This window comes from Acidovorax sp. GW821-FHT10A04 (assembly GCF_059415825.1).
In genome coordinates, this window is sequence record NZ_JBWKNZ010000008.1 from 276,538 (window position 1) to 325,034 (window position 48,497).

49 protein-coding genes (1 of these 49 running past the window's edge) are annotated in these 48,497 nt (G+C 65.7%); 34 read left to right on the plus strand and 15 right to left on the minus strand.

Going from position 1 to position 48,497, the window contains the following annotated elements; translation table 11 throughout:
* The 3 genes from flgA to AC07PF_RS18780 all read left to right on the plus strand — a co-directional run.
* Positions 1 to 148: the final stretch of a flagellar basal body P-ring formation chaperone FlgA gene (gene flgA, locus AC07PF_RS18770; RefSeq protein WP_494612842.1), read on the plus strand. The gene continues 596 nt to the left of window position 1, outside the view; 148 of the gene's 744 nt are visible here — the last part of the coding sequence; the start codon falls outside the window, past its left edge; the stop codon is at positions 146 to 148.
* Between the two features lie 92 nt (positions 149 to 240).
* Complete coding sequence (flgM, locus tag AC07PF_RS18775) at positions 241 to 570, plus strand: flagellar biosynthesis anti-sigma factor FlgM (RefSeq protein ID WP_007852220.1); 330 nt, start codon at positions 241 to 243, stop codon at positions 568 to 570.
* Positions 571 to 621: 51 nt separating this feature from the next.
* Positions 622 to 1,008 (plus strand): hypothetical protein, encoded by a 387-nt coding sequence (locus AC07PF_RS18780; RefSeq protein WP_145697185.1) that lies wholly within the window; start codon positions 622 to 624, stop codon positions 1,006 to 1,008.
* A gap of 237 nt (positions 1,009 to 1,245) precedes the next feature.
* On the opposite strand, the gene AC07PF_RS18785 is transcribed toward AC07PF_RS18780, so the two are convergent.
* The 9 genes from AC07PF_RS18785 to motA form a co-directional block, all read right to left on the minus strand.
* Positions 1,246 to 1,962, minus strand: a complete 717-nt coding sequence (locus tag AC07PF_RS18785) for an RNA polymerase sigma factor FliA (protein ID WP_007852225.1) — start codon at positions 1,960 to 1,962, stop codon at positions 1,246 to 1,248.
* A gap of 4 nt (positions 1,963 to 1,966) precedes the next feature.
* Complete coding sequence (locus AC07PF_RS18790; protein ID WP_007852227.1) at positions 1,967 to 2,773, minus strand: hypothetical protein; 807 nt, start codon at positions 2,771 to 2,773, stop codon at positions 1,967 to 1,969.
* Complete coding sequence (flhF, locus tag AC07PF_RS18795) at positions 2,766 to 4,307, minus strand: flagellar biosynthesis GTPase FlhF (protein ID WP_494612843.1); 1,542 nt, start codon at positions 4,305 to 4,307, stop codon at positions 2,766 to 2,768. The genes AC07PF_RS18790 and flhF overlap by 8 nt, the downstream gene beginning before the upstream one ends.
* Complete coding sequence (gene flhA, locus AC07PF_RS18800) at positions 4,304 to 6,379, minus strand: flagellar biosynthesis protein FlhA (RefSeq protein ID WP_494612844.1); 2,076 nt, start codon at positions 6,377 to 6,379, stop codon at positions 4,304 to 4,306. The genes flhF and flhA overlap by 4 nt, the downstream gene beginning before the upstream one ends.
* Positions 6,376 to 7,539 (minus strand): EscU/YscU/HrcU family type III secretion system export apparatus switch protein, encoded by a 1,164-nt coding sequence (locus AC07PF_RS18805; protein WP_007852230.1) that lies wholly within the window; start codon positions 7,537 to 7,539, stop codon positions 6,376 to 6,378. The genes flhA and AC07PF_RS18805 overlap by 4 nt, the downstream gene beginning before the upstream one ends.
* A 172-nt stretch (positions 7,540 to 7,711) precedes the next feature.
* On the minus strand, positions 7,712 to 8,341 hold the full coding sequence (locus AC07PF_RS18810) for a protein phosphatase CheZ (RefSeq protein ID WP_494610104.1): 630 nt from the start codon (positions 8,339 to 8,341) through the stop codon (positions 7,712 to 7,714).
* 4 nt (positions 8,342 to 8,345) lie between these two features.
* Positions 8,346 to 8,732 carry a chemotaxis response regulator CheY gene (gene cheY, locus AC07PF_RS18815; RefSeq protein ID WP_007852233.1) on the minus strand — a complete coding sequence of 129 codons (387 nt, stop codon included), beginning with the start codon at positions 8,730 to 8,732 and terminating at the stop codon, positions 8,346 to 8,348.
* A 72-nt stretch (positions 8,733 to 8,804) separates the two neighbouring features.
* Entirely contained in the window at positions 8,805 to 9,737 is a 933-nt protein-coding gene (motB, locus tag AC07PF_RS18820; RefSeq protein WP_007852236.1) for a flagellar motor protein MotB, read from the minus strand.
* A gap of 12 nt (positions 9,738 to 9,749) precedes the next feature.
* Positions 9,750 to 10,610: a flagellar motor stator protein MotA gene (motA, locus tag AC07PF_RS18825; RefSeq protein WP_007852238.1), complete on the minus strand. Its 861-nt coding sequence runs from the start codon at positions 10,608 to 10,610 to the stop codon at positions 9,750 to 9,752.
* 326 nt (positions 10,611 to 10,936) lie between these two features.
* On the opposite strand from motA, the gene rfbF reads away from it, so the two are divergent.
* Genes rfbF through AC07PF_RS18860 form a run of 7 tightly spaced genes read left to right on the plus strand, consistent with a single transcriptional unit; the run spans position 10,937 to position 17,273 of the window.
* A complete protein-coding gene (rfbF, locus tag AC07PF_RS18830; RefSeq protein ID WP_145697189.1) occupies positions 10,937 to 11,719 on the plus strand; it encodes a glucose-1-phosphate cytidylyltransferase in 783 nt (260 codons plus the stop codon).
* A 2-nt stretch (positions 11,720 to 11,721) separates the two neighbouring features.
* Positions 11,722 to 12,819 carry a CDP-glucose 4,6-dehydratase gene (gene rfbG, locus AC07PF_RS18835; RefSeq protein ID WP_494612845.1) on the plus strand — a complete coding sequence of 366 codons (1,098 nt, stop codon included), beginning with the start codon at positions 11,722 to 11,724 and terminating at the stop codon, positions 12,817 to 12,819.
* Positions 12,816 to 13,379 (plus strand): dTDP-4-dehydrorhamnose 3,5-epimerase family protein, encoded by a 564-nt coding sequence (locus AC07PF_RS18840; protein WP_494612846.1) that lies wholly within the window; start codon positions 12,816 to 12,818, stop codon positions 13,377 to 13,379. The genes rfbG and AC07PF_RS18840 overlap by 4 nt, the downstream gene beginning before the upstream one ends.
* A 13-nt stretch (positions 13,380 to 13,392) precedes the next feature.
* Positions 13,393 to 14,619: a methyltransferase domain-containing protein gene (locus AC07PF_RS18845; RefSeq protein ID WP_494612847.1), complete on the plus strand. Its 1,227-nt coding sequence runs from the start codon at positions 13,393 to 13,395 to the stop codon at positions 14,617 to 14,619.
* Positions 14,616 to 15,734 carry a DegT/DnrJ/EryC1/StrS family aminotransferase gene (locus AC07PF_RS18850; protein WP_494612848.1) on the plus strand — a complete coding sequence of 373 codons (1,119 nt, stop codon included), beginning with the start codon at positions 14,616 to 14,618 and terminating at the stop codon, positions 15,732 to 15,734. Before AC07PF_RS18845 ends, AC07PF_RS18850 begins: the two co-directional genes overlap by 4 nt.
* Positions 15,724 to 16,416, plus strand: coding sequence for a NeuD/PglB/VioB family sugar acetyltransferase (locus tag AC07PF_RS18855; RefSeq protein ID WP_494612849.1), 693 nt, complete (start codon positions 15,724 to 15,726; stop codon positions 16,414 to 16,416). The genes AC07PF_RS18850 and AC07PF_RS18855 overlap by 11 nt, the downstream gene beginning before the upstream one ends.
* Positions 16,417 to 16,469: 53 nt before the next feature.
* Positions 16,470 to 17,273: a cephalosporin hydroxylase family protein gene (locus AC07PF_RS18860; RefSeq protein ID WP_494612850.1), complete on the plus strand. Its 804-nt coding sequence runs from the start codon at positions 16,470 to 16,472 to the stop codon at positions 17,271 to 17,273.
* A 42-nt stretch (positions 17,274 to 17,315) separates the two neighbouring features.
* Here the strand turns inward: AC07PF_RS18860 and AC07PF_RS18865 are convergent, their stop codons facing one another.
* Together AC07PF_RS18865 and AC07PF_RS18870 are read right to left on the minus strand one after the other, a co-directional pair.
* On the minus strand, positions 17,316 to 19,415 hold the full coding sequence (locus AC07PF_RS18865; protein WP_494612851.1) for an O-linked N-acetylglucosamine transferase, SPINDLY family protein: 2,100 nt from the start codon (positions 19,413 to 19,415) through the stop codon (positions 17,316 to 17,318).
* A gap of 199 nt (positions 19,416 to 19,614) precedes the next feature.
* On the minus strand, positions 19,615 to 21,126 hold the full coding sequence (locus tag AC07PF_RS18870; RefSeq protein WP_494612852.1) for a flagellin N-terminal helical domain-containing protein: 1,512 nt from the start codon (positions 21,124 to 21,126) through the stop codon (positions 19,615 to 19,617).
* A gap of 325 nt (positions 21,127 to 21,451) precedes the next feature.
* Between AC07PF_RS18870 and AC07PF_RS18875 the strand changes: the two genes are divergently transcribed.
* The 4 genes from AC07PF_RS18875 (at position 21,452) to AC07PF_RS18890 (ending at position 25,458) form a co-directional block, all read left to right on the plus strand.
* Positions 21,452 to 22,963 (plus strand): flagellin N-terminal helical domain-containing protein, encoded by a 1,512-nt coding sequence (locus AC07PF_RS18875; protein WP_494612853.1) that lies wholly within the window; start codon positions 21,452 to 21,454, stop codon positions 22,961 to 22,963.
* Between the two features lie 237 nt (positions 22,964 to 23,200).
* Positions 23,201 to 24,631, plus strand: a complete 1,431-nt coding sequence (gene fliD, locus AC07PF_RS18880; RefSeq protein WP_494612854.1) for a flagellar filament capping protein FliD — start codon at positions 23,201 to 23,203, stop codon at positions 24,629 to 24,631.
* Between the two features lie 65 nt (positions 24,632 to 24,696).
* Positions 24,697 to 25,155, plus strand: coding sequence for a flagellar export chaperone FliS (gene fliS, locus AC07PF_RS18885; RefSeq protein WP_145697201.1), 459 nt, complete (start codon positions 24,697 to 24,699; stop codon positions 25,153 to 25,155).
* Positions 25,156 to 25,158: 3 nt separating this feature from the next.
* Entirely contained in the window at positions 25,159 to 25,458 is a 300-nt protein-coding gene (locus AC07PF_RS18890; RefSeq protein ID WP_007860919.1) for a flagellar protein FliT, read from the plus strand.
* Between the two features lie 448 nt (positions 25,459 to 25,906).
* Here the strand turns inward: AC07PF_RS18890 and fliE are convergent, their stop codons facing one another.
* Entirely contained in the window at positions 25,907 to 26,218 is a 312-nt protein-coding gene (fliE, locus tag AC07PF_RS18895; RefSeq protein WP_007853768.1) for a flagellar hook-basal body complex protein FliE, read from the minus strand.
* Positions 26,219 to 26,393: 175 nt separating this feature from the next.
* On the opposite strand from fliE, the gene fliF reads away from it, so the two are divergent.
* The 13 genes from fliF (at position 26,394) to fliR (ending at position 37,565) form a co-directional block, all read left to right on the plus strand.
* Positions 26,394 to 28,100 carry a flagellar basal-body MS-ring/collar protein FliF gene (fliF, locus tag AC07PF_RS18900; RefSeq protein ID WP_145697202.1) on the plus strand — a complete coding sequence of 569 codons (1,707 nt, stop codon included), beginning with the start codon at positions 26,394 to 26,396 and terminating at the stop codon, positions 28,098 to 28,100.
* Between the two features lie 32 nt (positions 28,101 to 28,132).
* Positions 28,133 to 29,128 (plus strand): flagellar motor switch protein FliG, encoded by a 996-nt coding sequence (fliG, locus tag AC07PF_RS18905; protein WP_007853762.1) that lies wholly within the window; start codon positions 28,133 to 28,135, stop codon positions 29,126 to 29,128.
* Positions 29,115 to 29,846 (plus strand): FliH/SctL family protein, encoded by a 732-nt coding sequence (locus AC07PF_RS18910; RefSeq protein WP_007853759.1) that lies wholly within the window; start codon positions 29,115 to 29,117, stop codon positions 29,844 to 29,846. Before fliG ends, AC07PF_RS18910 begins: the two co-directional genes overlap by 14 nt.
* 31 nt (positions 29,847 to 29,877) lie before the next feature.
* On the plus strand, positions 29,878 to 31,236 hold the full coding sequence (gene fliI / locus AC07PF_RS18915) for a flagellar protein export ATPase FliI (protein ID WP_494612864.1): 1,359 nt from the start codon (positions 29,878 to 29,880) through the stop codon (positions 31,234 to 31,236).
* An 18-nt stretch (positions 31,237 to 31,254) separates the two neighbouring features.
* Positions 31,255 to 31,704, plus strand: a complete 450-nt coding sequence (gene fliJ / locus AC07PF_RS18920) for a flagellar export protein FliJ (RefSeq protein WP_145697204.1) — start codon at positions 31,255 to 31,257, stop codon at positions 31,702 to 31,704.
* A gap of 16 nt (positions 31,705 to 31,720) precedes the next feature.
* Positions 31,721 to 33,085: a flagellar hook-length control protein FliK gene (locus AC07PF_RS18925; RefSeq protein WP_494612855.1), complete on the plus strand. Its 1,365-nt coding sequence runs from the start codon at positions 31,721 to 31,723 to the stop codon at positions 33,083 to 33,085.
* Between the two features lie 199 nt (positions 33,086 to 33,284).
* On the plus strand, positions 33,285 to 33,860 hold the full coding sequence (locus AC07PF_RS18930) for a flagellar basal body-associated FliL family protein (RefSeq protein ID WP_494612856.1): 576 nt from the start codon (positions 33,285 to 33,287) through the stop codon (positions 33,858 to 33,860).
* An 18-nt stretch (positions 33,861 to 33,878) separates the two neighbouring features.
* Positions 33,879 to 34,883, plus strand: a complete 1,005-nt coding sequence (fliM, locus tag AC07PF_RS18935; protein WP_007853747.1) for a flagellar motor switch protein FliM — start codon at positions 33,879 to 33,881, stop codon at positions 34,881 to 34,883.
* The gene (gene fliN, locus AC07PF_RS18940) at positions 34,873 to 35,313 is read left to right on the plus strand and encodes a flagellar motor switch protein FliN (protein WP_007853744.1); all 441 of its coding nucleotides are present in this window, start codon (positions 34,873 to 34,875) and stop codon (positions 35,311 to 35,313) included. The genes fliM and fliN overlap by 11 nt, the downstream gene beginning before the upstream one ends.
* A 19-nt stretch (positions 35,314 to 35,332) precedes the next feature.
* Positions 35,333 to 35,698, plus strand: a complete 366-nt coding sequence (locus AC07PF_RS18945) for a FliO/MopB family protein (RefSeq protein WP_035203196.1) — start codon at positions 35,333 to 35,335, stop codon at positions 35,696 to 35,698.
* A complete protein-coding gene (fliP, locus tag AC07PF_RS18950) occupies positions 35,691 to 36,494 on the plus strand; it encodes a flagellar type III secretion system pore protein FliP (protein ID WP_494612857.1) in 804 nt (267 codons plus the stop codon). Before AC07PF_RS18945 ends, fliP begins: the two co-directional genes overlap by 8 nt.
* A gap of 16 nt (positions 36,495 to 36,510) precedes the next feature.
* Positions 36,511 to 36,780 (plus strand): flagellar biosynthesis protein FliQ, encoded by a 270-nt coding sequence (gene fliQ, locus AC07PF_RS18955; RefSeq protein ID WP_007853732.1) that lies wholly within the window; start codon positions 36,511 to 36,513, stop codon positions 36,778 to 36,780.
* A 14-nt stretch (positions 36,781 to 36,794) separates the two neighbouring features.
* On the plus strand, positions 36,795 to 37,565 hold the full coding sequence (gene fliR, locus AC07PF_RS18960) for a flagellar biosynthetic protein FliR (protein WP_007853729.1): 771 nt from the start codon (positions 36,795 to 36,797) through the stop codon (positions 37,563 to 37,565).
* Positions 37,566 to 37,672: 107 nt separating this feature from the next.
* Here fliR and AC07PF_RS18965 read toward each other — a convergent pair whose 3' ends face one another.
* Complete coding sequence (locus tag AC07PF_RS18965) at positions 37,673 to 38,302, minus strand: response regulator (protein WP_007853727.1); 630 nt, start codon at positions 38,300 to 38,302, stop codon at positions 37,673 to 37,675.
* The gene (locus AC07PF_RS18970) at positions 38,299 to 39,417 is read right to left on the minus strand and encodes a hybrid sensor histidine kinase/response regulator (protein WP_035203190.1); all 1,119 of its coding nucleotides are present in this window, start codon (positions 39,415 to 39,417) and stop codon (positions 38,299 to 38,301) included. The genes AC07PF_RS18965 and AC07PF_RS18970 overlap by 4 nt, the downstream gene beginning before the upstream one ends.
* Before the next feature lie 185 nt (positions 39,418 to 39,602).
* On the opposite strand from AC07PF_RS18970, the gene AC07PF_RS18975 reads away from it, so the two are divergent.
* The 7 genes from AC07PF_RS18975 (at position 39,603) to AC07PF_RS19005 (ending at position 46,128) form a co-directional block, all read left to right on the plus strand.
* Positions 39,603 to 40,049 carry a hypothetical protein gene (locus AC07PF_RS18975; RefSeq protein ID WP_035203188.1) on the plus strand — a complete coding sequence of 149 codons (447 nt, stop codon included), beginning with the start codon at positions 39,603 to 39,605 and terminating at the stop codon, positions 40,047 to 40,049.
* Positions 40,050 to 40,098: 49 nt separating this feature from the next.
* The gene (locus AC07PF_RS18980) at positions 40,099 to 40,461 is read left to right on the plus strand and encodes a response regulator (protein ID WP_007853722.1); all 363 of its coding nucleotides are present in this window, start codon (positions 40,099 to 40,101) and stop codon (positions 40,459 to 40,461) included.
* A 40-nt stretch (positions 40,462 to 40,501) separates the two neighbouring features.
* Entirely contained in the window at positions 40,502 to 42,637 is a 2,136-nt protein-coding gene (locus tag AC07PF_RS18985; RefSeq protein WP_494612858.1) for a chemotaxis protein CheW, read from the plus strand.
* Between the two features lie 56 nt (positions 42,638 to 42,693).
* Positions 42,694 to 43,182 (plus strand): chemotaxis protein CheW, encoded by a 489-nt coding sequence (locus AC07PF_RS18990; RefSeq protein WP_007853720.1) that lies wholly within the window; start codon positions 42,694 to 42,696, stop codon positions 43,180 to 43,182.
* 107 nt (positions 43,183 to 43,289) lie between these two features.
* Complete coding sequence (locus AC07PF_RS18995) at positions 43,290 to 44,192, plus strand: CheR family methyltransferase (protein ID WP_494610089.1); 903 nt, start codon at positions 43,290 to 43,292, stop codon at positions 44,190 to 44,192.
* A 45-nt stretch (positions 44,193 to 44,237) separates the two neighbouring features.
* Positions 44,238 to 44,993, plus strand: a complete 756-nt coding sequence (cheD, locus tag AC07PF_RS19000) for a chemoreceptor glutamine deamidase CheD (RefSeq protein ID WP_007853718.1) — start codon at positions 44,238 to 44,240, stop codon at positions 44,991 to 44,993.
* A gap of 31 nt (positions 44,994 to 45,024) precedes the next feature.
* A complete protein-coding gene (locus AC07PF_RS19005) occupies positions 45,025 to 46,128 on the plus strand; it encodes a protein-glutamate methylesterase/protein-glutamine glutaminase (RefSeq protein ID WP_494612859.1) in 1,104 nt (367 codons plus the stop codon).
* A gap of 60 nt (positions 46,129 to 46,188) precedes the next feature.
* Here the strand turns inward: AC07PF_RS19005 and AC07PF_RS19010 are convergent, their stop codons facing one another.
* Entirely contained in the window at positions 46,189 to 48,087 is a 1,899-nt protein-coding gene (locus tag AC07PF_RS19010) for an ATP-binding cassette domain-containing protein (RefSeq protein ID WP_494612860.1), read from the minus strand.
* Between the last annotated feature and the right edge of the window lie 410 nt (positions 48,088 to 48,497).

Below are 48,497 nucleotides of genomic sequence, written 5' to 3' on the forward strand. Positions count from 1 at the left end.
GGCACAGGGACCCGGTTATGCGGTAACCTCGGCAGGGCAGGCACTCACCGCGGGCGCCGTAGGCCAGACTGTGCGAGTCCGCATGGACAATGGCCGCACGATCTCTGGTATTGTGGGTGAAAATGGGACGGTTGACGTTACCCTTTGATTCATCCCACCTGCATAAATAGCTAAAGTCCAGCGCCGAAGGGTCGAAAACATTGCTACGAGCTCCGTGTCATCGGAGCGCTGGAGAAGGCGATGAAGATAGGTCAACAACCGGAACTTCCGGGCGCACTGGCGCAAACGGGGCAGGCCAAGCAGGCCAAGGCCCCCGCTGCAGCCCCTGCGACACCCGAGGGAGTGGCCAAGGGCACTACGGCAGCCCAGGCCGCTGGCGTGCCTGTGACGGTTTCCACGGCAGCCCGTGCCCTGGACCCTGCTGGCCGCGCGGCCAGCGATTTCGACACGAAAAAGGTGGCAGCCGTGCGTGCAGCCATCGAAAAAGGTACTTTCACGGTCAGTGCCGGCGCGATTGCCGACAAGCTGCTGGCCAATGCCCAAGAGATTTTTTCCCGCTCGCGCGGCTAGCGTGACCCCTTTCTTCCAGGCGTCACCGGCCCGCATTCACCAGGACCCGCCGTGACCACGCCTTTGGAAGACGCCCTGCAGGCCGTTGAGCAGCACATCGAGATGGTGTCTGCCGCCCTGCTCAAGGCAGATGCCCCCACCCTCGAACAAGCAAGCACCGGGCTGCGCGACGCGGCAGCGCGGTTTTCGTATGCGCTGGACCTGTCGCGCCAGCAGGTGAGCAGCATCACCCCCGCCCTCAAGGCCCGCATGGACGCCATCGCCGCCACCCTGGTGGTGCACCGCGAAAGCCTGGCCCGCCTGGCCGCCATCACCGACCGCCAGACCGCCGTGCTCGTCCCCTCCCAGGACAGCTCCGCCAACGCCACCTACGGCAACGGCCTGGGCGGCAAGCAAAAAGCCGCCGGCATCGCCAAGATCTACCGCTCGGCCGGCTGATCGGCACGCCTACAGTCGCGGCAAGGCCGCACTGTATGGCCACAATTCTTCGTTTGTATTAGTACATAAACGCTGCGGCGCACAAGCTCCGGGAGCAGGCCGTGGATAGCGCGCTGCCCAAGCGAGGGCGGCCGTGCAAGGGCCGCCCCGCCGCACCGGCTGCGTCCCCCTTCCCGAATGGCGCAGCCATTCGAGAGAAGGGGTGAAGGCGCGTAAGCGCCTCAGGGGGTTGTACGCTTAATGACTGCGCATCTTCGCCCGCAGGCGTGCGATCGACTGGCTGTGCAGTTGGCAGACGCGGGATTCGGTGACGCCCAGCACGGCCGCGATCTCCTTGAGATTCATGTCGTGCTCGTAGTACATGCCCATGATGTGCTGTTCGCGCTCGGGCAATGACTCGATGGCCGTGACCAGCGCCGAGCGCAGGCGGTGGTCGCGCAGCATCTCGAGCGGGTTCGCCGCCTCGTCGCCCACGTGGCGGTCGAGAAAACCGTCATCGTCGTCATTGCTGTGCGTCATGTCCTCGAGGTACACGAGCTGCGTGCCGCGCACCCGGCCCAGCAGGTTCTGGTACTCGGGCAGCGGCATGCCCATCTCGGTGGCGATCTCCGATTCGAGCGGGCTGCGGCCCAGGCGCTGCTCCAGCCGGTTGACGGCCTGTTCGATGTCCTTCTGGCTCTTGCGCGAGCTGCGCGACATCCAGTCGCCTTCGCGCAGCTCATCGAGCATGGCCCCGCGGATGCGCTGGGTGGCGAAGGTCTCGAACTGCACCCCCTGGGCGGCTTCGTAGCGCGAGAGGGCTTCCGCCAGGCCCATCATGCCGACCTGGATCAGGTCGTCCAGCTCCACATTGGGAGGCAGCTTGGCGATCATGTGGTGCGCGATCCGCCGTACCAGGGGCACGTGCTGGCGAATCATCGCATCACGGTCAAGCTGGCCTTTGGCGGTGTACATCAGATCAGTGGCTCCGAACGAGGTGTGCAGTTGCCGGCGTACCGGCGAAATTGCTGGATGCAATTGCAGTGGCAGCTGCCATCGTTCCATTGATGGTGCCCGCGTTTTCCAGCAGTTGCAAGGCCAGGCGCTGCAGCTCCTGGGGATTCTGGGTGGAGACGGCCGTAGTGTGCACCTGGCCGCCCAGGTGGCGCTCGGCGCAGTCCTGCAATGTCTGCAATGCTGCAAGGGTCTTGCGGCGCTCGGCCGCGCCCGAACCGCGCACCAGTGCCGCCACGGTGCAGGCCAGGCCGGTGTGCTGGGCCATCTGCTTGAGGCTCTTGTAGGTGGTGAGCACGCCTGCGGCGGCACCCTCCATCACCATCAGCGGTGTGGTCCGGGTGTGGGTGAGCAACTGACCCAGCAAGGGGGGTGGTGCGTGCAGCACCAGGATGCTGTAGGCGCGCACGTAGGGCTGGATGTCCTGCAGCGGCGAGACATGTGCCGGCCGGTCGGCCCGGCTGATCTGCCACAGGCCGCGGGCCGCAGGGATCACCGCCAGGGAGGAGGCCGCAGCGCCCTGGTCCAGGCCGTCGTGCCAGGGGGCCCGGCGCAGCAGGTGGTACAGGCCCGGGGACTCGTCGGTCTCGTAGCCGGTGGCGTCGAGCACCACCACCGGGTAGCCCATGCGCTGCAGGCTGGCGCAGACCTGCCACAGGGTCTCGAGGCCGCTGCCGGCCTGTTCCTGGCTGGCCACGGCCAGCACGCGCAGTTCGGTTTGCGGGGTGAAGCTCTGCAGCCCCGCCGCCTGGTGAAAGCCGGTATCAAGCATCGACCAACCCCCTGTCCGTTACCAATTCGGGTGAATGCGAAAAGAAGAAATTCAGGTCGCTGGCCTTCGGGTCGAACGGCGACTTGACTGGTGCACGCATCGAGGTGCCGATAAGCTGGTGGGCGTCGGCGGCTTCCCAGTCCTCGGGCACGCGCTGGCCGTTGGTCACGCCGCGCAGCACCATCTGGTGGCGGATCAGCGCATCGATGGAGGGGCCGAGCTTCACGGCCTCGTCCACCTTGGACAGGATGGCCTGCTGCGAGCCGTTGGTCTTGAACGAGGTCAGCACATCATCCAGGGTGTCGCCATGGCAGCCGGCGTTGAGCACCAGCAGGCGGTTCACGTGGGGCAGGTCCAGCACGTCGAGCATGTCGCGCTTGCGTGGATCGCGCGGGGCCACGCCGGTGGTGTCGATGAGCACCATCTTCTTGCCGCTGAGCAGGCCCAGCAGGTCCTGCAGTGCCGCACGGTCGTGGGCCAGGTGGGCCACGATGCCCAGCATGCGGCCATAGGTGCGCAGCTGCTCGTGGGCGCCCACGCGGTAGGTGTCCAGGGTGATCAGGCCGACGCTGCCGGGGCCGTGGATGCGCGCGCACAGGGCCGCCAGCTTGGCGGTGGTGGTGGTCTTGCCGACGCCGGTGGAACCCACCATGGCAAAGATGCCGCCCTGCTCGTACAGGGGGGCGGCGCCCGCATCGGTCTTGAGGTTGCGTTCCAGCACTTCCATGAGCCAGCGCACGGCTTCCCCGGCCGACAGGTCCTCGGGCAGGCGCTCGAGCACGGCGCGGGCCAGGGCGGGCGAGTAGCCGGCCCGGATCATCTTCAGCATCAGGTTCGACTGGATCGGGTTCTGGCGCGCCTGGCCCAGCCAGGCCAATGTGTTGAACCGGTCCTCGATGAGTTCCTTCATCGAGTGCAGCTCGTTCATCAGGTTCTGCTGATTGTTGACCTGCGCGTTGGACAGGGCCGGTGCTTCCTGGTGGTGGTGGCGCTGCTGCGGCTTGCGGGGGGCCGGCTCGGGCAGGTCCATGGGGATGGAGCGCAGCGGGTTGTGGCGCGCCACCTGGGCGGCGGGGCGCTCGCGGGCGAGCTCCTCGGCGCGGTCGCGGCTGCGCTGCATCATGGGCACGGGGTCCGAGGGGCCGGCAATCGCCTCATGGCGGCGGCGCAGCATGCGCTCGCGCACATAGTCCTGGAAGGACAGGGTGCTCATGGCCAGCTGCTCGGTGTCTTCCTCGACCGGGTTGCGGTTCAGGGCGGACGACTGGGCGGCACGGGGCTGCGGCAACTGCTGCTGTTGCTGCTGGCGCTGGCTGGCCTGCACCAGGGACGAAGGGGCGCTGTGTGCCGGCTGCCTGGCGGCGGCTGCGCTGTTGTTGTCCAGCGACGAGAGCGTGTCTTCCGCCGTGGCCATCACCTCCACGCCGTTGGCCGTGGGGCGGTTGGACAGGATCAATGTGCCCTCGCCAAAGGCCATGCGTGCTTTGGCCAGTGCTTCACGGGACGTGGCAGCGTGAAAGCGTTTGATGTTCATGATGCACCTTTGAGGATGGGCCCAATGCGGATGGTGTGGGTCTCGGGAATTTCACTGTGGGCAAGGACCTGCAGACGGGGCGCCACGCGGCGCACCAGGCGGGAGATCGCATTGCGGATCTGGTCGGGCACGAGCAGGCAGGCGGGCAGGCCCATTTCCTCCTGGCGCAGGGCCACTTCGGCGGCCTTCTGGGTCAGGATGTCGGCCACTCCAGGGTCCAGGGCCGGGCTGGCGGTGTTGCCCAGGGCCTGCACCAGCAGGCGCTCCAGGCCGGGTTCGATGGCGATGACGTTGAGTTCGCGGGTCGGGCCGTAGATCTGCTGCACGATGGCCGGCGACAGGGCGATGCGCACGCGGCGCGCCAGTTCCACGGGGTCGGAGATGCCGCCGGCATGCTCGGCCAGGGTCTCGATGATGGTGCGGATATCGCGGATGTGCACAGACTCTTCCAGCAGCAGCTGGAGGACTTTCTGGAACGTGGCGATGGAGACCATTTTCGGGACGACTTCTTCGATGAGCTTGGGGGCCAGCTTGGCGACGTGTTCCACCAGTTGCTGGGTTTCCGTGCGGCTCAGCAACTTGGCTGCCTGCACTTGCATCAAGTGTGACAAATGCGTCGCCATCACGGTTTCCGAATCAACGACCGTAAAGCCGGCCATTTGCGCCGCTTCCTTCTGCCGGTCGTCGATCCAGTGCGCGGGCAGGCCGAAGGCCGGGTCGGTCGTGGGGGTGCCGATGAGCGGCGTGGTGATGCCGCCGGGGTTGATGGCCAGGAACATGCCGGGGAAGGCCTCGCCTTCGCCCACCACCACGCCGCGCAGCGTGATGCGGTAGCCGCTGGGCTTGAGTTCCAGGTTGTCGCGCACGTGCACGGCCGGGGGCAGGAAGCCCACTTCCTGCGCAAACTTGCGGCGCACGCCCTTGATGCGGGTCAGCAGGTCGCCCTGGCGGCTCTTGTCCACCAGCGTGATCAGGCGGTAGCCCAGCTCCAGGCCCAGCAGGTCCACGGGCTGCAGGTCGTCCCAGGTGGCTTCGCCGTCGGTGGCCACGGGGGGCGGTGGGGGTGCTTCCTCGGGGACCTGCTGGCGCTGGTACAGGGTCCAGGCCCAGTAGCCCAGGGCGCCGCCGGTCACCAGGAACACCAGGTGGGGCATGCCGGGGATCAGGCCGAGCAGAATCAGGATGCCGGCCGTGACGCCGAGCACGCGGGGCGACATGAACAGCTGCTGCACGATCTGGCGGCCCATGTCCTGTTCCTTGCCCACGCGCGAGATCACCATGGCAGCGGCCACCGAGATCAAGAGGCCTGGAATCTGGGCCACCAGGGCGTCACCGATGGCCAGCAGGATGTAGCTGTCGGCGGCCTGCTTGGCCGAGAGGTCGTGCTGCAGCACGCCGATGGCGAAGCCGCCGATGATGTTGATGAGCAGGATCAGGATGCCGGCGACGGCATCGCCGCGCACGAACTTGGAGGCACCGTCCATGGAGCCGAAGAAGTTGGCTTCCTCGGACACTTCGGCGCGGCGGCGCTTAGCTTCCTTCTCGTCGATCAGGCCGGCATTGAGGTCGGCGTCCACCGCCATCTGCTTGCCGGGCATGGCGTCCAGCGTGAAGCGGGCCGAGACTTCGGCGATGCGCTCGGCGCCCTTGGTCACCACCACGAAGTTGATCACCACCAGGATCGCAAACACGATCAGACCCACGGCGAAGTTGCCACCGATCAGGAAGTGGCCGAAGGCCTCGATCACGGCTCCTGCGGCACCGGGGCCGGTGTGGCCTTCCAGCAACACCACGCGGGTGGAGGCCACGTTCAGCGACAGGCGCATCAGCGTGGTGAGCAGCAGCACCGAGGGGAAGGCGGCAAAGTCCAGAGGCCGGATCATGTAGGCCGAGACCATCATCACCATCAGCGCCACGGCGATGTTCAGGGTGAAGAAGGTGTCCAGCATCCAGGGCGGGATGGGCAGCACCATCAGCGCCAGGATGGCCACCACCAGCAGCGGCGCCGACATGCCCTGCAGGGCGGAGCTGTTGGTGCCTGCCCATTGCCGAAGGGAGTTCAAGTTGTTCATGGCGCGGTGCCTTGCACGGTGGACGGGGAGGGCTTGTTCAGCGGATCGAGCTCAGGCGGGACATGGGGGTCGACCAGCGCATCGGGCATCTGCCCCTCGCCGCGCAGCGCGGCCTTGAGGCGGTACACATAGGCCAGCACCTGGGCCACCGCGGCGTACAGGGTGGCGGGAATGGCCTGGTCGATCTCGGCGTGGGCGTACAGGGCGCGGGCCAGCATGGGCGACTGCAGCACCGGCACGTCGTGGGCCTTGGCCAGGTCGCGGATGCGCATGGCGACCAGGTCGGTGCCGCGCGAAATCACCTGCGGGGCGGCCATGGTCTTGTCGTCGTACTTCAGCGCCACGGCGTAGTGGGTGGGGTTCATCACCACGAAGTCCGCCTTGGGAACGGCGGCCACACTGGCGCCATCGGCCATTTCGCGCTGCTTCTGGCGGATGCGGCCCTTGGTGTGCGGGTCGCCATCGGATTCCTTGTGCTCCTGCTTGACCTCCTCGTGCGACATCTTCAGGCGCGACTTGAAGAAGAAGGCCTGCAACGGCACGTCGATCAGCGCCGCCATGAAGACCACCAGCAGCATCAGGCTGACGCCGGAGACCAGCCATTCGGACATCTGGCGGATGGCCATGGGCGAAGGCTGCAGCACCAGCATGGCCACGCGCTCGATGCTGCCTGCCATGTAGTGCCAGGCCACGGCGGAGATGATGGCCGTCATCAGGACCATCTTGGCCACGTTGGCCATCTGCTGCTTGGAGAACAGGTTCGCCACCCCCGACAGGGGGTTCAGGCGGTTGAACTGGGGGCTGATGGGCTTCATGCTGAAGATCCAGCCGCCGGCGCCGATGGCGCTGAGCAGTGCGGCGCCACTGGTGAGCAGCGCAAAGACGGTGCTGGCGACCAGGCCCACGATGACCATGGTGCGCAGGCGGTCCAGCATGGTGGTGGGCGCCATCACCGTGTTGGAGTTGAACACCAGCTGGTGGCTCATCGCCTGCTGCAGGTGTTCCATGAGTGTCGGGGCCAGGACCAGCATGGCGCCACCGCCCGCGCCCAGGATGGCCAGGTGCGACAGGTCGCGCGAGCGCGCACCCTGTCCGTCCTCGCGCGCTTTCTGCAGCTTGCGTTCGGACGCCGGTAGGCTTTTTTCTTGGCTGGATTCCATGATGGCGTGACAACTTGTGTCCTGCCATTGTCGTGAGCGACCCGGAAATCAAAAGACGGATAAAGGGCGGCTGCAGGCCCCTTTTCCCTCGTACCTGTTCAGTGGCGCCGCGCGGCGCGGAGTGCGCGGGCATCGGCTGGCGCTGCTGCGCCGGGCCGGTAGAAAGCCGGGGTCAGAAGCCCAGGCTGGCCAGCAGGTCGTCCACCTGGGACTGGTCGGTCACGACGTCGGGGGTGTTGTCCGGGTCCACCACGGGGCCGGCGAGGTGTTCGCGCGGGGGCTCCACCAGCGCGGCGGGCACGTTGGCGGTGGGCGGAGCGGTCTGGATCAGCAGCTGGACCAGTTGCTCCTCGATGGTGGCAGCCAGGTTGACCACCCGGGCGATCACCTGGCCCGTGAGGTCGTGGAAATCCTGCGCCATCATGATTTCGGTCAGGTGCGTATCGGCTTCCCTGGTGACGCGTTCCACGTCGGTCAGGAAGTTCATGATCTCGCCCTTGGCCACGGCAGCAACGGGGTCTTTCACCAGGGAGGCCACCACGCGGCGCGTCTCGGCCGCGATGAAGTCATGCTGGGCCTTGGCCTGTTCGACCCGTGTGAGCACCTTTTCGGCCGCTTCGCCCGTCAGGCGGGCGATGTAGGACAGGCGGCTCTGGGCGTCCGGAAGCTCACCCATGGATCCGCGCAGCTTGTCGGCATAGCCCAGTTCGTTGAGCGAATCGTGCAGCTGGCGGGTCAGCAGACCGATCTTGTGGTGAACGTCGGCCGTGGGCTCACCCTGGGGGGCGTCAGGTGTTTCCATGGCGTCACATTCCCATTTTCTTGAGGATCAGCAGGACCTTTTCCTCCAGCGTGGCCTTGGTGAAGGGCTTGACGATGTAGCCGGCAGCTCCGCCCTGGGCGGCCGCGACGATGTCTTCCTTGCGGGCTTCGGCGGTCACCATCAGTACCGGAAGGTGCTTGAGCTTGTCGTCTTTCTTGATTTCCGCGAGAAGCTGGAAACCATTCATGTTGGGCATGTTGATGTCCGTCACCACGAAGTCAAACTTGCTGTTGCGCAGTTTGTTCAGGGCGGCGACGCCGTCCTCGGCCTCGTCGGCGTCGGCAAATCCGCTCTCCTTGAGCAGATTGCGGACGATGCGCCGCATGGTGGAGAAGTCGTCAACGATCAAGAAGCGAAGGGCTGTGGTCACGTGGGACCCTTTCGGTCGAAATAGGCTGGTTGTATTGTCAAGTGTGGCAGGTTTGGTGACAAGTCGTAACGATCACCTGCCAGTCGTTGGATTTTCGCGCTTTTCCGTCGGCACTTCTGGAGTGGTGGCCGCGGGAGTCCCCTTGCCCAGGAGGCGTTCTTCGGCCTCGCGGGTCAGCACCGTGATGGTAATACGGCGATTGGCGGGTGCGCGTGGATTCGTGGGTTCGAGCAGATCGCTGGCGGCCAGGCCCACCACGCGGCCCAGCTTGGCGTCGGGCATGCCGGCAGACACCAGCTCGCGGCGCGAGGCGTTGGCCCGGTCGGCCGACAGCTCCCAGTTGCTATAGCCGCGCTCGCTGTTGCCGTAGGGGACGGCATCGGTATGGCCGGCCAGGCTGATGCGGTTTTCCACCCCGCCCAGCGCGGCGCCGATCTCGCGCAGGATATCGCGCATATAGGGTTTCACCAGCGCGCTGCCGCTGTCGAACATGGGGCGGTTCTGGTCGTCCACGATCTGGATCTGCAGCCCGTCGGGTGTGACATCGATGCGGATCTGCGACTTGTACTCGTTCAGGCGCGGGTTTTCGGTGATCAGGGCGTCGATCTTGGCCTGTAGCGCCTTGATGCGCTCCTGGTCCTGCTTGGCGCGCTCGGCGCGTGCGTTGTCGATGCTGGCGCGGCGGTCCTTGTCGGGGTCGGAGTCGGAACGGCGCACCTGGCCGTGCACCTTGGACAGGTCGTTGCCGCCGCCCGGGATGACGCTGGAGCTGTTGCCGGCGCCGTCGCCGCCGGTCATGGCCACCTTGAGCGGCGAGGCGAAGTAGGCCGAAATACCCTGCAGCTCCCCCTTGGCGGTGGAGCCCAGCAGCCACATCAGCAGGAAGAAGGCCATCATGGCCGTCACGAAGTCGGCATAGGCGATCTTCCAGGCGCCGCCATGGACGGCATGGCCGCCCTTCTTGACGCGTTTGATGATGATCGGCTGGAGCTTCTTTTCTGCCATGGTGGTGGGTGCTTACTTCTTGCCCTTCACGTGTCCCTCAAGTTCCGCGAAGGTCGGCCTGTCAGTGGAGAACAACACCTTGCGGCCAAATTCGATGGCGGTGGCGGGGTTGTAGCCCTGCATGCTGGCCAGCAGCGTGGACTTGATGCACAGGAATTCCTTGGCGGCATCTTCGGTCTTTTGTTCCATCAGTCCGCCCAGGGGTTCCACGAAGCCGTAGGCCAGCAAGATGCCCAGGAAGGTGCCGACCAGGGCCGAGGCGATCATGCCGCCCAGCACCGACGGGGGCTGCCCCACCGAGCCCATGGTGTTCACAACCCCCAGCACGGCGGCCACGATGCCGAAGGCGGGCAGGGCGCCGGCCAGCCGGGCGATGGCCGCCACCGGGGCATGGGCCTCCTGGTGGTGGGTGTCGATCTCGTTGTCCATCAGGGCCTCGATCTCGTGGGAGTTGAGGTTGCCCGAGACCATCATGCGCAGGTAGTCGGTGGTGAATTCGATCACATGGTGGTCGCTGCCCACCGTGGGGTACTTCTTGAAGATCTCCGACTCATGGGGGGTTTCCACATCCTTTTCGATTGCCATCAGGCCTTCCTTGCGGGCCTTCTGCAGGATGTCGTAGAGCATGGCCAGCAGCTCCATGTAGCGCGCCTTGGTGTACTTGGAGCCCTTGAGGGCGGCCGGGACGGCCTTGAGCGTGGCCTTGAGCACCTTGGGCTGGTTGTTCACCACGAAGGCGCCCATGGCGCTGCCGCCAATGGTGATGAGCTCGAACGGCAGGGCCTTCAGGATCACCTGGATGTTCCCGCCGTGCACGATGTACACACCGAAGATGCAGACCATGCTGACGACGTAGCCAATGATGACGAACATGCTGATTCAGTTTGTTTTTGGCGGGCGCCAGGCGGGGCTGGGGCGGTTGCGGTGGAAACACGGCACCAAGCCGTATCGCTGGTTTCACTGTATCTGATTGTGCGCGAACCAGTCCCGCGAGCAAGCGGTAAAGCGCCCATCACTTCACCCGGTTGGGCGGGCTGCGTGGTTTTTCCGTCGGTTTTCCCGATTTCGGAAACTCCCGCAGTGTTTATGCTGCGCAATAGTAGGGCTTTCACACGGCAGTTTCGGCAAGACCCCATGGACACAGGTGATCTACATATGAAGACAGGCCAGGATACCCACGTGGCATTGGAGTGCCGACCATGAAGGCCGTGTTGCTGGCCGGGGGCCTGGGCACCCGCATCTCCGAAGAGTCGCATCTGCGCCCCAAGCCCATGATCGAGATCGGCGGGCGCCCCATCCTGTGGCACATCATGAAGACCTATGCCGCCCATGGGGTCAATGACTTCATCATCTGCCTGGGCTACAAGGGCTACATCATCAAGGAGTACTTCGCCAATTACTTCCTGCACATGTCGGACGTGACCTTCGACATGGCCGAGAACCGCATGGAAGTGCACCACCGCCATGCCGAGCCCTGGCGCGTGACGCTGGTGGACACCGGCGAGTCCACGCTGACGGGGGGGCGCCTCAAGCGCGTGCGCGAGTACCTGCCGCCGGGCGAGCCCTTCTGCTTCACCTATGGCGACGGGGTGGCCGACCTGGACATGGCCGCCCAGTTCGCCTTCCATGCCGCGCATGGCAAGCTGGCCACGGTGACGGCGGTGCTGCCCCCCGGCCGCTATGGCGCCCTGGTGCGCGATGGCGATGGCAAGGGCGAGGGCGTGAGCGGCTTCGTCGAGAAACCGCGCGGCGATGGTGGCTGGATCAATGGAGGGTTCTTCGTGCTGTCGCCCGAGGTGCTGGACCGCATCGAGGGCGATGCCACGCCCTGGGAGGCGGCGCCCATGGAGAGCCTGGCGCGCGATGGCGAGCTGATGGCGTTCGAACACCACGGCTTCTGGCAGCCCATGGACACGCTGCGCGAGAAGAACCTGCTCGAAGAGCTCTGGCAGAGCGGCCGCGCGCCCTGGAAGTGCTGGTGAGCATGGCATTGCCCGACCCCCACTTCTGGCGCGGCAAGCGCGTGCTGCTCACGGGGCACACGGGCTTCAAGGGCAGCTGGCTGGCCCTGTGGCTGCAGCGCCTGGGCGCGCAGGTCACCGGCATGGCCCTGCCGCCGGCCACCGAGCCCAGCCTGTTCGCACTGGCCGGCGTGGCGCAGGGCATGGACAGCCATCTCGGCGACGTGCGTGATGCGGCGGCCACGGCGGCCCTCATCTGGGCGGCCCGCCCGGACATCGTGCTGCACCTGGCGGCACAGGCGCTGGTGCGGCCCAGCTATGCCGCACCGCTCGATACCTATGCCACCAACGTCATGGGCACGGCCCATGTGCTCGATGCACTGCGCGGCCTGGCCGGCGTGCGCGTGGCGCTGGTGGTGACCACCGACAAGGTCTACCGCAACCGCGAATGGGTCTATCCCTACCGCGAAGACGATGCGCTGGGAGGGCACGACCCCTACAGCGCCAGCAAGGCCGCGGCGGAGATCGTGACCGCCAGCTACCGCGATGCCTTCCTGTCCGCGCAGGGGGTGGCCGTGGCCACCGCCCGTGCCGGCAACGTGATCGGCGGCGGCGACTGGGCACCGGAGCGCCTTCTGCCCGATGCCGCTGCCGCTTGGTCGGCCGGCCAGACCCTGGTGCTGCGCAATCCCCATGCCACGCGACCCTGGCAGCATGTGCTGGAACCGCTGGCCGCCTACCTGCGCCTGGCCCAGGTGCTGTGGGAACAGCCCGGGCATGCCGGCGCCTACAACTTCGGCCCGGCGCCCCAGGATGCGGCCACGGTGGGCCGCGTCATCGAGATGGCGCGGGCCGCCTACCCTGCGGCCCCCGTGCGCTACCAGAGCGATGCGAGGAACCCCCATGAGGCGGGCCTGCTGGCCCTGGACACTGCGCTGGCGCGCAATCGGCTGGAGATTGCCCCCTGCTGGGCCCTGCCCGAGGCCGTGGGCCGCACCATGGCCTGGTACCGGGACCACCACGCGGGCGCCGATGCCCGTGCCCTGTGCGTGGCCGACATCCAGGCGTATGAACAGGCCTGCCGTGGTGCCAGCAGAATCTCCCCGGAGGTTGTAGCGTGAGCCGTTTCACCGTGGAACCCACGCCGCTGGCAGGCCTGGTGGGCGTGCAGCGCCAGCCGCTCGCGGACAGCCGGGGTTTCCTGGCGCGCATGTTCTGCGCGCAGGAGCTGGCCCCTGCTGGCTGGACCTGGCCGATTGCCCAGATCAACCACACCCACACGGCGCGGCGTGGCACCGTGCGGGGGCTGCATTTCCAGCACCCCCCGGCGGCCGAGGCCAAGCTGGTCAGCTGCCTGCGGGGCGCGGTGTGGGACGTGGCGGTGGACCTCAGGGCCGGCTCGCCGACCTTTCTGCAATGGTTCGGCCGCGAGCTGTCGGCCACCAACCACCAGGCGCTGCTCATCCCGCCGGGCTTCGCCCACGGCTTCCAGGCGCTGGCCGACGATTGCGAGATGCTCTACCTGCACTCCGCCCCCCATGCGCCCGCCGCGGAAGGCGGGCTCGATGCGCTCGACCCGCGCCTGGCCATCGCCTGGCCGCTGCCCGTGGCCGAACGCTCGCCGCGCGATGCCGAACACCCCCTGCTGACGTCCGGTTTCACCGGGCTGCGGCTGCCCTGACCGAGTTGCTTCCATGAAATGCCGCCACTGCGCCGCTCCCGTGACCCTGCCCATGGCAGACCTGGGCACAGCCCCGCCCTCCAACGCCTACCTGCGCGAGCCCGCGCTGCATGCCCCTGAACGCTGGTACCCGCTCAGGGTGCTGGTGTGCGAGAACTGCTGGCTGGTGCAGACCGAGGACTTTGCCGCCGCCGACGCGTTGTTCGATGCCGAGTACGCCTATTTCAGCTCGTTCTCCAGCAGCTGGCTGGCCCATGCCCAGGCCTATGTGCAGGAGATGGCCCAGCGCCTGTCGCTGGGGGCCCACAGCCACGTGGTGGAGGTGGCCGCCAACGATGGCTACCTGCTGCAGTACGTGGCCGGGCGCGGCATTCCCTGCCTGGGCGTGGAGCCCACGGCCAGCACGGCAGCGGCGGCACGGGCGCGCGGCATCGAGGTCGTGGAGCAGTTCTTCGGCGTGGCGCTGGCCAGCGAGCTGGTGGCCCAGGGGCGCGCTGCCGATCTCACGGTGGCCAACAACGTGCTGGCCCATGTGCCCGACATCAACGACTTCGTCGCGGGCTTTGCCGTGCTGCTCAAACCCCAGGGCGTGGCCACCTTCGAGTTTCCCCACCTGCTGCAGCTGGTGCAGCAGTGCCAGTTCGACACCCTGTACCACGAGCACTTCTCGTACCTTTCGCTCACGGCGGTGCAGCGCATCTTTGCCGCCAACGGTCTTGCCGTGACCGATGTGCAGGAGCTGTCCACCCACGGCGGCAGCCTGCGCGTGTTCGCCCAGCGCAGCGACGCCGCGCCCACGGTCCACGGCCGGGTGGGCGAGCTGCTGGCCCGCGAAGCGGCGGCCGGTGTGCCGACGGCAGCGTTCTATGCGGGCCTGCAAGGCGAGGCGCTGCGCATCAAGCGCGAACTGCTGGCCTTCCTGCTCGATTGCCACGCGCGCGGCCTCAAGGTGGGCGCCTATGGCGCGGCGGCCAAGGGCAACACCCTGCTGAACTTTGCCGGCGTGCGGGCGGACCTGCTGCCCTACGTGGTGGACCGCAACCCCGCCAAGCAGGGCCAGTTCCTGCCCGGCAGCCGCATCCCGGTGGTCGATGAGGCGCACCTGCGCGCGCACCGCCCCGACCGCATACTGGTCCTGCCCTGGAACCTGCGTGAGGAGGTGGCGGCACAGCTGGACTATGTCCGCGCCTGGGGCGGGCAGCTGGTGGTGGCTGTTCCTCGAATGGAGACCTTGAAATGACCGCAGCTTCGCGAATACTTCTATCGCGCCCATCGATCACCGCACTCGAGGTGTCGTATGCGGAGGATGCCGCACGCAATGGCTGGGGCGAGCATTGCTACGACTACATTCGCCGGTTCGAGGCGTCCTTTGCCGCGCATGTCGGGGTGCGGCATGCCATCGCGACGTCCAGTTGCACGGGGGCACTGCACATGGGCCTTGCCGCCATGGGCATCGGACCCGGTGATGAGGTGATCCTGGCCGATACCAATTGGGTCGCCACGGTCGCACCGGTCATGCACCTGGGCGCCCGGCCGGTGCTGGTGGATATTCTGGAAGACACTTGGTGCCTCGACCCCGCTGCCGTGCGGGCGGCCATCACGCCCCGCACGCGGGCCATCATTGCCGTGCACCTGTATGGCAACGTCTGCGACATGGATGCGCTGCTCGCCATTTCGGCCGAGCATGGCATTCCACTCATCGAGGATGCGGCTGAAGCCATCGGCTCGCGCCACCAGGGGCGCAGGGCCGGCTCCATGGGCCTGTTTGGCGGTTTTTCGTTCCATGGCTCGAAGACGATGACCACGGGCGAGGGGGGAATGTTCGTCACCGATGACCCGGTGCTGTACGAGAAGGTCCTGACCTTGTCCAACCACGGCCGCGCGCGGGGACAGACCCGGCAGTTCTGGCCCGACGAGCTCGGATTCAAGTACAAGATGTCCAATGTCCAGGCCGCGCTGGGGTGTGCACAGCTGGAGCGCATCGAAGACCTCATCGCACGCAAGCGCGAGATCTTTCATGCCTACCAGCAGGCCCTGGAGGGGGTGCATGCGGTGCACATGAACCCCGAGCTGCCCGGTACCGTGATCGGCGCCTGGATGCCAACGGTCGTGCTGCCTGAGGGCGGGGCCTTGACGGCCGACATGCTGCTGCAGCGCTTTGTGGCCAGCAACATCGACGCCAGGCCCTTCTTCGCACCGCTTTCGACTTTGCCGTGGATGCCCGATGCCCGCAGTGGCCGCCATGCCCTGCGCATTGCCGAGCGCGCTGTCAACCTGCCCAGCTACCACGACATGGGCAGTGCGGACATCGCACGGGTCGCTGCCGTGATCCTCGAGGCGCTGCATGCCCGCTGAAGGCCTCCAGCCACGGGTTTTGAGCGGACGCTGGTTCGTGGTGTGGGGGTGCTCGGGCCATGCCCGGGTGTTGCTGGACCTGCTGGCCGAGCAGGGCGGCGCCGTGGCCGCATTTGTGGATGCGCGGCCCGTGCCGTCTCCGGTGGCGGGTGTCCCCGTGCTTCTGGGGGAGTCGGGCTTTGCCGACTGGATGCGCGCCGGGGGGCCGCCGTTAACCGGCACCTTGTCCGGTGTGATCGCCATCGGCCGGCAGGGCCCGGACCGACTTCATGTGCTGGGCCAGTTTCAGCGCCATGGCCTGGCGTTGCCGGCGCTGGTGCATGCCGGCGCCAGCGTCAGCCCTTCAGCCGTCCTGGGCCAGGGCTCCCAGGTGCTGGCGCAAGCCGTGGTTGCCGCCGGGGCGGTACTGGGGGATGCCTGCATCGTCAACCACCGTGCATCGGTGGACCATGAATGCCAGTTGGCCGACAGCGTGACCGTGGCACCGGGGGCGACCCTGTGCGGCAGCGTCCATGTCGGCCATGGTGTGTTCATCGGTGCCGGCGCCACGATCTTGCCGCGTGTCACCATTGGTGCCGGTGCCATGGTGGGGGCGGGCGCCGTCGTCACGCGCGATGTGCCGGCGGGCGCCGTCGTGGTGGGCAATCCGGCCCGTTCGATCCATGCGCCGTCACCGCCGTGACGCACGCCTATTCGCAGTCAGTGTCTCAACAGTCCAGCAGGAGCATTTCATTCATGCCGCACAACCAGATCCGAGGCCCCGTCGAGGTATTCCAGCAGGAGCGGGCAGACCGGCTTCAGCGCTACGCTGGGGACGCAGACTTCCAGTCCCTGTCTGCCGACTGGCTGCAGGCGTCGATGCAGCGCCAGTACGTATACAACTTCGAATGGCTCGGGCGGCCGATCATCCAGTACCCGCAGGACATGGTCGCCATGCAGGAACTGGTGTGGCGTGTGCGGCCGGATCTGATCATCGAAACGGGCATTGCCCACGGGGGCTCGCTGGTGCTCAGCGCCTCGATGCTGGCCATGCTGGACATGTGCGATGCCATCCAGGCGGGGGAAATACTGGACCCCAGGCAGTCGCGGCGCAAGGTACTCGGCGTGGATATCGACATCCGCGCGCACAACCGTGAAGCCATCGAGGCCCATCCCATGGCCAGTCGCATCGCCATGGTCCAGGGGTCATCCATCGCGCAGGAGGTCATTGACCAGGTCCGGGAATTCGCCAAGGGCTACCAGCGCGTCCTGGTGTGCCTGGACTCCATGCACACCCATGACCACGTGCTTGCAGAACTGCAGGCCTATGCCCCCCTGGTGTCAGAAGGCAGCTACTGCGTGGTGTTCGACACCTTTGTGGAGGACATGCCGCCGAAATTCTTCGCGGACCGCCCTTGGGACGTCGGGAACAATCCCAAGACGGCGGTGCGGGAATGGCTGGGGACCCATCCGGAGTTTGAAGTGGACCCGGAGTGGCCCGACAAACTGATGGTCACGGTGGCTCCCGAGGGCTTTCTGCGCAGAAAGTCGGCCACCTGACGGGGCACAGCGGCTGGATCGGCGGCGGATGCCGCCGCCGTGCTAGCTGTTGGCGGCCATGGCCTGCGTTGCATAGCGCAGGTAGGTCATCGCGAAATCGGTGTGTCCGTGGGCCAGCTCCACCTCTGCCAGGCAGGTGAGCGCGACGGGATCGTGGGGAACGGCGCAAAGCACGGTTTCTGCCAGTTCGGTCACGTTGTACCAGCGCCGGTTTTCCAGCTGGCCACTTTCCGTCACTGCATCCGTGGGGACCTCCCGGGCCCTGGCCAGGGAAGATTCGAGGCGCTCATGGGCTTCGTGAATGGTCACGCGATGCCCTGGCTTCAGACCTACTCCCGGCACGGGTGCCGCAGCCCACTCCGGCGGCATGGTTGCCAGGTAGCCTTGCATGACCTCGATCTGCGCTGCATGGTGCTCTTCGGTGTCTCCGGGGATTTCCTGCTGCGCCAACCACTGCAGCCACATGGTGCGCAAGGCTTCGGCAAACACATTGCAGAACACGTCTTCGCGCATGAGCACGGATTCCTCCAGTTCATTGCGCAGGTTCAATCGTGTTGCATTGAGCGCCGGGATGTCCTGGGCCAGGTGGACGGCAATGTCGACATAGGACGGCGGTGTCTGTGCCAGCCACTCCGGCCTTCCCAGGTGCAGCAGAATTCCCGCCGTGAGCCGGCTCTTGAAGCTGGTTCCGGCCAGGGCCACCAGAGGCACGCCCATCCAGAGGACGTCCATCGAGGTGGTGCCTCCGTTCAAAGGGAAGGGGTCCAGCGCGATGTCGATGCGGTGGTAGGTCAGGTACTGGTTGTTGGGGTTCAGGGCCACCAGCTCCAGCCTGTCCGTTTCCAGGCCCAGCCGGTTGCAGCGCTCCAGGTATTCGCGCGCGAAATCCGGGTTGTCGAAATTTTTGCCTTCGATGAGAAGCCTGGACCCTGGAACGCGGCGCAGTATCTCGGCCCAGGTGGACAGTACCGTGTCGGTGATCTTTCCCAGGTTGTTGCACGATCCGAAGGTGACGAAACCGTTGTCCACCGCGGGGCTGGGGCGAACCAGGTAGATGGGCTGGTAACGCCACAGGGGGTTGCGGCCCATCGGCCGGTAGACGCACAGCCGGGTGGGCAGGCGGTACAGGCGCTCGCTGTAATGTCCGTCCACCCCTGGCGGGTCCGTGATGTCGTCCGTGATCAGGTAGTCGATCGCGGAGAGCCCGGTGGTCCCCGGAAAACCGATCCACGTGGCCTGTATGGGCGCCGGCTTGCGCGCCATGGCCATCAGTCCGTTGTGGCCGGTGTGCCCGGCCAGGTCGATCAGGATGTCGATTTCGTGGCCCTGGATGATTTCCGCCTGTTTCTGGGCGTCCACCCCTGCAAGCCGGATGAAATGGTCCGCATGCCGTTCCACCCGCGCGGTGAGGTAATCGTCCTTGGGGAAAAGATAGAAGGCGTAGACCTCGCACTGGCGGCGGTCGAGCTGTGCCAGCACGCCCTCCATGAAGTACATCACCGAGTGCACCCGAAAGTCGGGGGAGAGAAAACCGATGCGCAGCTTTCTCCAGGGGTCGCGGTTGCGTTCTGCAAACGTGGGCCATGCCGGTTTCAGCGGGGGCTCAAAGACAGCGGCGTACTCCAGTGCTGCTTCGGTCAGGCTGGTGGCGTCGGAATCCGGGTCCGCCAGCATGAACAGAAGGCGGTTGGTGTGGTTGGACAGCTCGGTCGGTGTCAGCGCAATGGCCGCCACGGAGTCCTGCACGGACTGCTTCACCTGGCCCAGCTCACGCCGGTGGATCGCCTTCTGCGTGAGCGCTGCCGATTTTTCGTAGATGTCCGTGGCGAGCTCGGCGGCCTTCTCGGCTGCCCGAAAGCCCTTCTCATGCATGGTGATCAGGTAGCAGCACTGCGACAGCTTCAACCAGCAGACGGCTTTCTCGGGGCGAAGTTCGCAGACTTTCTCCAGAATGGGCAAGGCCTCTGCATTGCGCACCTGGTTGAGCAGCCCGTTGGCATAGTTGATCAGCAACTCGGCGTCGTCGGGCCACACCTGGGCGCCGCGGCGGTACACCTCGATGGATTCCTCGGGCTTGCCCTGGCATTCGAGCGAATAGCCCAGCAGGCGGGTGGCTGGCAGATCGCGAGAGTCCTTGCGCAAGCTTTGTTTGCACAGGCGCGTCAACAATGCCCAATCCTGGTTTTCGAGCGCCGTTTTCAAGCGGCCATCGATGGGGGATCTGTTCCTGCCGTAGTTTCTGCCTTGCACCATGAGTCCTTCTTGACCTTGCGGCTCGCGCAGTCTAACTGCCATTGCTAGGGGAGGCGGCGAAGAGCGTCGCCGGGGCCTCGCCCGTCGATTACTGCAACAGCTTGAGCACGCCCTGGGGAATCTGGTTGGCCTGGGCCACCATGGCCGTGCCGGCCTGCTGCAGGATCTGCGAGCGCGACAGGTTCGCGGTTTCCGCCGCAAAGTCGGCATCCAGAATGCGCGAACGCGATGCCGACAGGTTTTCGGACGTGATGTTCAGGGATGAGATCGCCGTTTCGAAGCGGGCCTGCAATGCGCCGAGCTTGGCGCGTTCACCGTTGATGAAAGCCAGAGCCGAATCCACGGTCTTGAGGGCTTCGGTCGCCTTCTTGAAGGTGGTCACGTCGAGATTGGCCACTTCCTGCAGGTCCGAAGCGCTATTGGCAGGAGTTGCGGTGCTGAAGGCGTTGGTCGTCGTGGCATTGGTGGAGAAAGATTTCTCGGAGTCCAGCACGACGTAGCCGCTCACCGTCGAGGCGTCCGCACCGGAGGCTGCCGCCAGGGTATCCGCACCGCCGGCGGAGGTTCCATCCGCCTGGAGCTTCTGGATGGTGACGGCGCCTGCATTGGCACCGGAGGTGGCACCCTTGTAAATACCGATGTCCTGGCCGGTCGCATTCGTCAGCACGATCCCGGTGCTGGTGGAGTTGAGCGACGCGGTGACCCCCGTCTTGGCGGACTGCTCATTGATCGCGGAAATGGCATTGGACAGGCCATCCGAGGTATTGATCGCGGAGATGTTGAACGAGACGGACTGGCCGAGCGCAGGCGCCGTGGGTGTGTTCTCCGAGCGCAACTCGAAGGTGTAGGATCCGACGGAGGCGAACGACAGGTCTACCTCGGTGCGGGCAGAAGCGGTCACACCCGTGTTCGCGGTCTGCAGGTTGATGTTGTCGGCCATCGCCTTGGACGTGTCGTTGGCGTTGATCGTGATGTTGCGAGAGCCCAGGGCACCGTTCACGGCCAGCGTACCGCCGGTCACGCCATTGGAGCCCCAGCTGGTGGCGCTGGCGCCGCTGCCGGCGCCGTTGGCCGAGGTGTTCTGGTTGTTGCCGTAAACACTGGTGCGCAGGTTGGCCGTGGCGGCGACAATGGTCTGGTTGGCGTTGGCACCGACCTGGAACTGCTGCGTACCAAACGTGCCGTTGAGCAGCTTGGCGCCGTTGAACTCGGTGGTCTGGGAAATCCGGTCCAGTTCGGCGACCAGCTGGCCCACTTCCTGGTTCAGGGCCTGGCGGTCACTGGGGCTGTTGGAGGCGTTGGCCGATTGCACAGCCAGCTCACGCACACGCTGCAGAATGTCGCCTGCGGCCTTCATCGCGCCTTCCGTGACCTGCGCCAGGGAGATACCGTCGTTGGCGTTGCGTGCCGCCTGGTTCAGGCCGCGGATCTGGCTGGTGAAACGCTCGGAGATGGCCAGGCCGGCAGCGTCGTCCTTGGCGCTGTTGATGCGCAGGCCCGACGACAGGCGCTGGATGGAGGTGTTGAGCGAGGTTTGACTCATGCCCAGGTTGCGCTGGGCCGTCAACGAAGCGACGTTGGTGTTGATCGTGGCTGCCATGGAATGCTCCTTGAGGCTTGAGTGGACATTTGTGCCTGAGGGGGACTACCACCGTCCGGCAGGCGATACGGGAACGATGAGGAATTGTGGCCAAGGACCCTCCCTGGCGTTGGCCCGATAAAGAGCCGAAAAGCCTGCCAACTTGCACTTTTGGGCCTAAAGTTTCCTGAGGCGGCGTCGAAAAGACTCACAACGGAAGGCAAATGCGCTCTCCGCCGTTCACCAGAAGGCCATGTCGGCACTGTGGACCGTATAGCCGGGTGCCTTGCCTGGCACCAGGTTGGCGGCAACGCCATTTCAGTCAGTTCTTTTCAGGAGATTTGCCATGGCATCCACCATCAACACCAACGTCGCCTCCCTGACGGCCCAGCGCAATCTGGGCATGAGCCAAACTTCGCTCAACACCTCCATCCAGCGCCTGTCGTCGGGCCTGCGCATCAACAGCGCCAAGGACGACGCCGCCGGCCTGGCCATTTCCGAGCGTTTCACCAGCCAGATCCGTGGTCTCAACCAGGCGGTTCGCAATGCGAACGACGGTATCTCCCTGGCGCAAACGGCTGAAGGCGCCCTGAAGGCTTCTGGCGACATCCTGCAGCGTGTGCGTGAACTGGCAGTGCAATCGGCCAACGCCTCCAACAGCGCCGGCGACCGCCAGGCCCTGCAACAGGAAGTGGGCCAACTGGTCAGCGAACTGGACCGCATCTCGCAAACCACCGAGTTCAACGGTGCCAAGCTGCTCAACGGCTCGTTCGGTACGCAGCAGTTCCAGGTCGGTGCCAACGCCAACCAGACCATCGTCGCTGCCACGGCCAACCTGCGCACCAGTGTTTACGGCAACAACCAGAACACCTCGGCCAACGGTGCCGGCAGCGGTGCCAGTGCCACCAGCTGGGGCTCCAATGGTGTCACCGCCGGTACGTTGGCCGTGAACGGCGCCCTGGGTTCCAAGAACATCACCATCGCCGCCAACGACACCGCCAAGGCGATGGCCGACAACATCAACCTGCAGACCGCGAACACGGGTGTCACGGCCTCGGCACGGACCGAAGTGCAACTGTCTTTCTCGTCCGTTGGTGCCTACACGTTCGAGCTGCGTGGTGACAATGCCCCCACTTCGCCAGCCCTGGGCCAGTCCGTCTCTTTCAACGTGACGGCGCTCAACACGGCCGATGGCCTGTCGAACGCGGTGTCCGCCATCAATGAGCAGTCTTCCAAGACGGGTATCACGGCTTCGCTGAATGCCACCAACGATGGCGTGATCCTGACCAGCGCCACCGGCCAGGACATCGGCATTGCCAAGGGTGCCACTTCCGGCGCGAACGCGGGTGCGGTGAACATCCAGAAGCTGCAGGCGGATGGCACGGCGATTGGCGCTGTCGACACCCTGGCGGCAGCCTCCGGTGCGGACGCCTCGACGGTCAGCGGCTACGTGGTGCTGGATTCCGACAAGTCCTTCTCGACGGTCGCCACCACGACCAACGCCTTCAGCACGGCAACGCCTGCCAACTCGGCTTCCGACCTGCAGGAAGTGGCGAACCTGGACGTGACCACGTTCAAGAAGGCCACCGAAGCCCTGAAGACGGTGGACTCCGGCCTGGCCTACATCAACGGCGAACGCGCCAAGCTCGGTGCCTTGCAATCGCGCTTTGAAACCTCGATCGCCAACCTGCAAGTGACGTCGGAGAACTTGTCTTCTTCCCGCTCGCGCATTCTGGACGCTGACTTCGCGGCAGAAACCGCCAACCTGTCGCGCTCGCAGATCCTGCAGCAGGCTGGTACGGCCATGGTGGCCCAGGCCAACCAGTTGCCACAAGGTGTGCTGGCCCTGCTGCGTTAAGCGCACAATGGCTGGCAGGGTCTGAGAAGACCCTGGTGCATCGGCGGCGACAGTTTTCCTGTCGCCGCCTTTTCACCTTGAGGCCCTCCTGTACCGACCGCAAGCACAGGTGCAGGGGACTTCTGGAAACAGCGCGTACCAGGAGCGCTGGAATTGGCGGGTTTCCTGGTGTGAATAAGGACGTTACTGGCGCGGGATTGGCTCCATAATTTCCTTTGGACAGTTCAGGAGGTTTGTATGGCAACCATTTCATCCCCAGGGGTCGGTACCAATGGACTTGATGTCAAGAGCATCATCTCCCAGTTGGTCACGCTGGAAAAAAAGCCCCTCGATACGCTGAAGTTGCAGGCGGCCACGGTCAACACCAAGATCTCCGCCTACGGCCAGATCAAGTCGCTGGTCTCCACGCTGGCCGATGCGGCCGGCAAGCTCACCAGCGTGACCGGCTGGAACGGGGTCACCACGACCTCCTCGGATTCCAAATTCGTGTCGGCCACCGCGATCGGCGGCACCTTGCCCACCACCTTCAGCGTGGAAGTGCAGGGCCTTGCCAAGGCGCAGGCCACCGCGTCGGCCGCACTCCTGCCGGTGGGCGGTGCCCTGGGTGCCGGCACCCTGCGCCTGGAGCTCGGCAAGTGGAGTGTGGCTCCTGCCTCCTTCACGCCCGGCAGCGGCCAGCCTGTCGATATCTCCATCAGCGCCAGCGACAAGCTGACGGATGTGGCGAGCAAGATCAATGGAAGCACGGCCGGGGTGACGGCCTCGATACTGTCCGATGCTTCGGGTGAGCGCCTGCTGCTGCGCAGCAAGAGCACGGGCGAGGAGTTCGGCTTCCGCCTGAGCGTCATGGAAGGGGGCGATACCGACATCGCCAGCGCCGGCAATACCGATGCCACGGGTCTGTCCCGTCTGGTCGCGGGCAGCACGACGACGCAGGCGGCGCTCAACGCCAAGGCCACGGTCAATGGCATCGCGGTGTCGTCCGCCACGAATACCTTCGCCACCACGATATCGGGGGTGACCTTCAAGGCCGAGCAGATCACGACCGCTCCCATCGACATCACGGTCGGCAAGGACACCGCGGCCGTCAAGACCAACGTCGACGAATTCGTCAAGGCCTACAACGCCATCAACCAGTTGATGCAGGATGCCACCAAGTACGACGCGAAAACCAATGCGGCCGGCTTGTTGCAAGGCGACTCGACGGCCATTGCCTTGCAAAATACCCTGCGCAATGCCATCCAGTCGGTCACCTCGGGAGGCGGCGCTTTCAAGCGCCTGGCCGACATCGGCCTGACCCAGCAGCTCGGTGGTGACCTTGCTCTGGACTCCACCAAGTTCAACAAGGCCTTGACGGAAAATCCGGACGACCTGAAGAACCTGTTCCGCAACACCGGCAGCGGCTCTGCAGAGGGCATTGCCGTGAAGATCAAGGCCGTCACCACCAACCTGCTGTCCGCCGATGGGTTCTTCAAGTCCAAGGACGATACGCTGCAGCTGTCGCTCAAGCGCAATGCCAAGGACCAGGCCACGGTGAATGACAAGGTGGATGCGTTCGAGAAGCGCATCACCGCCCGCTACAACGCGCTGGACAAGCAGATGGCTTCGCTCAATGGCTTGAATGCCTACATCGCGCAGCAGGTGACCGCCTGGAACAAGTCGACCTGACGGAAAGCCTTCAGTTTTTTCGGCGCCAGCCGATAAATAAAGCATCACACCGTAAGGACCACCCCATGTTCAGCGCCCACAACCCCCGTGCAGCCAACGCCTACCAGCGCATCAATGTGGAAACCAGCATGCACACGATTGACCAGCACCAGCTGGTCAGCCTGCTGTATGAGGGTGCTCTGGGGGCCATCGCCACGGCGCGCGGCGCCATGGCGCGTGGTGACATCGTCGGCAAGTGCAATGCCGTCTCCAAGGCGGTGCGCATCATCGAAGAAGGCCTGAGCACGGCGCTGGACACGGTCGATGGTGGTGAACTGGCGCAGAACCTGGGTGCCCTGTACGACTACTGCGTGCGCCGGCTGATCCTGGCCAATGCCCGCAACGACGACGCCATGATGCAGGAAGTGATGCGCCTGATCGAGCCGGTTGCGCTCGGTTGGAACGAGATCAAGAAGAACAACAACGGCATGGCCCCATCGGCCGATGCCACCGCTTCGGGCCAGCCTGTGCTGGTGGAGGCATGAACCATGTCCCACATGCTGATTGATTACTACAAAGCCATTGAAGACAGCAGCGCCAAGATGCTGGAGGCCGCCAAGCTCAAGGATTGGGATGGCGTGGTGCGCTACGAGGGCGCCTGCGCCGTGCTGATCGAGCAACTGCGCTTCAAGTCCCAGGAGCACGAGCTGCTGCCCGAGCACCGCCGCGAGAAGACCCGCATCATGCAGCGCATCCTGCGCAACGATGCACAGATCCGCTGCCTGGCAGAGCCCTGGCTGGCGCAGTTCGAGCACCTGTTCGAAGGCCAGCCGCAGATGATGCACTGAACGGGGTATAGGCAAGGAGGGCGCTGCCGGCGACCTCCTTTCGTCTGTCCTGCTTCCCTCCGGGAAGAAAAAAGCCACCGCACGTCGCAAGACGGCCGGTGGCTTTTTGCTGCCAGCGGCAGAGCGAGCTTGGTGGGGAGTGCCGCTGCAGGATTAATGACCCTGTCGAGGCGGCAAATGATGCTGGGCTAGTGGAATTGAATCGAAATCAGAAGCAGATATGGGTGTATCGGTTACCCGTGGCGCATGAAACGGGCGCGCCCCAGGCCAGCGCCCCCGTGCAAGGGCCGCCCCGCCGCGCTGGGGGCGTCCCCCTCCCAGATTGCGAAGCAATATGAGAGAGGGGCTGAGGGCCGCGGCTCCAAGCCTGCCTGCGCAGGCTTGGACGTGCCCGAAGAGTGGCCGCCTCTGGCGGACACACCGAGACGCGAAGCGCCTCAGGGGGTCTTCACACCTGCATGTTCATGATGTCGGTATACGCCTGCACCATGCGGTTGCGCACATGCAGCGTAGCCTGGAAGCCGATCTGGGCCTTCTGGATGGCCACCATGGTCTCCTCCAGGCTGACCGAGGGGTTCTCCAGCTGGACTTCCTTTTGCAGGTCGGACGACTTGTTCTGCGCGGCACTCACGGACTGCAGGGCGCCCTTGAGCGCGCCCGAGAAGCCCACGTCGTTGCCCTCGGCCTGCGGCATGGCGGCACGGCGCGCCATGCCGGCACCCGTCATGGGGGTGGTGGAGCTGGGTATGCGGAGGTCCATGGCAGTGTCCATTGGGGGCTAGGGGATGCTGTGATAGTAGCCAGGCGCCCGGGGTGCATCATGGGGAATAGATGGTCAAAGGCGCGGCTTATCGGCAGAACATGGCCGGTACTTGAGCCGAATAATCGAACCCACGCCAAGGTCCGTTGCCGGGCCCCACCTATTGGAAAGCACGATGTCTGCAGTTGCCGAAGTCCCACTCGCTCCGCTCGCACCTCCCGCAGCCAGCCCCAGTCCCAACTGGCTGCAGCGGTTGACCAGCCTCGACCGGGCCCAGCGCATGCGCCTGGGTGTGGGGGTGGCGCTGCTCGTGGCCATGGCGGTCGCCGCCATCGTGCTGGGCCGCCAGCCTGACTACCGCGTCCTGTTTGCCAACCTGAACGACAAGGATGGCGGCGCCATCGTGGCCCAGCTGACCACGATGAATGTTCCCTACAAGTACGCCGAAGGCGGCGGTGCGATCCTCATTCCCGCCGAGAAGGTGCACGACGTGCGCCTGCGCCTGGCCACCCAGGGCCTGCCCCGCGGCTCCGTGACCGGCTTCGAGCTGATGGAGAGCAACCGCTTCGGCATGACCCAGTTCCAGGAACGCCTGAACTTCCAGCGCGGCCTGGAGGGCGAGCTGACCCGCTCCATCCAGGCCCTGTCCTCGGTGCAGAGCGCCCGCGTGCACCTGGCGCTGCCCAACCAGAACGGTTTCTTCCGAGAGCAGCAAAAGCCTTCGGCCTCGGTGCTGATCAGCCTGCACCCCGGCCGCATCCTGGACCGGGCCCAGCTCGCCGGCATCGTGCACCTGGTGGCCTCCAGCGTGCCCGAACTGGCGCCCTCGGCCGTCAGCGTGCTCGACGACACGGGCAAGCTGCTCTCGCAGTCGCCCGACGGCACCTCGGCGAATGCGGTCGATGCGCAGCAACTGCTCTACGTGCAACAGATCGAGCAGCAGCTCACGCGCCGCATCCAGGAGATCCTGGAGCCCGTGGTCGGCCGCAACAACGTCAAGGCCCAGGTCTCGGCCGAGCTGGACTTCAGCCGCACCGAGTCCACGTCCGAGCAGTTCCGCCCCAACCAGACCCCCGACGCCAAGGCTGTGCGCAGCCAGCAGATGCTGGAAACCTCCGGCTCCGCCCAGAAAACCGCGACCGGTGTGCCGGGTGCCGTTGCCAATCAACCACCCGCACCCTCGGCTGCACCCATCAACGGCGCCAATCCTGCACCCCAGGCCGGCGCCCAGCAGGGCACCGAAGAGTCGTCGAGCAAGCGCGAGTCCACCACCAACTACGAAGTGGACAAGACCGTGCGGGTCACGCGTGGCAACAACTGGGCCATCAAGCGCCTGAATGCCGCCGTGGTGGTCAACTACCATTCAATCGAAGAAAAGGGCAAGACCGTCACCAAGGCGCTCACCCCCGAGCAACTGGAGCAGATGAAGGCGCTGGTGCGTGAAACCATTGGTTTCAATGGCGAGCGGGGCGATTCCGTGAACCTCATGAACACGCCGTTCCAGGTGGAAGCCGCCGCGTCGAACGATGTGCCGCTGTGGAAGCAGCCAGAGGTCATCGATGTGGCCAAGAGCTTTGCCTGGCCGGTGGGTGCCCTGCTGTTCGCTGCCATGGTGCTGCTGGGCCTGGTGCGTCCGGCGCTCAAGGGTGCAGACCCCAAGGCGGCCAGGGCTGGCGACCTGCCGAGGGCGGGCGGACAGCTGGATGCCATCGAGGCAGAGCAGCCCGATCGTCCGGCTTTGCCGTCCCCGGGCAAGAAGGAAGAGAATGTGGTCGCCACGCCAGAGCAATTGCGTCTGGAAGAGGCCCGCGTACTGGCCAAGGAAAACCCCGTGGCCGTCGCCAATATTCTCAAATCCTGGGTGAACGGCGAAAATGCCTGACCCCGTCGCCTCTTCACATGCTTGGATAGCCCATGGATGAACAAGGTCTCAACGACGCCGCCATCATGCTGATGTCCCTCGGCGAGGAGGAGGCGGCCGAGGTGTTCAAGCACCTCTCGCCCAAAGAGGTTCAGAAGCTGGGTGAGACCATCGCGCGCATGAAATCGGTGTCGCGCGAAAAGGTGGACAGCGTCATCAACCGCTTTGCCGACGCCGCCGCGGCCCAGAGCCTGCTGGTGTCTGACACCGGCAACTACGTGCGCGCCGTGCTCAAGCGCGCCCTGGGCGACGACAAGGCCTCGCTGCTGATCGACCGCATCCTGCAGGGCGGCGACGTTTCCGGCATCGAAAGCCTCAAGTGGATGGACCCGCTGTCGGTGGCCGAGCTGCTGCGCAACGAGCACCCCCAGATCGTCGCGGCCATCCTGGTGCACCTGGACAGCGAGCAGGCGTCGGGCATCCTGATGCACCTGACCGACCGCCAGCGCAGCGAAATCCTGCTGCGCGTGGCCACGCTCGAAGGCATCCAGCCCACGGCGCTCAAGGACCTCAACGAAGTGCTGTTCAAGGTGCTGGCCGGGGGCGACAAGATCCGCAAGAGCTCGCTGGGCGGCGTCAAGGCGGCGGCCGAGATCATCAACCTGCTGGGCTCCAACATGGATGCCGTGGTGATCGAGTCCATCCGCGGCTACGACCCCGATCTGGCACAGAAGATCATGGACAAGATGTTCGTCTTCGAAGACGTGCTCAAGCTCGACAACACCGCCATCCAGGCCGTGCTCAAGGAAGTGGCGTCGGAGACGCTCATCGTCGCGCTCAAGGGCGCCGTGCCCGAGCTGCGCGAAAAATTCCTGTCCAACATGTCCTCGCGTGCCGCCGAGGCGCTGCGCGAAGACCTCGAATCGCGCGGCCCGATGCGGCTTTCCGAAGTGGAAGCGCAGCAAAAGGAAATCCTCAAGACGATCCGCCGCCTGTCCGACGAAGGCCAGATCGTGATCGGTGGTGGTGGCGACGATGCCTTCGTCTAACAGCCAGCGCTCGTATTCACGTTTCATCCCCAGCGAAGAGGTGGGGGTGGTCACGCAATGGAAGTTCGGCGCCGTGGACGGCTCCGAGCCGGTGGAGCCCGAACCCGAGGTGCTGCCCGAGCCGGAGCCCCCGCCGCCCGATCCGGCCGAGGTGGAGGCTGCGCAACTGGCATTGGTGCAGCAGGCCTGCGATGCGGCTTTTTCCCAGGGCCTGGCACAGGGCCAGTCCGACACTGCGCTCGAATGGCAGCAGCGCATGGACGACTACGTGGCCGGCCAGGCGCAGGAGATGTCCCAGAGCATTGCCGGCGTCGTGCGCTCCCTCGAGGAATCGCTGGCCGCCCTGCAGCAGCGCATGGCCCAGGACGTGCTGGCGCTGGCCTGCGACATCGCCCGCGAAGTCGTGCGCCGGGAGCTGTCGGTCAGCCCCGACGTGCTCGAGCCCGTGGTCCGCGAGGCCGTGGGCATGCTGGTGGCCGAGGGGCGGCCTGCCCTGGTGCGCCTGAACCCTGCGGACATGGGCGCCGTGGAGCAGCCGCTGCGCGACGAGATGGGTGCTGGCATCCAATGGGTGGCCGATGCGTCCGTGCCCGCCGGCGGATGCCTGGTCGAGTCGGGTGGCACGGTGGTCGATGGCAGCGTGGACAAGCGCTGGGAGCGTGCCATCGCCTCGCTGGGGCTGGAATCGCCCTGGCAGGAGAGCGGCGATGAGCGTTGATGCCCCCGCCTCCAATGCCTGGACGCAATTCATGGACGATGCGCGCGAGCGCGTGCGCCACCGTGCGCCGCTGGAGACGCGCGGCACCCTGACCCGGCTGACCGGCCTGGTGCTGGAGGCTGCCGGCATCCGCGTGCCCGTGGGTTCGCAGTGCATGGTGCAGATGCCGGGCCATGCCCCGGTGCTGGCCGAGGTGGTCGGGTTCTCGGCCGACCGGGCCTTTCTGATGCCTGCGGGCGACATCCACGGCCTGTCCAGCGGCGCCAGCGTGGTGCCCGCCGCCCCTTATGTCGCCAGCCCGCGCCTGGGCGAAGCCTCCCGGCCCTCCCCGAAGGCGGGCGTGCTGCGCCTGCCCATGGGCGACGGTCTGCTGGGGCGGGTGGTCGATCCGCAGGGCCTGCCCCTGGACCATGGGGGGCCGGTGCAGGACGTGGTCTCCGAGCCCATGGACCGCCGCCAGATCAATGCCATGGACCGCGACCCGGTGCGCCTGCCGCTGGACACCGGCGTGCGCGCCATCAATTCGCTGCTCACCGTGGGCCGCGGCCAGCGCCTGGGCCTGTTTGCCGGCTCGGGCGTCGGCAAGAGCGTGCTGCTGGGCATGATGGCCCGCTACACGGCGGCCGACGTGATCGTGGTGGGGCTCATCGGCGAGCGGGGCCGCGAGGTCAAAGAGTTCGTCGAGGACATCCTGGGCGAAGATGGCCGTGCGCGTTCCGTCGTGGTGGCCGCACCAGCCGACGCGCCGCCGCTGCTGCGCATGCAGGGTGCGGCCTACGCCACCGCCGTGGCCGAGCATTTTCGCGACAAGGGCAAGCATGTGCTGCTGCTCATGGACTCGCTGACCCGCTATGCCATGGCCCAGCGCGAGATCGCGCTGGCCATCGGCGAGCCACCGGCCACCAAGGGCTACCCGCCATCGTGCTTTGCCAAGCTGCCCGCATTGGTCGAGCGCAGCGGCAACGGCCTGCATGGCGTGGGCTCCATCACTGCCTTCTACACCGTGCTCTCTGAGGGCGACGACCAGCAGGACCCGATTGCCGACGCTGCGCGCGCCATCCTGGACGGGCACATCGTGCTGTCGCGCTCGCTGGCCGAGTCCGGGCATTTCCCGGCCATCGACATCGAGCAATCGGCGTCGCGCGTGATGCACAACGTGGTCTCGCGCGGCCACTTTGACGTCGCACGGCGTTTTCGCGCCGTCTACTCGCGCTACCAGAAGAGCCGCGACCTGGTACAGGTGGGGGCCTACATGAGCGGATCCGACCCCGCGCTGGACGAAGCCATCCGCCTGCAACCGCAGATGGCCGCCTTCCTGCAGCAGGACATGTTCGAGGCGTCCACCATGGACCAGAGCGTGAACGCCATGGCGTCCGTGCTCGACCAGTAAGCATCCGAAGGCTGCGCCATGTCCGTCCTCAGTGCCCTCATCGTCGCCGTGGAGATCGCCTCGCGCAAGCGGGACGAGGCACGCCACGTGCTGCAGGAAGCCCTGGCCGTGCAGCAGGCGGCCCAGGCGCAGCTCAACCAGCTGCAGGACTATGCGCGCGAGACGGAGCAGCGCTGGGGCATGCAGGAGGACACCCGCGTGCAGCCCGAGGTGATGTACCACCACTACCAGTTCATGGACCGGCTGGGGCATGCGGCGGGCCTGCAGACCGGCGTGGTGGGTGACCAGGCGGCACGGGTCGAGAACGCACGGCACGGCCTGATGGACGCCGAGCGCCGCCTGGCCAGCCTGCGCAAGGTGGTCGAGCAGCGGCGCCGCGAGCTGGAGCAGGCCCAGGCCCGCATGGAGCAGAAGCAAACCGATGAACGTGCGGCGATGCAGTACAGCCGCAGGGTTCAGGACCGATAGGGCAGGAGAATTGACCATGGAACAGGCACGCATATCCACCAACCAGGGAACGCAGTCTTCCCAGCAGACCACCCGCACACGTGCCCATGCGCAGCAAAAGGGCGCCACGGACGATGCTGCCGGGGCTGCGGCACAGCCAGACAGTTTCCTGGCGTTGCTGGCCGCGCAGGACCCGGAGTTCGCCGAGGGCGGGGACCCGCTGGGGGCTGCCGATGCCTCTGGCACCCTGGCCACCGTCGATCCCTCCACCCTGGTCGGCTGGCAGGCGCTGGTCGCGGGCGACAGTGCTGCCCAGCAACTCAGGGGGCAGGGCGGCGACACGGCGGGCGCGGAGGGCATGACCACTGCCGGCCTGCTGGGGCAGACCGGCGTGGCGCGGGGCACCAGCATGCTGGCTGATTCGGCAGGCGCTGCCCAGGCCCTTGCCGGGCAGCTGCTGGCGGGCCAGGGCCTGCCAGCCGCCGACGGACTGGTGTCGCAAACCGCGGCGCTGGATGGCGGTTTCCAGGATGCTTCGCAGCCGGCCACGGCCACACTGGGCTTTGGGCGCCAGTTCTCGCGCATGCACAGCGCAGCCCTGCAGCGTGGTGCCAGCGATGCGGGCCTGGGCGCAGCGGGTAGCGTGGGTGCCGTGTCGGCACGCGCTGCGGGCGATGATGCCAGGCAGGTGGCCGCATCCACGGGCGATCTGTCGACGGTGTCCAGCGCGGTGGCCAGTACGGTGCGCGAGTTCGGCCCCGGCCTGCACCGCGGTTCGGGCGAGGGCGGTACCCCCGGGGCGGACGCCGCCTTGCTGGTCAATCCGGATCCCTCGGCTGCCGTGGCGGTTCCCGGTGCGCGCAGTGCGGATGCGGGCGGCGGCGAATCATCCCGGCATGGCGGCTCGGGCGGCCTGGGCGAAGGCGGCACCGAGCCCTCCTTCGCGGTGGACAGTGCATCGGGCACCCCCGGCTTCGAGGAACTGGCGCAGACCGGCGCTGAAGAGCTGCTGGCCGAGCAGGTCACCTACTGGGCCAACCAGAAGACCCAGAATGCCGAGCTCACCCTGAACCGCGACGGCCAGCCCCTGGCCGTGAGCGTGGCCCTGTCCGGCAACGAGGCCCATGTCACCTTCCGCAGCGACCAGGAGCACACCCGCGAGATGCTGGACCAGAGCATGGCGCAGCTCAGCGAACTGCTGCGCGGCGAGGGCCTGGTCCTGTCGGGCATGACCGTGAGCACCTCGGCAGGCCAGGGCGCCATGGCGGGCGATGGCGAGCAGCAGCGCAACCGCTCGGGCGAGGGGCAGCAGGCCCAGGTGCTGGTGGCGGGCCCCACGGATGTCAGCCAGCGGCTGGCGGGCAGCGGTACGCGCAACAGCGCCGTAGACGTCTTCGTGTAACGCCGCTGCAGCCAGGGCGGGCTGCAGCGGCAATCGCCATGCCAGGCTGGCACGGCGATTGCCGACGTCAACACCCTGTTCGTGGGTGTATTCTGGCTATTATTGGGAGGGCAGCTGCGCCACAATAGGAAGCGCCTGCTGGCGCAATGCCGTTCCCGGCGCGATGCCACCACCGAATCCCACCTAAGGACCCTGCCACGTGTCTGCCAACGCTGCCGCTCCGGCCAAGGAGAAGCCCAAAAGCAAGAAGATGCTGATCATCGTGATCGCGCTGGTGCTCGTGCTGGGCATCGCAGGTGCTGCGGCCTTCTTCGTGCTGGGCAAGAAAAAGCCGGCCGAGGACGAGGAGGGTGCCGCCGCGGAGCCGGCCCACCAGACCGCCAAGGTACCCCCCACGTTCCTGCCGTTCGAGAACATGGTGGTCAACCTGGCCGACCCGGGCGGCGACCGGTTTGCCCAGATCGGCATCACCGTCGAGGTCACCGACGCCAAGACGGCCGAACAGATCAAGCTCTACCTGCCATCCATCCGCAGCAGCGTGCTGCTGCTGGTCTCGCAACGCACCTCCGGGGAGCTGCTGGCCCGCGAGGGCAAGGAAAAGCTCGCCAAGGACATCCTGCGCGAAGTCTCGCGCCCGCTCGGCTTCACCGTGCCGCGCGACCGCCCCAAGCGTGCCGCATCGGCCGAGGAGGACGAGGAAGAGGACCGCCCGGTGCGCAAGCCGCCGAGGAATCCGGTACAAGGCATTCTTTTCTCCAGCTTCATCATCCAGTGACGCAAGGACAATCCTGCCATGAGTGATTCATTCCTATCGCAGGAAGAGGTTGATGCCCTTCTGGAAGGCGTCACTGGCGAGAGCCAGAAGTCCGTCGAGGAAGTGGCCGAGTCGGGGTCCGTACGCAACTACGACATCTCGAGCCAGGAGCGCATCGTCCGCGGCCGCATGCCGACGATGGAAATCGTCAACGAGCGGTTTGCGCGCAATTTCCGCATCGGCCTGTTCAACTTCATCCGCCGCAGCCCCGAGATTTCGGTGGGCACCGTGTCGGTGCAGCGCTACAGCGCCTTCCTGCGCGAACTGGCCGTTCCGACCAACTTCAACATCGTCGCCATCCGCCCGCTGCGCGGCAGCGGCCTGATCGTCTGCGAGCCATCCCTGGTGTTCGGCATCATCGACACGCTGTACGGCGGGGTGGGAAAGTTCCAGACCCGCATCGAAGGGCGTGATTTCTCGCCCACCGAGCAGCGCGTGATCAACCGGCTGGTCGATGTGATCTGCGCCGAGTACAAGAAGGCCTGGCAGGGCATCTACCCGCTGGAGCTCGACTACCAGCGCTCGGAGATGCAGCCGCAGTTCGCCAACATCGCCACGCCCAGCGAGATCGTGGTGTCCACCGCATTCCAGCTGGAAATTGGCGACCTGTCTGGCGCCATCCACATCTGCATGCCCTACGCCACGCTGGAGCCCATCCGGGACGTGCTGTACTCCTCGACGCAGGGCGATTCCATCGAGGTGGACCGGCGCTGGGTGCGGGTGCTCACACGCGAGATCCAGGCGGCCGAGGTGGTGCTGGTGGCCGAGCTGGCCAAGGCCGATGCCACGGTGGAGCAACTGCTGGCGATGAAGCCCGGTGATTTCATCGAGCTCGACCGGGAGCCGCGCATCCGCGCCTCCATCGGGGGGGTTCCCATCTTCGAGTGCCAGTATGGGACCCACAATTCGAAATATGCCATCCGTATCGAAGAGTGTTTGCGCAATTCGGACATGAGCTGGCTGGGAGAAAAAGATGTCAACTGAAGAAGACAACAAGGACGGCGCGGCCGAGGACCCGTTTGCAGGCTGGGCCGAGGCGCTCGAGGAGCAAAAGAGCGCGGACGACAAGCCCGGCGATGCGGAGCAGGGTGGCCCCCTGTCCGGCGAGGCGGTGCGCCCGTCCTCGTCGAGCAACAGCGATGGCACCGTCAACGACATCAACATGGTGCTGGACATTCCTGTCCAGCTGTCGGTGGAGCTGGGGCGCACCAAGGTGCCGATCAAGTACATCCTGCAACTGGCGCAGGGCTCGGTGGTCGAACTCGATGCGCTGGCCGGCGAACCCATGGACGTGCTCGTCAACGGTTACCTGATCGCCCAGGGCGAGGTGGTGGTGGTGAACGACAAGTTCGGTATCCGCCTGACCGATGTGGTGACGCCCTCGGAGCGACTGCGGCGCGTGAGCCGTGGCTGATGGGGGCAACGCCATGGGGATGACCCAGACGCTGGTCATCGTCGTCCTGTTCGTGGGGGCCATGGCCTGCCTGCCCTGGCTCATCAAGCGCCTGCAGCAGCACCATGCCGCCGGCGGCCTGCCGGCCGGTGCCGCATCGCGCGTGCTGTCCGCAGTGGCCGTGGGGCCCCAGCAGCGCGTGGTCACTGTCGAGGTCGGCCCCGAAGGCGCGCGCACCTGGCTGGTGCTCGGTGTCACGGCGCAGCAGGTCAGTTGCCTGCATGTGCTGGCGGCGCCCGCCACCGCCGCCGCTGCGTCGGCCGCTTTGCCTGCGGTGGTGCCCGATGCGTCCGCCTTCGCGCGCGAAATGGCGGCCGCCGAGGCGCGCAAGGAACCGCATGTCTGAGCCTGCGCGCCCCGCATCGCCGCCACGTGGCACGGCGTGGATGACCGCGCTGGCGGCCCTCGCCCTCCTGGCCTGGCAGGTGCCGGCACTGGCGCAGACGGCCGGCGCCACGCCCCCGGCTCCAGGTTCGCTGCCCGTGCTGATCGGCTCCGGCAGCGGTGGATCGAGCTACTCCGTGCCGATCCAGACGCTGCTGTTCTTCACGGCACTGTCCTTCCTGCCGGCCATCCTGCTGTTGATGACGGGTTTCACGCGCATCGTCATCGTGCTGTCGCTGCTGCGCCAGGCGCTGGGCACGCAATCGGCGCCGCCCAACCAGGTGATCATCGGCCTGTCGCTGTTCCTGACCTTCTTCGTCATGGGGCCGACGTTCGACCGCGTGCACCAGGAAGCCTACGTGCCCTACACCACCAATGCCATCACGTTCGAGCAGGCGGTGGAGCGGGCCGAGGTGCCCATGCGCGAGTTCATGCTCAAGCAGACCCGGCAGTCGGACTTTGCGCTGTTCGCACGCCTGGCGCGGCTGGCCCCCGAGGTGACGGCCGAGACCGCGCCGTTTCGCGTGCTGGTGCCGGCCTTCGTGACCAGCGAGCTCAAGTCCGCATTCCAGATCGGGTTCATGATCTTCATCCCCTTCCTGGTGATCGACATGGTGGTCTCCAGCATCCTCATGTCGCTGGGCATGATGATGCTCTCACCGGTGCTCGTGGCGCTGCCGTTCAAGCTCATGCTGTTCGTGCTGGCCGATGGCTGGAACCTGCTGATTGGCTCGCTGGCCGCCAGTTTTGCCACCTAGACCCAGGAGAAATGCCATGACTTCGCAGATGGTCCTCACCATGGGGCGCGACGCCCTGACGCTGCTGTTGATGATCGCCATGCCCGTGCTCGGGGTGGTGATGGCCGTGGGCCTGGTGGTCAGCATCTTCCAGGCCGTGACGCAGATCCATGAGGCGACGCTGGCCTTCGTGCCCAAGCTGATCGCCGCGATGGTGGTGTTCGCGATCGCCGGGCCCTGGATGATCAGCACCCTGGTGGACTACATCCGCCGCACCATCGAGTCGATTCCCTCCGTCGTGGGTTAGCCCCCGGTGCTGGCGTGATCACCTTCACCGAGGCCCAGCTGGTGGCCTGGATATCACCCATCCTGTGGCCATTCATCCGGGTGCTGGCAATGTTCTCCGTGGCGCCGGTGTTTTCCATGCGCGCGATTCCCATGCGCGTGAAGATCGGGCTGGCCTTCTTCGTGGCCGTGTCTGCCCAGGCCGTGCTGCCCGTCCAGCCAGTGATCGACATCAATGGGCGCGAGGCGCTGGGTGCCGTCGCCCAGCAGGTGGCCGTGGGCCTGGCCATCGGTTTTTCGGTGCGCCTGGTGTTCGCCTCGGTGGAGCTGGCGGGTGAAATGATCGGCCTGCAGATGGGCCTGAACTTCGCATCGTTCTTCGACCCCGCCAGCAATGGCCAGGTGAGTGCCGTGGCGCGCTTCTTCGGGCACATGTCCACGCTGTTGTTCATTGTCATCAATGGCCACCTGATGGTCATCATGGCCGTGGTCAAGAGCTTCGACCGCTTTCCCGTGAACGGCAACTTCCTGCAGGCCATCGGCCAGATGCGCCTGTACGAGCTGGGCAGCTCGCTGTTTTCCAGCGCCCTGTGGATCGCCCTGCCCATGATCGCGCTGCTGCTGTTCGTCAACCTGGCGATGGGCATCATCTCGCGCGTGGCGCCGCAGATGAACATCTATGCGGTGGGCTTCCCGGTCACGCTCACCGTGGGCCTGCTGGGCATCGCCGCCACCCTGCCCATGCTGGAGCAGCCCATCCTCACGCTGATGCAGCAGTCCATCGACCTGTTCTCCAGCCAGCGGTAGCGGCCGCTGCTGCCAAGAGGCTCCGCCGGTAACGCAGGCATGCCACAAGCCAGTGCCACCGTGGAACTGGCTTTGTCAGGCCAGGGGTGGCGTCTCCCTTCAGGGGGTCATACCAACTCATTGCGGATGGCGTAGACCGTGAGTTCGGCGTTGTTGGAGAGCTTGAGCTTTTCGAGCACGCGCGAGCGGTAGACGCTCACGGTCTTGGGACTGAGCATCAGCTCCTCGGCGATGTCGGCCAGGCGCCGGCCCGAGGCGATCTTGATCAGCGTCTGCAATTCGCGCTCGGACAGCGTGGCGTGGGGGCTCTCCAGCACCGGCTGGGCCAGGCTTTCGGCCAGCATCTGCGCCACCTCGGCCGTCAGGTACTTGCGGCCCTGCATCACCACGCGCACCGCGTTGATCAGCTCCACCGGGTCGGATGCCTTGTTGGCATAGCCCTGGGCACCGGCCTTCAGGCAGCGCAGTGCGTACTGGTCTTCGGGGTACATCGATACCACCAGCACCTTGATGGTGGAGTGCGTTTCGCGCAGGGTGGCCAGCACCTCCAGGCCGCCGCGGCCGGGCATGTTCAGGTCCAGCAGCAGCACGTCGCAGGGGGCCGTGCGCAGCACCTCGCGCAGCTCGGCGTAGCCGCCGGCCTCCCCGGTCACCTTGATGTCGGTGGCCTCGGTGAGGGTGTCGCGGATGCCGCGTCTGAGCACGGCATGGTCATCGCACAAAACGACGTTGATCACCAGACATCTCCTGGGTTGGCGGGCTGGTCCGATGGGGCGGCCAGCGGTATCGACAGTGTGAGGCAGGTTCCCTTGCCCGGCTGGGTGCTGACATCGAGCCAGCCCCCCACGGTGCGGGCCCGCTCGTGCAGGCCCTTGATCCCGAAGGCCTTGGGCTTGTCCGCCAACTGCGCGACGTCGAAGCCACAGCCATCATCGGCGATCTCCACGGTCAGCACCCCCTCATGGTCGGACAGGTCGATATGCACCTTGCCGGCCTGGGCGTATTTGGCGATGTTGGTCAGCGCCTCCTGTGCGGTGCGGTAGGCCACCAGCCGGATGTCGCTGGGCACGTCGATCGCCTCGCCGCTGGCCGTGACCTGTGTGCGCACCGCGCACCGGCGCTCGAAACCCGCGGCCAGCCACTGCACGGCCGCCACCAGCCCCTGCTCCAGGATCGGCGGGCGCAGGTTCATCATGATGCGCTGGCTGGCACCGATGGCGTGTTGCAACATGTCCGAGGCGCTGGCGAGGTGGCCCTGCGTCGCCGGGTCCTGTGCATGCCGGCCGATCCAGGCCAGGTCCACGCGCACGGCGGTCAGCGAGCCGCCGATGTCGTCGTGGATCTCGCGCGCGATGGAAGCGCGCTCCTGTTCGATGGAGGTCTGCAGGTGCTCGGTGAGTTCCGCCAGGCGCTGCTGGGAGGCTGCCAGTTCGGCCACGGCGCGCTCGCGGTCCTGGCGCGCCTGGTGCACCTCGATGGCCCGGGTGACCACGTGCGGCAGGCGGGAAATGTCGTCCTTGAGCAGGTAGTCGGAGAAACCCAGGCGCATGGCATCCACGGCGGCGGCCTCGCCAATGGCCCCGGATAACAACACAAATGGTACAGGTGTTGCTAATTTAGCCACATGCTCCCACGCATCGAGCGCAGTGAATCCTTGCAGTCTGTAGTCCGCAAGGATCAAATCGAAGGACTCGTGGGTGGTGCGATCGCAGAAATCCTGCAGGGTGTCGACCTGCTGGAGCGTGCAATGCAGCTTGGCACGCTGCAAAGTGAGCTTGGCCAGAACATGGTCTGCCAGCGAATCCTCCAGGTGCAGGAGGCGTAAGGGCTGGCCTGCTACTGTCATGACCATATGAGCGCTATCATAGGATACAAATTGGAACAAACAAGGGTGTTTGTCCCGGTAGGGTGGGTGAGAAGGCTATCGTCCAATAGAACGCAATGTCGGGGTTTTTGCAAGGGTTGGCGGGGTCTGCCAGCGCGGGTTGCCTGTTACAGGGGCCCTGACCCTGGTCTGCTTGTTGCTATGGAGAAACAATGCAATCTACGCTATCAACGTCAACTGGGCCGGCAGTTCAGGTTCCGGTCATGGTGGCAGCAGAACTGCAGGATTCCCTGCTGGTCGTCATGCACGATCTGCACCGCCTGGAAGGCTTGTTGAACCATGCCACGGACAACCTGCTGGAGCGCTTTGGCGAGGCCAATGCGGTACTGAACGATGCCTTCGTGGCGGATTCGCCCGAGCTGGCGGCCGCGCGTGATGCCCTGCGCAGTGCCGTCACCGAACTGCAGTTCCAGGACATGGCGTCGCAGCTCATCTGGCATACCACCAAGGTGCTGCAGGGCTGTGCGTTCCGGCTGGCCTCCGAGGCCATGGGGCACGACGAGGGCGAGGAGGCGGCGCCGTTTGCCGAAATGGCGCCGGACCGGCCCAATCCCGTCACGCAAAGCGAGATGGATGCCGGTTCCATTGATCTATTTTGAAGTTGGCATCGCTGGTTCACCTATATATTCAAGTCAGTTGGAGTCCTAAATGCAATCGATACTTGCCGTAGATGATTCACCGTCCATGCGGAAAATGGTGTCCTTCACCCTCACCGGTGCGGGTTACCACGTGGTGGAGGCGGTGGATGGGCAAGATGCCCTGGAAAAGGCCGAGAGCCACGACATCCACCTGGTGCTGGCCGACCAGAACATGCCCCGGCTCGATGGCATAGGCCTCACGCGCAAGCTGCGCGAGCACCCCAAGTTCAAGACCATCCCCATCCTGATCCTGACCACCGAATCGAGTGACCAGATGAAGCAGGCGGGACGCTCGGCCGGTGCCACCGGTTGGCTGGTCAAGCCGTTCGATCCCAACCGCTTGATCGAAGTCATCCAGAAGGTGATCCGTTGAAACGGGTGCACGGGCGCCACCACGTATAAAGGAGCCGACTATGGCTGAAAGCTATCAAGAGGGATCAGGGGCCGGCGGTGCTGACTTTGACCTGAGCCAGTTCTACCAGATCTTTTTTGAAGAAGCTGGCGAAAACCTGGACCAGATGGAGCAGATGCTGCTCGACCTGGACCTGAGCGCCGCGAACGACGAAGAGCTCAATGGCATCTTCCGCTGCGCGCATTCGATCAAGGGCGGGGCCGCCACGTTCGGCTTCTCCGACGTGGCCGAGCTGACGCACCAGATGGAGTCGCTGCTCGACCGGCTGCGCCGCCACGAGCTGCAACCCATCCCGCAGATGGTCGACGTGCTGCTGGAATCGGCCGATGCCTCGCGCAGCCTGCTGGCGCGCCACCAGGCGGGCGGGCAGGGCGAGGCCGTGTCCACCACCTCCCTGGTCAAGCGCATCAGCGAACTGGCGGCAGGCGTCGTCCCCGAGGACGCTCCTGCTGGTGCTGCTGCCCCTGCCCCTGCTGCGGCGCCGGCCCCGGTGGCCGCCGCGCCCGCACCGGCTCCCAAGGCCCACGTGCCCGGGCAGCCGCGCAAGCTGCAGATCCACATCGGCCCGCTGGACAAGACCGAGCAGGCCGACACCATCAAGGAGCTGTTCCGCGACATCCCCGGCCTGGGCTCCATCAGCGACCTGCCCAGCGTGCAGGCGGGCATGCGGGTGTTCGCGGTGGAAACCACCTCGTCCACCGACGACCTGCTGGACCTGTTCGCCTTCCATGTCTCCAAGGAGCATGTGCGCTTCGTCGATGGCGAGGAAGAAGCCGCTGCCGTGGCCGAGGTCGATCCCGACCAGGCCATCCACGAGGGCGAGCCTCCTGCGGGCGGTGCGGACGTGTCCTACGGCTTCTTCTCGGATGCCCCTGGCGCACCCAGCGCGGTGCCTGCCGCCAACGCGGCTGCCAAGCCCTCGGCGAAGGCTGTGGCGGCTGCCGAGCCCAAGGCTGCGGCCCAGGCCCAGATGGAATCCACGACCATCCGCGTGGCCGTGAACAAGGTCGACCAGCTCATCAACCTGGTGGGCGAGCTCGTGATCACCCAGGCCATGCTGGCCCAGAACAGCCGCGGGCTGGATGCCGGCGCCTACCAGCAGCTGCTGGCCGGCCTGGCCGACCTGGACCGCAATACGCGGGACCTGCAGGAATCGGTGATGTCGATCCGCATGATCCCCATGTCCATCGTCTTCAGCCGCTTCCCGCGCATGCTGCGCGACCTCGCCAACAAGCTGGGCAAGAAGGTCGAGCTGGTCACGCTGGGTGAAGCCACCGAACTGGACAAGGGCCTGGTCGAGAAGATCACCGACCCGCTGACCCACCTGGTGCGCAACAGCTGCGACCACGGCATCGAGATGCCCGCCGAGCGGCTGGCCAAGGGCAAGCCCGAGCTGGGCACCATCACCCTGTCGGCATCGCACCAGGGCGGCTCCATCGTCATCGAGGTGCGTGACGACGGCCGTGGCCTGTCGCGCGAGAAGATTCTGCGCAAGGCGCAGGAGCGGGGCCTCGATGTGTCCGACCAGATGAGCGATGCCGAGGTGTGGCAGCTGATCTTCGCGCCCGGCTTCTCCACTGCCGAAGAAGTGACCGACGTGTCGGGACGCGGCGTGGGCATGGATGTGGTCAAGCGCAACATCGCCGCCCTGAACGGCTCGGTCGAAGTGGACTCCGCCGAAGGCTACGGCATGAAGGTGTCGGTGCGCCTGCCGCTCACCCTGGCCATCATGGATGGCATGTCGGTGGGCGTGGGCGAAGAGGTCTACATCCTGCCACTGTCCTCGGTGGTGGAGTCCTTCCAGGTCAACTCCGACGATGTCAGCACCGTGGCCCAGGGCTCGCAGCTGGTCAAGGTGCGCGACGAGTACATGCCCGTCATCGCGCTGGAGAAGATCTTCCAGGTGCCGCGCTTCGACCTCAACAAGTCGAGCAACATCATGGTGGTGGTGGAGGCCGACGGCAGCCGCGTGGCATTGCTGGTCGACGAGCTCCTGGGCCAGCACCAGGTGGTGGTGAAGAACCTGGAGACCAATTACCGCAAGGTGCCCAATGTCTCGGGCGCCACCATCCTCGGCGACGGCACGGTGGCACTGATTCTGGACACGGGCGGCCTGGTGCGCCGGGCCCGCCACTGATTCGGGCGCGATGCGTTCATGGAGTGCACCTGCACTGCTAACAAGGAGAACTCACCATGAGTGTGATGGGTAAGACGGCCGACAGCGCGCCAACCGGTGCGCGCGAATACCTGACCTTCCGGCTTGACCAGGAAGAGTACGGCATCGACATCCTGAAGGTTCAGGAAATCCGCGGCTACGAGCCGCCCACCCGCATTGCCAATGCGCCCGAGTTCATCAAGGGCGTGACCAACTTGCGCGGCACCATCGTGCCCATCGTGGACATGCGCCTGAAGTTCAACTGCGCGCAGGCGGACTACAACAGCTTCACGGTGGTCATCATCCTGAACCTGCGCAACCGCGTGGTGGGCATCGTGGTGGACTCGGTCAGCGACGTGATGGAGCTCACGCCCGAGAGCATCCGTTCGGCGCCTGACATCGAAAGCGCCATCGACAACAGCTGCATCCTGGGGCTGGGGTCGGTGGGCGAGCGCATGCTGATCCTGCTGGACATCGAGAAACTGATGTCCAGCCTGGACATGGGATTGGTGACGGCAGCGGAGTAAGAACGCCCACACGTTCTCAGCCAGGTGGATGGCCGCAAGCCAAACTGCAGACAAGGGTCTGCAGGCCTTTTGGAGCGAAATGGACTTCCGAGCGGATGATCAAAATGATGCCCCAGACCACCAGTGTTTCCTCGGCCGGCGCGCGTGTTGCAGCCGCCGCAGCTGCTGCCAGCGCGCCTGCACCCTCGGGCCCGCTGGCGCAGGGGCGTGAGTTCGTATGGACCAATGCCGACTTTGCGCGCGTGCAGTCGCTGATCTACCAGCGTGCCGGCATCAGCCTGCACGATGGCAAGCACGCCATGGTCTACAGCCGGCTCTCGCGCCGGCTGCGCGACACGGGTTACAACAGCTTCCATGACTACCTGAGCTGGCTGGAGAAGCACGACGGCCCCGAGTGGCAGGAGTTCATCAACGCCCTGACGACCAACCTCACGGCCTTCTTCCGCGAGCAGCACCACTTCGAGATCTTCGCCACGCTGCTGCGCAGCAAGCCGGCCAACACGCCCTGGAAGGTGTGGTGCAACGCGGCCTCCACCGGCGAGGAGCCGTATTCCATCGTCATGACGGCCTTCGAGGCCTTGGGGGCCAATGCCTCCTTCAAGCTCACGGCCAGTGACATCGACTCGAAGGTGCTCGCCACGGCGGGCCAGGGCGTCTACCGGCTCGACAACCTCAAGGGCCTGGGTCCGGAGCGGCTGCAGAAGTTCTTTCTGAAAGGCAAGGGCGGCAACGATGGCATGGTGCGGGCCAAGCCCGAGCTGCGCCGGGCCATCGAATTCATGAGCGTGAACCTCATCCGCGACGACTGGCCGTTCAAGGAGCCTTTCGACGTGGTGTTCTGCCGCAACGTGATGATCTATTTCGATGCGCCCACGCAGCGCAAGGTACTGGAGCGCATCCACCGCGTGCTCAAACCCGGTGGCATGCTGTTTGTGGGGCATGCGGAGAATTTCAGCGAGTCCCGCGATCTCTTCACCCTGCGTGGCAAGACGGTCTATGAACGCCGGTGATCCGCCCCTTTGTTCGCCCATAGGAACTTGTTCCAAGCAGCTCCCATGACCAATAACCAATCCGGCCTCACGTCAAACACCTTCACGCCTGGTGCCGCCGCTGCTGCTGCGCCGGAGCGCCGGCGGGCGCCGCGCATCGCGCCGTTGAGCGCGGACATCTATTCGACCAGCACGGCGCCCCGCGAATCGTCGCTCAACGAGCTCAAGGCCCGCTCCAGGAAGCCCGGTGAGGCCTCCTTCTTCTACCTGGACCACCACTTCCAGCACAATGCCGTGAAGGTGCTGCCCGGCGAGTATTTCGTGGCCGACGAAAGCATGGTCATCATGACGGTGCTGGGCTCGTGCATTGCGGCCTGCCTGTGGGACAGCCGGGCCCACATCGGCGGCATGAACCACTTCATGCTGCCCGACGGTGACTTGGCGGATGCCTCGGGCCGCTACGGTTCGTACGCGATGGAGTTGCTCATCAACGAGATGCTCAAGCTCGGGGCCCGGCGTGAAACCATGCAGGCCAAGATTTTTGGCGGGGCGCAGGTGATGCACAATTTCACCACCATGAACGTGGGTGAACGCAACACCACTTTCGTGCTCAACTACCTGCACACGGAGCGCATTCCCATCGTGTCCGAGGACGTCCTGGACATCTATCCCCGCAAGGTGGTGTTCTTCCCGGTGACGGGCAAGGCCATGGTCAAGCGCCTGGCCCATGCCCACCCCGAGACCCTGGTGGAACAGGAAGTGCGTGGAAATGCCGCGACCGTGGCCAAGAGCACCTCGGGTGGTTCTGTGGATCTGTTTTGATTGAAGATGACGAAGAAAGCCTGAGCGAACAATGAGCAGGAAAATCCGGGTGATCGTGGTGGACGATTCGGCACTGGTCCGCAGTCTGCTGTCGGAGATCATCAACCGGCAGCGGGACATGGAGTGCATCGGCACGGCCAACGACCCCTTGGTGGCGCGCGAGATGATCCGGGAGATGAACCCGGACGTGATCACCCTGGACGTGGAAATGCCCCGCATGGATGGCATCGACTTTCTGGGCCGGCTGATGCGCCTGCGGCCCATGCCGGTGGTGATGATCTCCACGCTGACCGAGCGCGGTGCCGAAGTGACCATGAAGGCCCTCGAGCTGGGGGCCATCGATTTCGTGGCCAAGCCCCGGGTGGGCCTGGCCAGCGGGCTCAACGACCTGGCCAGCCAGATCGTGGACAAGATCCGCGTGGCCGCGGTGGCCCAGGTGCGCCGCGTTGCACCGCGCGAGGCTTCGTCAGCGCCCCATGCGTCCGGTACCGGCACGGCGGCCCCGGCGGCACCGACCACCTTGCTGGGCCGTCTGTCCACCGAAAAGCTGATCTGCATCGGTGCCTCCACCGGGGGCACGGAAGCCATCAAGGAGGTGCTGGTGCACATGCCCGCCGATTCGCCGGGCATCGTGATCACGCAGCACATGCCCCCGGGCTTCACCACCAGCTTCGCAGCGCGGCTCAACGGCCTGTGCCAGATCACGGTCAAGGAAGCCGTGAACGGCGAGCGCATCCTGCCCGGCCATGCCTATATCGCACCGGGTGGGACGCAGTTCCATGTGGCGCGCAGTGGCGCCAACTACGTGGCCGTGGTCGACGATGGCCCGCCGGTCAATCGCCACAAGCCCTCGGTGGAGGTGCTGTTCAAGTCGGCAGCCGCCGTTGTGGGGCGCAACGCGTTCGGCATCATGCTCACCGGCATGGGCAACGATGGTGCTGCCGCCATGCGCGAAATGAAGGATGCCGGCAGCTACAACTACGTGCAGGACGAGGCCACCTGCATCGTCTTCGGCATGCCGCGCGAGGCCATCGCCCATGGCGCGGCCGACGAAGTGCTGCCGCTGGGCCAGATTGCGCCCGCGCTGGTGGCGCGCCTGCGTGGTGCGACCGACCGGCTCCACCACCGGATCTGACCTGGGCGCGGCCTTGGCGCCGATCGATGGGGCCCCGCCCCACCGATGCGTTCCGATCGGTCAGGCCGACAGCGCCGTCCAGCGTTCCAGCGCCGCCATCAATTCCTCATCGATCTCGCTGGCGCGTGCCGTGAGCTTGGCGGCGCGTGCGCCATCGGTGGCGTAGACGCTGCCATCGGCCAACACGGCCTGGACCTCGGCCTGCTCCTTCTCCAGCGCCTCGATGCGCTCGGGCAGCGTGTCGAGTTCGCGCTGCTCCTTGTACGACAGCTTCTTGCGCGAGGTCTGCTCGGTCTTGGACGGGGCTGCGGTGGGGGCGGCTTCCTTGGCGGCCATGGCCTTGGTGCCCGCCGCGGGTGCGGCGGCCGCGGCGGCAGCACGGCTGCGGCGCGATTGCAGCAGCCAGTCCTGCACGCCGCCTTCGTACTCGCGCCACAGGCCATTGCCTTCGGAGGCGATGGTGCTGGTCACCACGTTGTCCAGGAAGGTGCGGTCATGGCTCACGAGGAACACCGTGCCGTCGTAGTTCTCGAGCAGTTCTTCGAGCAGGTCCAGCGTGTCGATGTCCAGGTCGTTGGTCGGTTCGTCGAGCACCAGCACATTGGCCGGTCGCGCGAACAGGCGCGCCAGCAGCAGGCGGTTGCGTTCACCGCCCGAGAGCGAGCGCACAGGGGAATGCGCGCGCGCCGGCGAGAACAAAAAGTCGCTCAGGTAGCTCTTGACGTGCTTGCGCTGGTTGCCGATCTCGATCCACTCGCTGCCGGGGCTGATGAAGTCCTCCAGCGTCGCATCCAGGTTCACCGCATGGCGCATCTGGTCGAAGTAGGCCACCTGCAGGTTGGCGCCCTGGCGGATCTCGCCCGTGTCCGGCGCCAGCTCGCCCAGGATCATCTTCAGCAGCGTGGTCTTGCCCGCGCCATTGGGGCCGATCAGGCCCACCTTGTCACCGCGCAGGATGGTGCCGGTGAAGTTGCTGACGATGGTCCGGTCGCCAAACGACTTGCTCACGTTGGTGAGCTCGGCCACGATCTTGCCCTGGTAGCCATTGCCGCTGCCCGTGGCCACGTCCATGCGCACGCTGCCCACCACGTCACGGCGCGCCTCGCGGCGTGCACGCAAATCCTGCAGGCGCGTGATGCGGCTCTGGCTGCGGGTGCGCCGCGCTTCCACGCCGCGGCGAATCCAAACCTCTTCCTGCGCCAGCAGCTTGTCGGCCTTGGCCGAGATCACGGCCTCCTGCGCGAGTTGGTCTTCCTTCTGGATCTGGTACTGGGCAAAGTTGCCGGGGTAGGAGCGCAGCTGGCCACGGTCCAGTTCCACGATGCGCGTGGCGACCCGGTCCAGGAAGGCCCGGTCGTGGGTGATGGTGACCACGCTGCCCGGGAAGTCGAGCAGCAGGTCCTCCAGCCATTCGATGGAATCGAGGTCCAGGTGGTTGGTGGGTTCGTCGAGCAGCAGCACGTCGGGGCGCGCCACCAGCGCCTGGGCCAGGGCCACGCGCTTCTTGGTGCCGCCCGACAGGGTGCCGACGATGGCTTCCGGGTCCAGGTGCAGGCGCTGCAGGGTTTCTTCCACGCGCTGCTCCCAGTTCCAGGCGTCATAGGCCTCGATCTGCGATTGCAGTGCGTCCAGGTCCAGCCCTTCCGCACCCGAGAGGTACTGGTCGCGCACGGCGATCACGGCCTGCAGGCCTTCGGACGCCGCCTTGAAGATGCTGGCTTCAGGGTCCAGCGAAGGCTCCTGCGCCACGAAGGCGATGCGGGTGCCTTGCTGCACCTGCAGCGATCCATCATCGGGCTTGGCCATGCCGCCCAGGATCTTGAGCATGGACGATTTGCCGGCGCCGTTGCGCCCGATCAGTCCCACGCGCTCGTTTGCCTCCAGGGAGAAGCCGGCGTGGTCCAGCAGTGCAACGTGCCCAAATGCGAGTTGGGCGTCCAGTAGAGTGATAAGTGCCATAGGGGGAGGATTATCGAGGGCGCGCGCACTTTGCATGTGTCGAAGGGCTGACGGGGCGTTTTGCGGCACCAGGACAGGGCCAGCGGGCGGGTCGCCAGCACGCCGATCTGGGGTGGTGGTGTGCCCTCCAAGATCCGCCTCAATATAGAGGGGGTGGGTCCATGGCCTGGTTCGGCAGCAGGACTTGCGGGCGGGCGGCTGCTTGCCAGGGCGGGAGCATCGAGAAAGTGCGCCTGCTCTTTCGTCGGGCCCCAAACTCGTGCTATAGTCGAGGGCTTCGCTGCACGGAGGTCCTTCTTTGGAGGTTCTGGGTAGATGGAGAAGGAAGTTTGCAAAAACTTCGGTAGTTTTAGAAAAGTCGCTGATTTCTCGGTATACAATCTAGGGCTGCGCTGACAAGAGCTGACTGC

Coding starts and splice junctions, on each gene's coding strand:
- flgM (WP_007852220.1), top strand. CDS start 241: ATGAAGATAGGTCAACAACCGGAACTTCCGGGCGCACTGGCGCAAACG.
- AC07PF_RS18785 (WP_007852225.1), bottom strand. CDS start 1,962: ATGTACACCGCCAAAGGCCAGCTTGACCGTGATGCGATGATTCGCCAG.
- AC07PF_RS18790 (WP_007852227.1), bottom strand. CDS start 2,773: ATGCTTGATACCGGCTTTCACCAGGCGGCGGGGCTGCAGAGCTTCACC.
- flhF (WP_494612843.1), bottom strand. CDS start 4,307: ATGAACATCAAACGCTTTCACGCTGCCACGTCCCGTGAAGCACTGGCC.
- flhA (WP_494612844.1), bottom strand. CDS start 6,379: ATGAACAACTTGAACTCCCTTCGGCAATGGGCAGGCACCAACAGCTCC.
- AC07PF_RS18805 (WP_007852230.1), bottom strand. CDS start 7,539: ATGGAATCCAGCCAAGAAAAAAGCCTACCGGCGTCCGAACGCAAGCTG.
- AC07PF_RS18810 (WP_494610104.1), bottom strand. CDS start 8,341: ATGGAAACACCTGACGCCCCCCAGGGTGAGCCCACGGCCGACGTTCAC.
- motB (WP_007852236.1), bottom strand. CDS start 9,737: ATGGCAGAAAAGAAGCTCCAGCCGATCATCATCAAACGCGTCAAGAAG.
- motA (WP_007852238.1), bottom strand. CDS start 10,610: ATGTTCGTCATCATTGGCTACGTCGTCAGCATGGTCTGCATCTTCGGT.
- rfbF (WP_145697189.1), top strand. CDS start 10,937: ATGAAGGCCGTGTTGCTGGCCGGGGGCCTGGGCACCCGCATCTCCGAA.
- rfbG (WP_494612845.1), top strand. CDS start 11,722: ATGGCATTGCCCGACCCCCACTTCTGGCGCGGCAAGCGCGTGCTGCTC.
- AC07PF_RS18845 (WP_494612847.1), top strand. CDS start 13,393: ATGAAATGCCGCCACTGCGCCGCTCCCGTGACCCTGCCCATGGCAGAC.
- AC07PF_RS18850 (WP_494612848.1), top strand. CDS start 14,616: ATGACCGCAGCTTCGCGAATACTTCTATCGCGCCCATCGATCACCGCA.
- AC07PF_RS18855 (WP_494612849.1), top strand. CDS start 15,724: ATGCCCGCTGAAGGCCTCCAGCCACGGGTTTTGAGCGGACGCTGGTTC.
- AC07PF_RS18860 (WP_494612850.1), top strand. CDS start 16,470: ATGCCGCACAACCAGATCCGAGGCCCCGTCGAGGTATTCCAGCAGGAG.
- AC07PF_RS18870 (WP_494612852.1), bottom strand. CDS start 21,126: ATGGCAGCCACGATCAACACCAACGTCGCTTCGTTGACGGCCCAGCGC.
- AC07PF_RS18875 (WP_494612853.1), top strand. CDS start 21,452: ATGGCATCCACCATCAACACCAACGTCGCCTCCCTGACGGCCCAGCGC.
- fliD (WP_494612854.1), top strand. CDS start 23,201: ATGGCAACCATTTCATCCCCAGGGGTCGGTACCAATGGACTTGATGTC.
- fliS (WP_145697201.1), top strand. CDS start 24,697: ATGTTCAGCGCCCACAACCCCCGTGCAGCCAACGCCTACCAGCGCATC.
- AC07PF_RS18890 (WP_007860919.1), top strand. CDS start 25,159: ATGTCCCACATGCTGATTGATTACTACAAAGCCATTGAAGACAGCAGC.
- fliE (WP_007853768.1), bottom strand. CDS start 26,218: ATGGACCTCCGCATACCCAGCTCCACCACCCCCATGACGGGTGCCGGC.
- fliF (WP_145697202.1), top strand. CDS start 26,394: ATGTCTGCAGTTGCCGAAGTCCCACTCGCTCCGCTCGCACCTCCCGCA.
- fliG (WP_007853762.1), top strand. CDS start 28,133: ATGGATGAACAAGGTCTCAACGACGCCGCCATCATGCTGATGTCCCTC.
- AC07PF_RS18910 (WP_007853759.1), top strand. CDS start 29,115: ATGCCTTCGTCTAACAGCCAGCGCTCGTATTCACGTTTCATCCCCAGC.
- fliI (WP_494612864.1), top strand. CDS start 29,878: ATGGACGATGCGCGCGAGCGCGTGCGCCACCGTGCGCCGCTGGAGACG.
- fliJ (WP_145697204.1), top strand. CDS start 31,255: ATGTCCGTCCTCAGTGCCCTCATCGTCGCCGTGGAGATCGCCTCGCGC.
- AC07PF_RS18925 (WP_494612855.1), top strand. CDS start 31,721: ATGGAACAGGCACGCATATCCACCAACCAGGGAACGCAGTCTTCCCAG.
- fliM (WP_007853747.1), top strand. CDS start 33,879: ATGAGTGATTCATTCCTATCGCAGGAAGAGGTTGATGCCCTTCTGGAA.
- fliN (WP_007853744.1), top strand. CDS start 34,873: ATGTCAACTGAAGAAGACAACAAGGACGGCGCGGCCGAGGACCCGTTT.
- AC07PF_RS18945 (WP_035203196.1), top strand. CDS start 35,333: ATGACCCAGACGCTGGTCATCGTCGTCCTGTTCGTGGGGGCCATGGCC.
- fliP (WP_494612857.1), top strand. CDS start 35,691: ATGTCTGAGCCTGCGCGCCCCGCATCGCCGCCACGTGGCACGGCGTGG.
- fliQ (WP_007853732.1), top strand. CDS start 36,511: ATGACTTCGCAGATGGTCCTCACCATGGGGCGCGACGCCCTGACGCTG.
- AC07PF_RS18970 (WP_035203190.1), bottom strand. CDS start 39,417: ATGGTCATGACAGTAGCAGGCCAGCCCTTACGCCTCCTGCACCTGGAG.
- AC07PF_RS18975 (WP_035203188.1), top strand. CDS start 39,603: ATGCAATCTACGCTATCAACGTCAACTGGGCCGGCAGTTCAGGTTCCG.
- AC07PF_RS18980 (WP_007853722.1), top strand. CDS start 40,099: ATGCAATCGATACTTGCCGTAGATGATTCACCGTCCATGCGGAAAATG.
- AC07PF_RS18985 (WP_494612858.1), top strand. CDS start 40,502: ATGGCTGAAAGCTATCAAGAGGGATCAGGGGCCGGCGGTGCTGACTTT.
- AC07PF_RS18990 (WP_007853720.1), top strand. CDS start 42,694: ATGAGTGTGATGGGTAAGACGGCCGACAGCGCGCCAACCGGTGCGCGC.
- AC07PF_RS18995 (WP_494610089.1), top strand. CDS start 43,290: ATGCCCCAGACCACCAGTGTTTCCTCGGCCGGCGCGCGTGTTGCAGCC.
- cheD (WP_007853718.1), top strand. CDS start 44,238: ATGACCAATAACCAATCCGGCCTCACGTCAAACACCTTCACGCCTGGT.
- AC07PF_RS19005 (WP_494612859.1), top strand. CDS start 45,025: ATGAGCAGGAAAATCCGGGTGATCGTGGTGGACGATTCGGCACTGGTC.
- AC07PF_RS19010 (WP_494612860.1), bottom strand. CDS start 48,087: ATGGCACTTATCACTCTACTGGACGCCCAACTCGCATTTGGGCACGTT.